This window comes from Spirosoma flavus (assembly GCF_054778555.1).
Genome location: NZ_BAAGZL010000001.1, coordinates 1,557,133 through 1,614,803 on the forward strand (window position 1 = coordinate 1,557,133; position 57,671 = coordinate 1,614,803).

General features: G+C 48.6%; 42 protein-coding genes (1 of these 42 running past the window's edge). 27 read left to right on the plus strand and 15 right to left on the minus strand.

Going from position 1 to position 57,671, the window contains the following annotated elements; all coding sequences use genetic code 11:
- Positions 1–22 precede the first annotated feature (22 nt).
- From ACYVF1_RS06005 to ACYVF1_RS06015, 3 genes are all read right to left on the minus strand, one after another.
- Positions 23–619, minus strand: a complete 597-nt coding sequence (locus tag ACYVF1_RS06005) for an NAD(P)H-dependent oxidoreductase (protein WP_461076597.1) — start codon at positions 617–619, stop codon at positions 23–25.
- An 83-nt stretch (positions 620–702) separates the two neighbouring features.
- On the minus strand, positions 703–1,347 hold the full coding sequence (locus ACYVF1_RS06010) for a DedA family protein (protein ID WP_461076599.1): 645 nt from the start codon (positions 1,345–1,347) through the stop codon (positions 703–705).
- Between the two features lie 117 nt (positions 1,348–1,464).
- On the minus strand, positions 1,465–3,360 hold the full coding sequence (locus tag ACYVF1_RS06015) for an ABC-F family ATP-binding cassette domain-containing protein (protein WP_461076601.1): 1,896 nt from the start codon (positions 3,358–3,360) through the stop codon (positions 1,465–1,467).
- Between the two features lie 117 nt (positions 3,361–3,477).
- On the opposite strand from ACYVF1_RS06015, the gene ACYVF1_RS06020 reads away from it, so the two are divergent.
- The 3 genes from ACYVF1_RS06020 to ACYVF1_RS06030 all read left to right on the plus strand — a co-directional run bounded on the left by ACYVF1_RS06020 (position 3,478) and on the right by ACYVF1_RS06030 (position 6,311).
- Entirely contained in the window at positions 3,478–4,482 is a 1,005-nt protein-coding gene (locus tag ACYVF1_RS06020; RefSeq protein ID WP_461076603.1) for a formylglycine-generating enzyme family protein, read from the plus strand.
- Between the two features lie 82 nt (positions 4,483–4,564).
- A complete protein-coding gene (folK, locus tag ACYVF1_RS06025) occupies positions 4,565–5,107 on the plus strand; it encodes a 2-amino-4-hydroxy-6-hydroxymethyldihydropteridine diphosphokinase (RefSeq protein ID WP_461077825.1) in 543 nt (180 codons plus the stop codon).
- Between the two features lie 145 nt (positions 5,108–5,252).
- On the plus strand, positions 5,253–6,311 hold the full coding sequence (locus tag ACYVF1_RS06030) for a M48 family metalloprotease (RefSeq protein ID WP_461076605.1): 1,059 nt from the start codon (positions 5,253–5,255) through the stop codon (positions 6,309–6,311).
- A gap of 84 nt (positions 6,312–6,395) precedes the next feature.
- On the opposite strand, the gene rocD is transcribed toward ACYVF1_RS06030, so the two are convergent.
- Positions 6,396–7,649 carry an ornithine--oxo-acid transaminase gene (gene rocD / locus ACYVF1_RS06035; protein WP_461076607.1) on the minus strand — a complete coding sequence of 418 codons (1,254 nt, stop codon included), beginning with the start codon at positions 7,647–7,649 and terminating at the stop codon, positions 6,396–6,398.
- Positions 7,650–7,757: 108 nt separating this feature from the next.
- Between rocD and ACYVF1_RS06040 the strand changes: the two genes are divergently transcribed.
- Both ACYVF1_RS06040 and rpmB read left to right on the plus strand, forming a co-directional pair.
- Positions 7,758–7,928 (plus strand): DUF5522 domain-containing protein, encoded by a 171-nt coding sequence (locus ACYVF1_RS06040; RefSeq protein WP_461076609.1) that lies wholly within the window; start codon positions 7,758–7,760, stop codon positions 7,926–7,928.
- Positions 7,929–7,988: 60 nt separating this feature from the next.
- Entirely contained in the window at positions 7,989–8,228 is a 240-nt protein-coding gene (gene rpmB / locus ACYVF1_RS06045) for a 50S ribosomal protein L28 (protein ID WP_461076611.1), read from the plus strand.
- A 72-nt stretch (positions 8,229–8,300) separates the two neighbouring features.
- Here rpmB and ACYVF1_RS06050 read toward each other — a convergent pair whose 3' ends face one another.
- Entirely contained in the window at positions 8,301–8,423 is a 123-nt protein-coding gene (locus tag ACYVF1_RS06050) for a hypothetical protein (protein WP_461076613.1), read from the minus strand.
- Here ACYVF1_RS06050 and ACYVF1_RS06055 point away from each other — a divergent pair.
- Entirely contained in the window at positions 8,422–9,144 is a 723-nt protein-coding gene (locus ACYVF1_RS06055; RefSeq protein ID WP_461076615.1) for an RluA family pseudouridine synthase, read from the plus strand. The two genes, ACYVF1_RS06050 and ACYVF1_RS06055, sit on opposite strands and share 2 nt — an antisense overlap.
- Positions 9,145–9,173: 29 nt before the next feature.
- Entirely contained in the window at positions 9,174–9,473 is a 300-nt protein-coding gene (locus ACYVF1_RS06060; protein WP_461076617.1) for a Dabb family protein, read from the plus strand.
- Positions 9,474–9,555: 82 nt separating this feature from the next.
- Here the strand turns inward: ACYVF1_RS06060 and ACYVF1_RS06065 are convergent, their stop codons facing one another.
- Entirely contained in the window at positions 9,556–9,969 is a 414-nt protein-coding gene (locus tag ACYVF1_RS06065) for an Ohr family peroxiredoxin (RefSeq protein ID WP_461076619.1), read from the minus strand.
- Positions 9,970–10,324: 355 nt separating this feature from the next.
- Here ACYVF1_RS06065 and ACYVF1_RS06070 point away from each other — a divergent pair, with 355 nt between their 5' ends.
- The 5 genes from ACYVF1_RS06070 (at position 10,325) to ACYVF1_RS06090 (ending at position 16,362) form a co-directional block, all read left to right on the plus strand.
- On the plus strand, positions 10,325–12,100 hold the full coding sequence (locus ACYVF1_RS06070) for a tetratricopeptide repeat protein (protein WP_461076621.1): 1,776 nt from the start codon (positions 10,325–10,327) through the stop codon (positions 12,098–12,100).
- 54 nt (positions 12,101–12,154) lie between these two features.
- Positions 12,155–13,027 (plus strand): DUF4292 domain-containing protein, encoded by an 873-nt coding sequence (locus tag ACYVF1_RS06075; RefSeq protein ID WP_461076623.1) that lies wholly within the window; start codon positions 12,155–12,157, stop codon positions 13,025–13,027.
- Positions 13,028–13,204: 177 nt separating this feature from the next.
- Positions 13,205–14,557, plus strand: a complete 1,353-nt coding sequence (locus ACYVF1_RS06080; protein WP_461077827.1) for a murein hydrolase activator EnvC family protein — start codon at positions 13,205–13,207, stop codon at positions 14,555–14,557.
- A 156-nt stretch (positions 14,558–14,713) separates the two neighbouring features.
- On the plus strand, positions 14,714–15,532 hold the full coding sequence (gene panB, locus ACYVF1_RS06085) for a 3-methyl-2-oxobutanoate hydroxymethyltransferase (RefSeq protein ID WP_461076625.1): 819 nt from the start codon (positions 14,714–14,716) through the stop codon (positions 15,530–15,532).
- Between the two features lie 98 nt (positions 15,533–15,630).
- Positions 15,631–16,362 (plus strand): RluA family pseudouridine synthase, encoded by a 732-nt coding sequence (locus ACYVF1_RS06090; RefSeq protein ID WP_461076627.1) that lies wholly within the window; start codon positions 15,631–15,633, stop codon positions 16,360–16,362.
- Positions 16,363–16,445: 83 nt separating this feature from the next.
- Here ACYVF1_RS06090 and ACYVF1_RS06095 read toward each other — a convergent pair whose 3' ends face one another.
- Positions 16,446–16,622 (minus strand): hypothetical protein, encoded by a 177-nt coding sequence (locus ACYVF1_RS06095; RefSeq protein ID WP_461076629.1) that lies wholly within the window; start codon positions 16,620–16,622, stop codon positions 16,446–16,448.
- Positions 16,623–16,951: 329 nt separating this feature from the next.
- Here ACYVF1_RS06095 and ACYVF1_RS06100 point away from each other — a divergent pair, with 329 nt between their 5' ends.
- Positions 16,952–17,317 carry a hypothetical protein gene (locus ACYVF1_RS06100; protein WP_461076631.1) on the plus strand — a complete coding sequence of 122 codons (366 nt, stop codon included), beginning with the start codon at positions 16,952–16,954 and terminating at the stop codon, positions 17,315–17,317.
- A gap of 120 nt (positions 17,318–17,437) precedes the next feature.
- Positions 17,438–19,861: a TonB-dependent receptor gene (locus ACYVF1_RS06105; RefSeq protein WP_461076633.1), complete on the plus strand. Its 2,424-nt coding sequence runs from the start codon at positions 17,438–17,440 to the stop codon at positions 19,859–19,861.
- A 114-nt stretch (positions 19,862–19,975) separates the two neighbouring features.
- Here the strand turns inward: ACYVF1_RS06105 and ACYVF1_RS06110 are convergent, their stop codons facing one another.
- From ACYVF1_RS06110 to ACYVF1_RS06120, 3 genes are all read right to left on the minus strand, one after another.
- On the minus strand, positions 19,976–21,193 hold the full coding sequence (locus ACYVF1_RS06110; RefSeq protein ID WP_461076635.1) for a pyridoxal phosphate-dependent aminotransferase: 1,218 nt from the start codon (positions 21,191–21,193) through the stop codon (positions 19,976–19,978).
- 150 nt (positions 21,194–21,343) lie between these two features.
- Positions 21,344–22,366 carry a WD40/YVTN/BNR-like repeat-containing protein gene (locus tag ACYVF1_RS06115; protein ID WP_461076637.1) on the minus strand — a complete coding sequence of 341 codons (1,023 nt, stop codon included), beginning with the start codon at positions 22,364–22,366 and terminating at the stop codon, positions 21,344–21,346.
- On the minus strand, positions 22,363–23,169 hold the full coding sequence (locus ACYVF1_RS06120) for a Rossmann-like and DUF2520 domain-containing protein (protein WP_461076639.1): 807 nt from the start codon (positions 23,167–23,169) through the stop codon (positions 22,363–22,365). The genes ACYVF1_RS06115 and ACYVF1_RS06120 overlap by 4 nt, the downstream gene beginning before the upstream one ends.
- A 177-nt stretch (positions 23,170–23,346) precedes the next feature.
- On the opposite strand from ACYVF1_RS06120, the gene ACYVF1_RS06125 reads away from it, so the two are divergent.
- Together ACYVF1_RS06125 and sov are read left to right on the plus strand one after the other, a co-directional pair.
- On the plus strand, positions 23,347–24,825 hold the full coding sequence (locus ACYVF1_RS06125) for a cellulose synthase family protein (RefSeq protein WP_461076641.1): 1,479 nt from the start codon (positions 23,347–23,349) through the stop codon (positions 24,823–24,825).
- Positions 24,826–25,137: 312 nt separating this feature from the next.
- A complete protein-coding gene (gene sov / locus ACYVF1_RS06130; RefSeq protein WP_461076643.1) occupies positions 25,138–32,766 on the plus strand; it encodes a T9SS outer membrane translocon Sov/SprA in 7,629 nt (2,542 codons plus the stop codon).
- A gap of 49 nt (positions 32,767–32,815) precedes the next feature.
- On the opposite strand, the gene ACYVF1_RS06135 is transcribed toward sov, so the two are convergent.
- Together ACYVF1_RS06135 and ACYVF1_RS06140 are read right to left on the minus strand one after the other, a co-directional pair.
- Positions 32,816–35,323, minus strand: a complete 2,508-nt coding sequence (locus ACYVF1_RS06135) for a bifunctional YncE family protein/alkaline phosphatase family protein (RefSeq protein ID WP_461076645.1) — start codon at positions 35,321–35,323, stop codon at positions 32,816–32,818.
- Between the two features lie 286 nt (positions 35,324–35,609).
- Complete coding sequence (locus tag ACYVF1_RS06140) at positions 35,610–41,780, minus strand: Ig-like domain-containing protein (protein ID WP_461076647.1); 6,171 nt, start codon at positions 41,778–41,780, stop codon at positions 35,610–35,612.
- A gap of 874 nt (positions 41,781–42,654) precedes the next feature.
- Here ACYVF1_RS06140 and ACYVF1_RS06145 point away from each other — a divergent pair.
- The 9 genes from ACYVF1_RS06145 to ACYVF1_RS06185 all read left to right on the plus strand — a co-directional run bounded on the left by ACYVF1_RS06145 (position 42,655) and on the right by ACYVF1_RS06185 (position 50,240).
- Positions 42,655–43,713, plus strand: a complete 1,059-nt coding sequence (locus ACYVF1_RS06145; RefSeq protein ID WP_461076649.1) for an aldo/keto reductase — start codon at positions 42,655–42,657, stop codon at positions 43,711–43,713.
- Between the two features lie 81 nt (positions 43,714–43,794).
- A complete protein-coding gene (gene gcvH, locus ACYVF1_RS06150; protein ID WP_461076651.1) occupies positions 43,795–44,178 on the plus strand; it encodes a glycine cleavage system protein GcvH in 384 nt (127 codons plus the stop codon).
- A 97-nt stretch (positions 44,179–44,275) separates the two neighbouring features.
- Positions 44,276–45,571, plus strand: coding sequence for a dihydroorotase (locus ACYVF1_RS06155; protein WP_461076653.1), 1,296 nt, complete (start codon positions 44,276–44,278; stop codon positions 45,569–45,571).
- Positions 45,568–46,119, plus strand: a complete 552-nt coding sequence (locus ACYVF1_RS06160) for a DUF4199 domain-containing protein (RefSeq protein ID WP_461076655.1) — start codon at positions 45,568–45,570, stop codon at positions 46,117–46,119. The genes ACYVF1_RS06155 and ACYVF1_RS06160 overlap by 4 nt, the downstream gene beginning before the upstream one ends.
- A gap of 62 nt (positions 46,120–46,181) precedes the next feature.
- A complete protein-coding gene (locus tag ACYVF1_RS06165; RefSeq protein ID WP_461076657.1) occupies positions 46,182–46,703 on the plus strand; it encodes a DUF4199 domain-containing protein in 522 nt (173 codons plus the stop codon).
- A gap of 125 nt (positions 46,704–46,828) precedes the next feature.
- Complete coding sequence (gene gldF / locus ACYVF1_RS06170) at positions 46,829–47,554, plus strand: gliding motility-associated ABC transporter permease subunit GldF (RefSeq protein WP_461076659.1); 726 nt, start codon at positions 46,829–46,831, stop codon at positions 47,552–47,554.
- Complete coding sequence (locus ACYVF1_RS06175; protein WP_461076661.1) at positions 47,551–47,919, plus strand: VanZ family protein; 369 nt, start codon at positions 47,551–47,553, stop codon at positions 47,917–47,919. Before gldF ends, ACYVF1_RS06175 begins: the two co-directional genes overlap by 4 nt.
- A 197-nt stretch (positions 47,920–48,116) precedes the next feature.
- On the plus strand, positions 48,117–49,013 hold the full coding sequence (gene gnd / locus ACYVF1_RS06180) for a phosphogluconate dehydrogenase (NAD(+)-dependent, decarboxylating) (protein WP_461076663.1): 897 nt from the start codon (positions 48,117–48,119) through the stop codon (positions 49,011–49,013).
- A gap of 141 nt (positions 49,014–49,154) precedes the next feature.
- Positions 49,155–50,240 carry a fatty acid desaturase family protein gene (locus ACYVF1_RS06185; protein WP_461076665.1) on the plus strand — a complete coding sequence of 362 codons (1,086 nt, stop codon included), beginning with the start codon at positions 49,155–49,157 and terminating at the stop codon, positions 50,238–50,240.
- 98 nt (positions 50,241–50,338) lie between these two features.
- On the opposite strand, the gene ACYVF1_RS06190 is transcribed toward ACYVF1_RS06185, so the two are convergent.
- Complete coding sequence (locus tag ACYVF1_RS06190) at positions 50,339–51,214, minus strand: DNA/RNA non-specific endonuclease (protein ID WP_461076667.1); 876 nt, start codon at positions 51,212–51,214, stop codon at positions 50,339–50,341.
- A 106-nt stretch (positions 51,215–51,320) separates the two neighbouring features.
- Here ACYVF1_RS06190 and ACYVF1_RS06195 point away from each other — a divergent pair, with 106 nt between their 5' ends.
- Positions 51,321–53,495, plus strand: coding sequence for a tetratricopeptide repeat protein (locus ACYVF1_RS06195; RefSeq protein WP_461076669.1), 2,175 nt, complete (start codon positions 51,321–51,323; stop codon positions 53,493–53,495).
- 161 nt (positions 53,496–53,656) lie between these two features.
- Positions 53,657–55,894 carry a S9 family peptidase gene (locus tag ACYVF1_RS06200; protein ID WP_461076671.1) on the plus strand — a complete coding sequence of 746 codons (2,238 nt, stop codon included), beginning with the start codon at positions 53,657–53,659 and terminating at the stop codon, positions 55,892–55,894.
- A gap of 72 nt (positions 55,895–55,966) precedes the next feature.
- On the opposite strand, the gene ruvA is transcribed toward ACYVF1_RS06200, so the two are convergent.
- Complete coding sequence (gene ruvA, locus ACYVF1_RS06205; protein ID WP_461076673.1) at positions 55,967–56,554, minus strand: Holliday junction branch migration protein RuvA; 588 nt, start codon at positions 56,552–56,554, stop codon at positions 55,967–55,969.
- A gap of 109 nt (positions 56,555–56,663) precedes the next feature.
- Positions 56,664–57,671: the 3' portion of a lytic transglycosylase domain-containing protein gene (locus ACYVF1_RS06210; RefSeq protein WP_461076675.1), read on the minus strand. It continues 615 nt past the right edge of the window; 1,008 of the gene's 1,623 nt are visible here — the last part of the coding sequence; its start codon lies beyond the right edge, outside the window — the gene reads right to left on this strand; the stop codon is at positions 56,664–56,666.

Here is a 57,671-nt window from a genome sequence, read left to right on the forward strand (position 1 = left end):
ATATCGTATTATCTATTAAGCTTTAAGCGCAATAATTTTTTATCTTTTTTGTAATCTCTTTAATTTCTTCGCTATGTACTTGTCTGACTTTTTCTAACTCCAGAGAGCCTCCTAAAATTAGCATTTCTTTATGCAGAAATCGCTTACCTAATCGATCATTCAGCATGACAGTTTCCATGCTTTGAGCTATGTTTATTTCTTTTAAAACGTCGTTGGGATGGCCTGCTGTACAGACTACTAAGCCATAGTTTATGGTTTTCATTCTGGCAGATTCTGGCTTATATCCGTATGCGTAACCAACGGAATAAACTCGGTCAAACCATCCTTTTAATTTTGCTGGACAATCACTCCACCAAACAGGATAAATAAAAATAATACAGTCTGCTTTTTCTATTTTTTTGTGTTCAGCTAAAACGTCTTCTGGGACAGGTAAATTTAAATTTGCATACCCCTCTCTTTCAAATTCTTCCTCAGTCATATCGCTGCGAAAATTCATTGCGTAGAGATCCGAAATTTCAACGTTCCAATTCTGTTCTGTCAAATGGTGAGTTAATTCTTCCAGAACCTGTGCCCTGTATGACTTTTTACTAGGATGACTGTAAATAATGAGAATATTCATCGGCGACTATTTTATAGCTACGGCGAAAGGATAATTACTAACTGGCAAGCAATCAGTACGTAACGCGAAATTTTTAGTAAAAGCTACTGCACTTCTTCCGCCTGCCTTTCCTTTCGGGCATTCAGGTAGCCTTTCACGACGGTAAACGTAGTGACAGCCAGAAAGAAAATGATAATCCAGTGGACGTAGTTGATAATCCACGGAAACTTCTCGCCAAAATAAAAACCACCTCCCACCAACGTAATGACCCAGATAGAGCCTCCAATTACGTTGTAGAGCATGAAATAAGGGAAGGGCATGTGAATAAGACCAGCTAGTAACGGAGCAAACGTGCGGACAACCGGAAGAAAACGGGCAACAATCAGCGCACTGTTGCCGTACCGAAGAAAAGCTGCCCGCGTATTCTCAATGTATTTTTGTTTAAAGAACAGAGAATCAGGTCGGTCCTTAATTTTCCCGCCGAAGTAGTAGCCCGTTACGTAACCTGTGAGCGAACCCAGCACGGCCGCACCAAAAATGCAGATAAGCAACAGCCAAAGTGGTACGTTCAACAGTTTGGTCCCGGCAAAAACACCTGATAAAAACAAGAGGTAATCGCCGGGCAGGAAAAAGCCAAAGAACAGACCATTTTCTACGAAAATAATCAACGTAATAAGCACCAATCCGCCCGTCCGAATGATTTCTTCGGAGTTCAACAGGTACCGGAAAAATTCAAAAATCTGATCCATAGTCAAAGAGTGCAAGAGCGAAAGAATGAAAGAGCGAAAGGGTGGATAGATTAACTTTGATATCTATTGTTCACTCTTTCGCTCCGCTTCGGCGGTCCGATTTCCTTCTTTCGCTCTCTAAATATATTCCGCCAACTCCAGCCAGCGGTCCGATTTTTCGGCGATACTTTGGTCGATCTGTTCGATTTCCTTTGCCCAGGCCGTCAGCTGCTCGTGGTGCCCGCCAGTATTCAGTAGACCGACAACTTCGGCTTTCCGTTGCTCCAGCGATTCAATTTCTTTTTCAAGGGTTTCGTATTCGCGTATTTCCTTGAATGACAGCTTTTTCTTGGCACCCGCAGCCGGGCTTGTTGCGGATGAAACTACAACAGGCGCCGATTGGTTCTTCGCCGGGGCCGTTGCTGGTTTATCATTTTGTGATGATACGTTTTTCGGCTGCGCATCTCGCCAAATCCGGTAGTCGGTATAGTTACCCGGAAAATCGCGCACTTTACCCGCGCCCTCCAGGACAAATACGTGCTCAACGAGCCGATCCATGAAATAGCGGTCGTGGGTTACAATGAGAACGCAGCCTGAAAAGTTGAGCAAAAACTCTTCCAGTACGTTTAGCGTCGTAATGTCTAAATCGTTAGTCGGCTCGTCCAGAATTAGAAAATTCGGATTTTGCACCAGCACCAGCAGTAATTGCAACCTACGTTTTTCGCCCCCGCTCAGTTTTGATACGTAATCATATTGTTTCTGCCGATTGAACAGAAAACGACTCAGCAGTTGGGTGGCTGTAATCGTATCGCCGTTGGCCAATTTCATCACTTCTGCTACGTCCTGCACTACGTCGATAACCCGCTGGTTTTCGGGTAAATCGAGTTCGGTTTGGGTGTAATAGCCAAATTTTACCGTACCGCCGGTCGTAATTTTGCCTGAATCGGGACGTAGCAGACCGGTGAGCATGTTCATCAGCGTGGTTTTACCCATGCCATTTTTGCCGATCAGGCCAACTCGGTCAGGCCGTTTGAAGGTGTAATTAAAATGGTCGAGTAATACCTTGTCGCCGAAGCGTTTACTGAGGTTCTCGACTTCCAGAATTTTACTGCCCAGGCGGGTCATGCGCAGATTCAGGTCAAGTTCGCCATCGCTACGTTTGCCGCCTACTTTATCTTTCAGTTCATCAAACGCATCGATTCGATACTGCGCTTTGGTACCCCGCGCTTTCGGCTGCCGACGCATCCACTCCAGTTCGCGTCGAAAGGTGTTTCTGTCTTTGGTCAGTTCAGAGGCTGCGGCCGCTTCACGCTCGTCTTTCTTTTCCAGAAAATACGCGTAATTGCCTTTGTACGTGTAAAGCTGCCCTTCGTCTAACTCGGCGATCTGATTGCAGACCCGATCCAGAAAATAACGGTCGTGCGATACCATCAGCAACGTACCATTATTGGTATTCAGGTAGTTTTCGAGGTACTCGATGGCTTCCAGATCGAGGTGGTTGGTTGGCTCATCGAGAATAAGCAAATCTGGATTCTGGATCAGTACCCGCGCCATCGCCACCCGCTTCCGCTGACCACCCGACAGCAAATGAACGGGCTGCGTTACGTCCTGAATGCCCAATTCGCCCAGCATCTGCCGGATTTGCGACTCATAATCCCAGGCTTCGTACTTTTCCATATCGGCCATGGCGCGTTCTAGGGCGGCCGGGTCGTCGTTGACGAGGGCGTGTTCGTAGGCGCGTACTGCATCGAGTTGGGCACTTTCACCCGCCAGCACTACTTCCATGACCGTCAGGGTATTGTTGAGATCGGGCTGCTGGTCGAGGTAGCCTACGCTGATATCCTTACGCTGGCTGACAATCCCCGAATCAGGTGGCATGGCCCCCGCCAGAATCGACAGCAGGGTTGTTTTTCCTGAACCATTGGCACCAACGATGGCAACTTTATCGCCCCGGTTCACGCCAAAGGTCAGATTTTTGAAGAGAACGCGGTCGCCGTAGGACTTAGTTAAATTTTCGGCTGAGAGATAATTCATAAACTTAAAAAAAACCTATGCAGTGTAAAACCTAAGGTTTGCAGTGCAAAGGTAAAACAAAGACAATCGTTCGTACTTTTGCGATTCAAGATGGATTCCCTAATTCTATAACCAACAATGCTCTTAAAACGTCTCCTGTTTGCCGCTAGCTTTCTTGTTGGCACTACATATATAACCCAGGCGCAAACCACTTCTGATTTTAAATCTTATACGCAGGTAGTGCCGGGTAGCAACCAGACGTATGCGATGGTCGCCATTCCGGGTGGGAAATTCATGATGGGTAGTCCCAACTTCGAAAAAGGCCGGAAACCTGATGAAGGACCGCAGCATAACGTAATGATTGAGCCGTTCTACATGGGCAAATATGAGGTTACATGGGATCTCTACGACCTGTTCGCTTTCACGACGATGGAGAAAGAAATGGCAGCCAAGTATGCCCAGCAGGACGCTAATCTGGCCAAGACGGATGCTACTACGCGCCCTAGTCCGCCCTACGTCGATATGTCATTTGGAATGGGGCGGGCGGGCTATCCGGCCATCAACATGACTCAGTATGCTGCCATTAAGTTCTGCGCGTGGTTATATGCCAAAACGGGTGTATTCTTTCGATTACCGACCGAAGCGGAATGGGAATATGCTTGCCGGGCCAACACGACCACGCCGTATTCGTTCGGGGCTGATGCGAGCAAACTGGGCGAATACGCTGTATTTAACGGGAATAGCGATGGGGGCTATAAAAAAATAGGTACTAAAAAACCGAATCCATTTGGTCTCTACGATATGCACGGCAACGTTATGGAATGGACGAAAGACCAGTACATCGAAGATTATTATCAGCAGGTAGCCAGCGGAAAAGCCAAAGAACCCTTTGCGCCAACCACTACGTTATATCCGAATAGCGTTCGCGGTGGTTCCTGGGACGATGCGCCAGAAGTGCTACGTTCGGCGGCCCGTACGCCCTCAGACCCTGCGTGGAAAGTGCTCGATCCACAAAGCCCAAAATCAGACTGGTGGCTAACGTCGGCTTCGTTTGTTGGTTTCCGACTGGTACGTCCTGCCAAGACGCCGTCTGAGGAGGAAATCAAAGCGTACTACGACATCAAAGTAATCAAGGATTATTAATTGTGAAAGAGTGAAAGAGCGAAAGAGTGCCGCAACGGATGTTGAAAGAGCGAAAGAACGTAATGGGGAAGATGTTACCCCAATGGATCGCTCTTTCAACATCCGTTGCGGCACTCTTTCGCTCTTTCACTCTTTAAATGTTTTCCTCCTTCTCGGGTCAAACCTAGGCGATCGGGTTGCTACGTTGCAACGAGCGGTTGGTTTGATTGGACAATACGTAGGTGCTGTTACGTTGCAGTCTCCGCTCTATGAAACGGCGCCTTGGGGAGTGGCTGATCAACCTGCTTTTCTGAATCAGGTGATACGTGTTGAAACGGCACTTGAGCCAGAAGATTTATTAAAACAAACTCAGGCGATTGAAGAGGAATTAGGACGAGTCAGAAAAGAAAAGTGGGGCGCGCGGGTGATTGATGTTGATATACTCTACTACGATCACCTTGTTTGGCAGAGCTTTACGCTAACATTGCCGCATCCTTACCTTCATCAACGCCGGTTTACGCTGGTTCCTCTGGCCGACGTAGCGCCGGATTTTGTGCATCCCATTCTTCAAAAAACCACTCTTGACTTGCTGGCTGAATGCCCGGACGAGGGAGACGTGAGTCAATGGGTAATGCAGAATAGATAGTGAATAATGAATATAACCTCCTACGCTTCCCACCTGTTCTTCATTCTTAATTACCCATTTTTCCTGTCTCAATCGCTTTCCAGTACAATCCTTGCCGGTTCTTATTCGTTATTCAGCCGTGTTGTACGATTAACCCTCTTTGGTTATGCATGTGCGAGTGGCGCTTTCTCTCCCTCTTTTTTTCATCACAACTTTTTTTCATGAGTCGTTACAGGCTCAGAACAATGCTCCGGCGCTCCCATTTGGTTCGGGCGCTTTTATTTGTAGTTATACCGGTGGCAAAGTCGGGCCAGAGGTGATTTGTTCGCCTAAAACAGCCTCCAACGGTCACGCCGAACGAGTTGTCGACCGAATATTAAGACCTATCGGGCTGATGCGAAACTTTAAAGTTATCGAGTGTTCAAATACCGATAACTGCTTCGCAACGGTGCTGAAAGGTCAGCGCTTTATTGTGTATGATGGCGCATTTATGGCCCAGATTGATCAGGATACTGAAACCGACTGGGCAGCTATCAGTATTATGGCGCACGAAATTGGTCACCATTTGCAAGGACATACGATTGATGGGAAGGGTGGGCAACCTCAGAAAGAAATCGAAGCCGATAAATTTTCTGGTTTTGTACTACACCAGTTAGGCGCTTCGCTCGATGAAGCGTCGGTTGCGGTGAGAGCCCTTGGCGATGAACATGCTACGTTGACACACCCCGCCAAACCGGCCCGTGTTGAAGCCATTCGAAAAGGCTGGCTGGAAGCTGAGGCCATGTACCCGAAGAGTCGGGTAGTTGTGAAAGCGCCAACGGCCATGGCTCCCAAACCGATTGCTACGTCCAGCGCTCCAGTTATGGCAGCTCGTTCTGTCGTTGCTCCGTCTGCCCCGAAACGTGCTACGGTTGGGTGTATCTCGGGCGATTGTCAGGACGGATCGGGCACGTTTGTGTATCCAACGCAGGAACGCTACGTTGGCGAGTTTGAGGAAGGCGACAAACACGGCGAAGGTGTCGAGTATTACGCCGACGGGAAAGTAAAATACAAGGGCAATTTTCGGGATAACCTGCGCTGGGATTACGGCGCTTATTACTACCGAAATGGTGATAAATACGTTGGATGGTTCAAGAATAATATGCCCAACGGCAAAGGAACGTATTACTTCGCCGATGGTGACCGAATAGCCGCTACGTTTAAAAACGGGCAGCCAGTTCAATAAAAACAACGTAGCGAACGTAACATTTCAACTGTGTTACGTTCGCTACGTTGTTTTTATTGGTTATGTCAGTTTGCTACGTTAGTTCTAAAACTCCAGGATTGTTTTCTCGATGATGTCGCAGGCTTCGTGAATCTGCGCTTCGGTAATGACCAGCGGGGGCGCAAAGCGAATTTTGTCGCCATGGGTCGGGCGGGCCAGCAAGCCGTTGGCTTTTAACTTCATACAGATTTCCCAGGCTGTTTCTTTCCCAAAGTCCGGACGCTCGGCAATTACAACAGCATTTAGCAGACCTTTCCCCCGAATAGATTTAACTAGGTCAGTTTGATTACTCAACGCCATCATACGCGATCGGAAGATGTCGCCCATTGCAGCTGCGTTCTCGGCTAGTTTTTCATCCTCGACCACCTGAAGGGCTTCCATCGTGACGGCGCAGGCCAGCGGATTACCGCCATACGTACTGCCGTGCTCGCCGGGTTTGATTGTCAGCATTACTTCATCAGACGTCAGAACTGCAGATACGGGCATCGTACCGCCCGAAAGCGCCTTGCCTAGCACTAGTAAATCTGGTTTTACGTCCTCATGGTCGCAGGCGATACGTTTGCCGGTACGTCCGATACCGGTTTGCACTTCGTCGGCAATGAACAATACATTGTATTTCGTGCATAAATCACGTACACCTCGCAAATAACCTTCATCGGGAACGACTACGCCCGCTTCGCCCTGAATCGGTTCAACCATGAAACCAGCAATGTTTGGGTCGCTTTTGAACGTATCTTCCAGCGCATTCAGGTCATTATAAGGAATGACAATATAACCCGGCAGCAGCGGCCCGAAATCATTGGTGCTGCTAGGGTCGGTTGACGACGAAATAGCGGCTATGGTACGTCCCCAGAAATTGCCGGAAGCGTATACAGTTTTAGCCTGATTTTGCGGAATGCCTTTGACTTTATAGGCCCATTTCCGGGTAAGTTTGAGCGAGGTTTCGCCTGCTTCGGCACCAGAATTCATCATAATGGCTTTTTCGTAACCGAAATAATCGCAGAGGTATTTTTCGCAAAGCCCCGTCTTATCGTTGTAAAAAGCGCGGGATGTTAATGTCAACTGCTGCGCCTGTCGAATAAGGGCATTGATGATCCGTGGATGACAATGTCCCTGACTTACTGCGCTATAGGCTGATAAGAAATCGAAATAGCGATTCTGCTCAACATCCCACACAAAAACGCCTTCGCCCCGCGTCAGCACCACCGGAACAGGATGGTAATTGTGAGCGCCATATTGCCATTCTAACTGCATAGCCTTTTCAGCCGATGCGACAGATAGTGTTGGTTCGTGTATCATGGTGTATGTGGTTATGTGTTCGTTGATGCAGTACTACGTTACTGAAACTTCCGTACGCAGATGCCCGTTTCTCAAAAATACGGTTTCTTCCAGAGACCCCCAAAACCAATGCCAGCGCATTCGCCGAAGAAAAAAATCCCTGACTTAGCCGACGACGATTATTATTACACGCCTGAAGGATACGTTGTATTTACAGCAACATACCACCTTAAACGGGGCTATTGCTGCCAGAACGGATGTCGACATTGTCCCTATGGATTCAAAAAAAAGGAGAAATGACTTGCAGATTATGAATTATTTAGCCAATTTTGCGCCCTCATACGGAAAACGAGTACGGTAATGGCCAGAGTTTGTCAAATAACAGGAAAGCGCACACGCTCGGGAAACAATGTTTCTCACGCTAACAATAAAACCAAGCGTAAATTTTACCCGAACCTGCAAAAGAAGCGGTTCTTCGTTGAATCAACTGGCGAATGGGTTACGCTAAGAGTGGCTACGTCGGCCATTAAAACCATCAATAAAAACGGGCTGGAAGCTACGTTACGCAAAGCTTACGAGCGCGGTACGTTGGCTATATAGTCTTTTTGAGAAGATATTGTCTGTGAGCCTCTTCCGATCAGGAGGGGGCTTTTCGTTTATGGTCGATAGCCGTTAATTAATAGGCCCCGACAGGCTCCGGCTGTCGGAATCGCCGGATGAATTGTAGTTAGTCGCGTAAGCGACTCCGACAGCCGGAGCCTGTCGGGGCTTATCAATTAACGACTCATCGCCCATGAAACTGAGTTTTGAAGACCTTATTCTTTTTGAGAATGAGGATTATATAATCATCAATAAGCCACCTCACGTAGCGTCGCTCGATGAACGGACGACTGACCGTGGCGGGCAGAGCATTGTGCGGATGGCGAAAGCGTATTGGCCTGATGCTCAATTAGGTCATAGGCTCGATAAAGAAACTTCGGGTATTCTGGCAATAGCTAAGAATCCGGAGGCATATCGGAGTCTAGCCATGCAGTTCGAACACCGCGAGGTGACCAAGCGCTATCATGCCGTTACGAATGGGGTACATGATTTCGATGGTATTTCAGTGTACCTACCTATTTCACCCATAAAAGATGGCACAGCGGTACGTATTGACCGGGAAAAGGGAAAAGTAGCGGAGACGATTTTCAATACGTTGCAGGCGTTTCGAACTACTACGCTGGTAGAATGTCTGCCTATTACGGGGCGTATGCACCAGATTCGGGTTCACTTGATGTGCCTTAAAGCGCCTATTGTCAATGATGAAACGTATGGCGGAAAACCTGTTTTTTTGTCCGATATAAAACGGAAATTCAATCTGAAGCAGGGGACAGAGGAATTGCCTTTAATTCAGCGAGTTGCGCTCCATGCGCATTCGCTCACATTTACCCTGCTCGATGGCGAAGAACAGACATTCGAAGCACCGTACCCAAAAGATTTTAACGTTCTGGTGAAGCAGTTGGAGAAAAATAATTAGAAGTTTGTAGTAAACTTCTCATCTTTCTCATGTTTGTTCATACTGTTTTTTTCTGGCTGAAACATCCCGAAAGCCAGACTGATCGTGATGCGTTGCGTACGGGAATCGAGTCACTCAAAGAAATAACCGACATTTCGGCCGCTTACGTTGGTACGCCCGCTGACACTCGTCGGCCCGTTATCGACCATTCCTACGATTTCTCGATAACTTTTGTTTTCGCCGACAAAACTGCGCATGATACGTATCAGGAACATCCCATTCACCTGAAATTCGTTGATACCTGCGCCCACCTCTGGACCCGCGTACAGGTGTACGATGCGGTGAGTTAACAAGTAGCATAGGGGTAAGGGCATTGGGTAAACAAGCTATTAGTCATTATTCGATACCCAATACCCTTACCCCTATACTACGTTATACAAGCACTTCAATTTTCATATCCATATTGCCCTTTACGGCTTTTGAATAAGGGCATACTGCATGGGCAGTTTCGGCGAGTTGCTGAAGCTGGTCATGGTCCATGTGTGGGGCTTTTACGGTTATTTTTCCCGACAAAAACATATTGTTTCCGTCTTTATTAAGCGAAATACTGACTTCAACAGCGTGTTCGGGTAATACAACTTTCCGGCGTTCGGCTACGGCCATCAGTGCACCATTGTAACATGAACTGTAGGCGGCCGCAAAGAGCATCTCAGGGTTGGCGGCTCCCCCTTCGCCGTGCATCTCTATTGGACGTTTAACGTCTAACTCCAGAATGCCATCCAGCGATTTTACATCGCCCTCACGTCCACCAATGTTGCTGACGGTGGCTGTATACAAAGTTTCCATGAATTTGATTTTAAGTACTTACGCTTTATGCGTAATGATAACCGATAAACCAGAGCGTGTCCGAAAAGTTATGTGCACTACGTAGCATTTTGAGATTTCTTACCCATTACTACGTTACCAATGCTACGTAACAGGCAAGGTATTTGATGGAATTACGTAGCATACAGGCAATAATTAGATGACTGATGAAATTGCCTCGGATAGTGTTTTATTCCACTAGCTAAGGTATTTAGCGTATATAAATCTTTCCATCATTTTGAACTACCTTTGTTTAAGGTGATTCCCTGGATGAAAGCTGCAATAGAACGCGACAGAGCACGTTTTGTAAAATAAGTCTCTCTGTATACTAATGAGCATGAATACGTTATACACTCAACATGGCAAACGATGCCTGCTAGGAAGCCTAAGCAGCTTTGGGCTGATTTTGTGGGTTTGTCTCTTGCCTGCATTGGCCCAGCGCCGACCCGTTAAGGCTGATACAGCATTGGCAAAGGCTGGCTCGACCACGACGGTACGTATTGAAGCTGAAACGCAGTTTACGGAGGGTATACGCTATTTGATGACCGACGAACCGGCTAAGGCGGTTGCGCAGTTTGAAAAATTACTCCAGAAAGATCCGTCGAATGCGGCAGCTCATTATTCACTGGCGAATGCGCTGGTTAAAAGTGGTAAAATCAACGACGCCATTTCTCACGCTGTTAAGGCACATAACCTAAGCACCGATAACAAATATTATTCGTTGCTGCTGGCCGAATTATACGTAAAGCAAAAACGGTACGCTGAAGCTGAAACTCTTTACGAAGCTATTCTGAAGAAAGGCCCCGAAAATGCTGAATATGGCGTTGAACTGGCGGCTATTTACCTGTTTGACGAAAAGCCGGATCAGGCGCTTGCCGCCTATAATCTGGTAGAGCGTGAACTGGGTACGAACGAAGAAATTACTCGTCAAAAACAACGTATTTATCTCAAACAGAATAAGATAGATAAAGCAATTGAAGAGGCTGAACGATTAGTTGCCTCGGAACCCGGCGAACCGGATTACCTGCTCGAAGGGGCCGAGTTGCTCATCGCCAACGACCGGTCTGATCAGGCTATTAGCTGGATTGACAAGGCCCTTAAACTAAATACTGACCTGCCACAGGCTCACGTATTACTTGCCGATATCTACCGAAAAAAGGGCGACATGGCCCGCGTGAAAAAGGAACTTGATCAAGTACTGTCAAATCCGAATCTGGAGGCTGGTCTGAAGGCGCGGATTCTATCCAGTTACGTTGGCCTCACCAGCGAAAACCCTGCTGCTCAGCAAGATGCTCTGGGTATGGCGCAGCAATTGGCAAAATCATCGCCAAACGATCCTAAATCACAGGTTATGCTGGCCGATCTATTGGTTCAGCAGGGAAAAAAAGCCGAAGCCCGTGATACGTATGCCAAAGCTGCCCGGCTAGACGGATCAGTGTTTGAAGTCTGGGGCGCTTTGCTACAGTTGGATGGAGAGTTGAATCAGGTCGATAGTTTGCTGGTGCATTCGGAACAGGCGCTTGAGGTATTTCCGACGCAGGGTATGTTCTGGTATTCAAATGGTTCGGCCAATCTGTATAAGCGGAAATACCAGCAGGCTGTCGATGCGCTCGAAGAGAGCCAGAAGCTGCTAGCGGCTACGGATAATTCAGAGTTAAAAAAAGGAATTAATGCTCAGTTAGGCGATGCTTACAACGGCTTGGGTCAGTACGCCAAATCCGACGAAGCCTACGAGGCCGTTTTAAAAGTAGACCCGCTGAACGATCACGTATTGAACAACTACAGTTATTTCCTGTCGTTGCGGAAAGAAAATCTTCAACGTGCACAGCAACTGGCTCAGAAACTGGTCGAGCGTAATCCAACCAACGCTACGTATCTGGATACGTATGCATGGGTACTCTACGTAGCAAAAGATTATGCAAAAGCCCGTCAGTATCTGGAAAAAGCGATGGCCAATCCGGCTAATCTGAGCGGAACAATCATTGAACATTACGGTGATGTACTTTACCAACTCGGACAACAAGATAAAGCCCTGGAGCAGTGGAAGCAGGCAAAGACGAAAGGCGGAGGCAGTTCGGAGTTGGACAAAAAAATTGCTACTGGCAAGTTGTAAAACAGTTACTAGCTTTTGGCCAACACCGTCGCTAGGAACTGAAACTACCCCTAAATGAATAAATACGTCCTGTTTACGCTGCTATTGAGCGTATTCGTCACTGCCGAAGGGTGCCGACGACACCGCCTATCACGTACTACTTCCTCAACTACTCCTGCTACGTCGCCCGATACGGCTAAGGTTGCTGTCAGTCCGACGACAACACCTGCCAAGGATACAACCGCTGCTTCGCGACCTGCCCGCCCTGGTATTGAAGAGGCCCGTACTAACGTAGCAGAAATTGATTTTAGTTACCTGACAGCTAAATCGAAAATCTCTTTCAAAAGTCCTACGCAGGACATCGATAACGCCAACATTACCATTCGTGTCCGGAAGGACAGCCTGATTTGGGTCTCCATTTCGAAGCTCGGTCTCGAAGCAGTTCGGGGATTGATAACCCGCGATTCCATTACGATTATCGATAAAATTCACCGGGAATACTCGGTTTATGATTTCCCGACTTTGAGCAAACAGTTCAATTTTGACATGAATTTTCAGTTGCTACAGGCACTTATTGTCGGAAACTTGCCGCTCCCAAAGCGACCAGCTCAGAAAATCAAAAACGAACGTGATTACCTGCTTCTGCGGCAGAGTGAAGGCAAAGTGCTGGTTGAAAACTACATTGGTGAACAGGATCGAAAACTGAAAAAACTGATGGTTACCGAACAGCCGACCAAAAACACGCTTCGGCTGGATTACGACGATTTCGCATCGCTGAATAATTTCCTGTTTCCATACACAAGTTTGGTAACACTTGATTATCAGTCGAAAGCAGATGGACAATTTTATCAGACTTTGTTACGTATCAAGCATAGTAAAGTGGAACTGGCCGATAAAAATCCGGGATTTCCGTTCACGATTCCGGCCAGTTATAAACGTCGGCCTTAATTTCGTGGTCAAGTCTGCTTTACTACGTTAGTAAATTCGTAAAACACACTATGTAATCCGTAATTTGTTTTTGTTTCAGTACGTATGCGTTTTCTTTTTCGGTCTTCTTTCTGGTTTATGTGCCGGTTTCTTATTCTGCTGATTGGGTTAGGTCTAAGCTGGCTGTCGGGCTCGGTTATGGCTCAGCAACAGACGCAAACCTTGCGTAACCGTCAGGCGCTTGAAAAAGAAAAAAGGCAAAATCTGGAACGCATGACCCAGATAAACACTATTCTGAAACAAACAACGTCGGAGAAACAAGTTGGTATTGGTCAATTAAAAGCGCTGAACCAACAGATTCAGGCTCAGTCGAATCAGATTGGCTTATTGAACAAGGACATTCGCCTGACAGAAACCGAAATTTACGAACTCCGCCAGGCCAGCGAAGCGCTCACCAAAGATCTGAATAAGCTGAAGAGCGAATATGCCTCTATGATTTATGCGGCTGACAAACGACGTCAGCAAATCAATCCGCTGGGTTTTTTGTTCGCGGCCGATAATTTTAATCAGTTGGTTGCTCGCTATCGGTATCTGCGGCAATACTCCGACGCCCGGCAAAGTCAAGTTCGCCAGATGAACAACGTGCGAACCATGCTTGATGGCAAACAACAAGCTACACAACGTAAGCGTCAGCAGCAACGTAGTACGCTGGTTACCAAACTGGATGAAAGCAAGAAGCTGGAGTCGTTGAAGAATGAGAAAAATGCGGTTGTCAAGGAGTTGAGCCAGAAAGAAACTGAATTGGCTACTGAGTTGGCAGAGAGTCGTCGGGCAGTAAATCGTCTTGAAGCCATGATTACGCGCATCATTGCTCGTGAAGCAAAAGAACGCGCCGAACGGGAAGCCCGGGAGCGTGCTGAACGCGAACGACTGGCAAAACTCGAAGCGGCCCGTAAAGCTGCCGAACGTAAAAAAGCAGAAGACGCCATTGCTGCGGCTGCAAAAGCCGGCGAAAAACCGGCCCCCGCCGACGTAGCAAAAGTTGAAAGTATTGATAAAGCTGCCGAAACAGAAACGGCGGCAAAGAGACCCGACGAACGACGTAACAATAACCTTAATGACGAAGAATCTGCCCTAGCGTCGTCATTCACGGCATCGCGGACACGCTTGCCCTGGCCTGTTACAAAGGGTTTTATCTCCGATCATTTTGGACGTAAAGCGCATCCTGTTTTAAAAGGTATCTATGTTGAAAATCAAGGAGTTGATATTCAGACCAATGCGGGCGAGGGCGTTCGCTCAGTATATGATGGTATCGTGCAGGACGTAACGAGTATGCCGGGTATGAATAACGTAGTAGCCATTCAGCACGGCGATTATTTTACTGTTTACGCTAAATTGAAGAGTGTATCAGTTCAGATTGGCCAGAAAGTAAAAGCCCGTGAGGCCATTGGTATAGTAGCCACCGACAAAAACGGTGTTTCCGAAATCCAGTTTCAGATCTGGAAAGAGTTCACCAAGCTTAATCCCGAAACCTGGCTCATTCCAAGGTAGACTAGCCAGTTATAGAGTTGTAGGGTTATAAGGTTATAAAGTTTGTGGGCGCAGTGCTCCGGCGCAGATGCGCAACTTTGCAACTTTATAACTTTATAACCCTACAACTTTATAACTCTATACCTTTGCAACTTCACAACCGTACAACTGCCCACAATGTCTGTTCATAATCCCGATATCAAGCGCGTTACGACGCATACTATTCAGGAATTAAAAAATAAAGGCGAGAAAATTTCAGCGCTGACTGCCTACGATTACTCAATGGCGCGCGTAGTCGATACGGCTGGTGTAGAGGTGATTCTGGTTGGAGATTCGGCTTCGAACGTAATGGCCGGCCATGAAACGACGCTGCCTATTACGTTGGATCAGATGATTTATCACGCTAGTTCAGTAGTACGAGCGGTAAAGCGGGCGCTGGTTGTAGTCGATTTGCCGTTTGGATCGTATCAGGGAAATTCGTCGGAAGCGCTACGTTCTGCCATTCGGATCATGAAAGAATCGGGTGCGCACGCGGTGAAAATGGAGGGAGGTCTGGAAATTAAAGAATCAGTAATACGTGTGTTGAGTGCAGGCGTTCCTGTGATGGGGCATTTGGGACTAACTCCTCAGTCGATCTATAAATTTGGTACGTATGCCGTACGGGCCAAAGAAGAGGCCGAAGCTGAGAAATTAATGGAAGATGCCCAGATGCTGGAATCGTTGGGTTGCTTTGGCCTTGTACTCGAAAAAATTCCGGCTGCACTAACGAAAAATGTTTCTCAAAAGCTCCGTATTCCGACCATTGGCATTGGCGCAGGGCCCGACGCTGATGGGCAGATTCTGGTTTTTCACGACTTGCTGGGCATTAACAACGAATTTAAGCCGCGTTTTCTTCGTCGATACGCTGAATTGCATAAAGTCATGACGGAAGCCATTGCTCACTACGTTGATGATGTGAAAGCCAATACGTTTCCGAACGAGAAAGAAGCCTATTGAGTTAGAAGAATGAGAAAAGATAGGAGAGGTAAGACGTATCAATTTAACAGACACCGTCTCCCCTCATGCATTTTTCATCTTTTGTCAGAAAAAGAATAATGAAAAGAAAACCATTTCAGGTCGTTTACGAAGATAATCACCTGCTGATTGTTAATAAGGAGCCCGGCATTCTGGTGCAGGGAGATCGCACCGGTGACGTTACGTTGCTGGACGTATTGAAGGGATATATCAAAGAAAAATACAATAAACCCGGTGAGGTTTTTCTTGGATTAGTGCACCGACTCGACCGTCCTGTAAGTGGCCTGGTGGTATTTGCCCGAACATCGAAGGCGCTGGAGCGGATGAACGAAATCTTCCGGAAACGGCAGGTTCAGAAGACGTATTGGGCCGTAGTTCGACAGAAGCCGTCTACGGATGCTGATAAGTTGGTCAACTGGCTGGTGAAAGATGAGCAGAAAAACCAGGTTACGGTCTATGATTATGAGGTACCGGGCTCACAGAAGGCCGAATTGACGTATCGGGTGCTAGGGAAAATCAATGAGCATTATCTGCTGGAGGTGAATCCTATTACCGGTCGTCCGCACCAGATTCGATCGCAGCTGGCGCACATGGGTTGCCCAATACGTGGCGATGTTAAATACGGATACGATAGGGCAGTAGCTGATAAAAAAATCTACCTGCACGCCCGCCGACTTTACTTTGTCCATCCAGTAAAAAAGGAGCCGATTATATGTCGGGCAGGGCTACCCAATGATCCATTCTGGGAGGAGTTCCTGGAGCTGGAACCAGAAACGTATAAGGACAAGGATATTGATAACCTGTACGAATAGGTTGGTATAACTGCCTAAAAAATAAGCCGCACCTGGTTTTAGAACGTACAGGTGCGGCTTATTTTTGGATTGTCATGGCTTTGTCAGTCTACGGTAGGATGGGGTTTACCGTTCGGAACGACGTCGGCTACGAGCTGGTCCATCACACGTTCTGCCATCTGCATTGCTCCCCGTATCGCGCCATAAATAAGGCAGAGCGGCAAAATAATGGGAAGGAAAACGACCCATTGAAAAATCATGTAAAGTCTAACGTTTCTCATTGGCTCAGGACTAAAATGTTGTAGTTAAGTGTACGGATAGGGAGAGATAACAACTTATCCACCGCTGTCAATGGACTCCTTTTCAATTAAAATCAAAGTTAACCTTGTATTAATACAAAATCAAGGTGCACTTAAAAAGTTAATTAAAAGATTCTTTTTTACAGACATTAAAATAAGTAAAATTGTTGTCACTACCATAACCTTCTGTTCGAATTTTTCAAAGTTCAATTTTAATGCCAAAGCATATAATTCATTTGTTGATTCTACAAAATAAAAAGAGAATATCTACGTTGATTCGTACTTTTGTAAAATAAGAGCTTACTATTGGCGTGTTTCGTCTAGCAAATTATCGGTTTGGGATCGCCCGCTTTCTACTTGGCCTGTACGTTGCCGTACTGGTCAATGGTGTTGTGTTCCGGCATGCACACCGATTGGCCGACGGAACAATAATCACTCACGCGCACCCCTACAAATCATCACCGGGGACGCAGTTTCCTAAACACGCCCACACCCGCGACGAACTCATCTGGCTGGATGGTTTTACCAATTCATTTTATACCAATCCGGCTGTAGTTGGCTTAGTATTATTAGCCGCCGTTATTATTCTGGTGCGAGTGAGCGCCGAAACGTTCCGACCGGTTCTTTTTCAATCCGCTCATACGGCATTTCAGCATCGCGGGCCCCCGTGCGTTTAGTTAATCTCTGTTTTCATGGTTGAAATGCTCTGTCTCAATGCCTTGTCTTAGGCATGGATAGGTATGGCATTTCGGGCATGAGCAACGTACTAGTTTTTCTTAAACGCTACTTCTCGCTTCATGTTTCGACTACTCCTCATTTTTATGCTGGTGCCGTATCTGGTATCTGCGCAAGCTACATTAGTTGGCAAGGTTATCGATAAAACTACTCAACAACCCATAATTGGGGCAACAATTTATTTTCCTGCTCTGCAAAAAGGTACCGGGACCGATACACTCGGTCAGTATCGAGTACCCGATTTGCCGGCAGGTTCGCATAAAATTGACATTCGATTTTTAGGTTATAAAAACCAGCTCCGTACCGTTCGGCTCCTCAGCGGAACCACCACCGCTGATTTTTCACTCGAGCCCGATGCCGCTCAACTTCAGGAAGTTGTAGTGACTGGCCTCACAACTGGCTCCACTGTGAAAGACAGTCCGGTACCCATAATGACGTACAACAAAATCCAGTGGCTTCAAAACAGCTCTACTAATCTGGTCGATGCGGTTGGTAAACTGCCCGGGATGTCGCAGATCACGACGGGAGTTGGTTTATCGAAGCCGGTTATTCGTGGATTGGGTTTCAACCGGGTTATTACGGTCCACGATGGTGTTCGTCAGGAAGATAACCAGTGGGGTGAAGAGCATGCCCTGCAAATCGATGAATACAGCATCGACCGTTACGAAATTATTAAAGGCTCCGGCAGTTTGTTGTACGGTTCTGACGGACTGGGTGGCGTCATGAGCCTGATTTCGGCGCGTCCTCCCGAAATAGGTGTGTTTCGTGGACAGGTCTTGACCAATTATCAGACTAACAACGGCATGATTGGTGGGTCGGTTATGGCGGAGGGGACAGACCGAAGCGGCTTATTTGCACGGGTGCGAATCAGCTCCAAGAGCGCCGGTAATTATCAGAACCAATATGATGGACGAGTTTACGGATCAGCCTATCGTGAATTTGATCTGAATGGAACCGTTGGTATTACCCGTTCGTGGGGATATTCACAATTTTATATATCAAACTGGCATCAGGATATCAACATCGTAACGGGCGAACGCGACCGTACGGGCCGTTTTCAGGAACTGGTTCGTATATCGCGAGACTCTGAAGCACTGGCTCCCGTTTCTGATGCTATGTTACGTGGACGAACTATTGATCCGGCTAACTACCAGAATTTGAACCATCTGAAGTTTTCCTGGAATTCGTTTGTAAAGTTAGGCCGTGGAAATCTGGCGGCAATTATTAGTTATAGCCAGAACCGGCGTCAGGAGTTCGCCAGTACGTTGACGCCTGGCCAGCCTGCGCTTTATTTCTACTTGCAGAACGTATTTTATGACCTTAAATATTACCTAAGTGGTAGTAAAGGCTGGGATTTCACGATTGGGGGCAATGGCCTTTCGCAGTACAATCAGAATCTGGGCCTAGACGTACTGTACCCGGGGTATCAGTCGCTGGATAATGGGCTGTTTCTGTTTGCGCAGAAGAAAACCGATCGGCTGACAGTCAACGGCGGACTTCGGATGGATATTCGACGGATGCGGATCAATAAGCTTTATGCCAGCGCTGATGGCGTATTCAGCGAAAATCCGGTGGCAGGCGGGCAAACGCGCTTCGGTGGTCTGGATAAAACGTATTCGAACCCAACGGCTAGTTTCGGCGCTACGTATTCAGTATCAAAACGATGGATCATAAAGGCTAATCTGGGCAGAGGCTTCCGGGCACCTGCTACGTCGGAATTATCGGCTAATGGCGAACACGCCGGTACGTTTCGGTATGAAATCGGAAGCCCGAACTTGCAGTCAGAAACATCGTTTCAGGCCGATTTAGGCATTAATTATGAATCGCCCGACGTATCGATAACGGCCAGTTTATTTCAGAATCGAATTAATAATTATACATATTCCGAAAAAGTACTCGACCGTTTTGGACGCGATTCAATTGTTGATCCGGCACGACCAATTTTAACGTATCGCTACGCACAGGGGAACGCTGTTTTATTCGGGGGCGAAGCGCAATTGAGTGTTAATCCGCGTTCGGCTCGCTGGTTTCATTTCACCACAAGTTACTCCTTGGTACGTTCCCGAAATCTGTCGGCCAAAAGTGATTCAGCGCGGTATCTGCCTTTTTTGCCGCCACCCCGCATAATTAGTCAGTTAAAACTCACGAAAGCCGAAGCAGGCAATCACTGGCGGAATATGTATGTTTTGCTGGAAATGGAAAACAACTGGCGGCAGAACGAAGCGTTGCTGGCTTACGGAACCGAAACGGAAACCCCGGGCTACACGCTTGTGAATATTGGAGCTGGAAGCGACATCGTCAGCGGTAAAGGCCGAACTCTGGTATCCATTTATCTGACGATGCAAAACATGTTTGATGTTGCCTACCAGAGCCATCAGAATCGGCTTAAATACTTCGGCGTCAATCAGGCGACTGGACGTACCGGCGTTTTCAACATGGGACGTAACGCCAGTTTGAAAATAGTAGTGCCATTTGGGAATAAATAAAAAGTCGAGAGTCAGGGTCCACCATTGCGGTCAGGCAATAATTGTTAGGGAAAAACCAATAACGATTATTAACTGACCGCAGCGATAAACCTTGACTCTCGACTTTTTTACTCCTTATTTCAACGTAGCAACAGCGTCTTTGATACGTAGTACAGCCTCGGTGAGGGCTTCGTCAGAAGCGGCCGTTGAAATGCGCAGGCAATCGGGTGCTCCGAATCCTGAACCAGCTACGGTTGCTACGTGAGCCGTATTGAGCAGCCATTCTGCGAAGTCATCCGAATTTTCGATGGTCGTTTTGCCATCCGATTTGCCGTAATAATAACTAATATCAGGGAACGCATAGAAAGCGCCCTCCGGTACGTTGGTACGGAAATGCGGTACTTCTTTCAGCAGCTTCACAACCAGATCGCGCCGACGGTGGTAAGCCTGGGTCATCTCCATTGATGGCTCCAGCGGGCCCGTCAGGGCAGCAACAGTTGCTTTTTGGGCAATCGAGTTGGTTCCCGACGTAACCTGGCCCTGAAGTTTTTCAACGCCGTCAGCAATCCATTTGGCTGCGCCGATGTAGCCGATACGCCAGCCCGTCATCGCAAACCCTTTCGCTACTCCGTTTACCGTTATAACACGGTCGGCAATGGCCGGAATGGAACCGATGCTGAAATGGCCTTCGGGCGTGAAGTTGATGTATTCATAAATTTCGTCGGCCAGTACGTAAATGTTTTCGTGCTTGGCCACTACGTCGGCAATCGCGCGCAACTCAGCTTCTGAATAGATAGAACCGGTTGGGTTGTTCGGCGATGCGTACATGACAATTTTAGTCCGATCGGTGATGGCGGCTTCGAACTGTTCGGGCGTTACCTTGAAATTATTGTCGAACGCGCCATCGATAACCACTGCTTTACCTTCGGCCAGCTTCACCATTTCCGAGTAGCTAACCCAGTAGGGCGAGAAGATAATCACTTCATCGCCAGGGTTAACAAGCACCTGAATTACGTTGGCCAGTGAATGCTTGGCTCCAGTCGATACAACGATATTTTCAGGTTTCCAGTCAATATTATTATCACGCTTGAATTTGTCAGCAATAGCCTTGCGAAGGTCGGGATAACCAGCTACAGGCGAGTAGCCATGGAAACCGTCGTCGATGGCTTTCTTAGCGGCTTCGCAGATGTGTTTCGGGGTTTTAAAATCGGGCTCTCCGACACTTAGGCTAATTACTTTGTGGCCTTGCGCGGCTAGTTCACGTGCTTTCTTGGTCATCGCCAGCGTGGACGATTCTTCCAGCGCGTTGATGCGGTCGGCTAGCAAACTCACGGTGTCAAGCGTGGCAGACATAATCAGTGGTTGTTTTTTTAAGAAAATGATAACAAACTGGGCACAAAGGTACTACGTTTTCAGTGGAGGGGCGTTAAAAATTCGAAAATAAAAAAGCAAAGTACAGCGGTGTAGGGCTGATGGCCTGGCACTCGCCACCAGTGGCCCATATTACTTAAACCGTTGAATGGCCACTTTTCCTTTAGCACCGACGGCGTAACAGGTACCTTTGGCGCAGGCTACCGAATGAAAACCTTCGCTGTCAAGCCGTTGCCAGGTCTGCCCCTGATCGGCGGAGAGACTTGTGCCAGATGGACCAACAGCCAGTAGTCTGTCATTGGGGAGCAGGGCAATCGCTTCTTTTAAACCGGGAGGGTCGGTAGGACTAACTCGCTCCCACGTTTTTCCGCCATCGCGGGAGATGGCCGCATTGGGTCCGGGCAGTTGTTCCTGTTTGTAGTTGCCGCCGACAACCATACCCACTTTTTCGTTGAAAAACTGCATTCCAAATAGTCCCGTTGCTTCGCCAGAGGGTAATGGCACAGCAGTAACGTCCCACGTTTGTCCCCGGTCGACCGAGCGAAAAACGCGTGGGGTTGTGCCGCCACCCGAGGCAATCCAGACGTTACGTTTCCCCTGTACTACGAGAGACGTACCACTGGCCGCAAAGGCCGCTTCGTTGGATTGCATAGGAGGTAAAGACGACGGAGAAATCTGCTGCCACGTTTGTCCGCCATCATCCGTGGTCAACATAAACCAATGGCCTTCAACAGGATCGCTGAAAACGATCCCATGCTGCTTGTCCCAGAAAGCGATACCGTCGAAGAAAACGCCCGCTTTTTTGGTTTCGTAAAGCAGCGCCCAGGTTTGTCCTCCATTTGTGGTTTTATAAATCCGTGCCTGTCCCTGCTCGGCTGGTCCGGCGCTCATGAGGTAGGCGGTTTGGTCGTCAATGGCCTGTACATCGCGAAAATCGCAGTTTTGGGCCTCTGGTACGTTTCCGGTAAACCAGGTTTTTCCACCATCGGTAGTACGTAAAAAAGTGCCTTTGGTGCCGCCAACCCACGCTACGTTCGCTCCGGCAATACTGACGGCCCGAAAACTAGCATCAGTGGAAACCGTCTGAATCTGCCATTGCCCAAATGTCGGCCAGCAGAGTCCATATATAGTTAGAAAACAGATAATGAATCTCATTGAATTGGAGCGTAATAATGTTGAATACTGTTGGTCATTACCTGATAAATCTCCGAAACAACGGGCATATTTCTCAAGTAATCGAGGTGGGTTTCCAGGGTAGTTTGATCTGCGCGACGGGCTGGGCCTGTCTGCACATCAGCGGGACTATTGGCTGCCAAACCTTTACGAAATGTTTCCGTAATAAGTGGACGTAGTAAATCGAATTCCAGTCCCTCGCGAGCGGTCAGATCATAGGCGAGGGCAAGCAGATGGTTGGTAAAATTACAGGCCAGCACCGCTGCTACGTGTAGAGCCCGACGTTCTTCGGACGTAAGGATGTAAACAATGTCACTAACCGATTGCCCCAACGTAACGAGCACATCTTCCGTAGCCGGGTCGCTTGCTTCCAGGCAAAGCGGTACGTCTTCGAAAGGCATAGGTGCCTGTCCGCGCGTGAAGGTTTGCAGTGCGTAAAATACCCCCGTTTGCACCGGTACGTCGCTGTAAATAGCCATCCACTGCTCAAGCGATGCCAGCGCCCGCCCCCCCGATGTATGCAGCAATATGGCATTTTCGGGAAGAACCAGCCGGGAGCAGACTTCTTCCAGTGCATCGTCGGGAACGGCCAGTATAAAGAGTTGCGAAGGACTGTCGGCAAAATTTAACTCGGAGTGGGGATTCGCATCATATAAGTTACTCACCAGTTGCCGTGCATGCGTGAGCTGACGACTGTAGATTTCGTTGATGTGATGCCCTGCATTTTCGAGAGCAGGAGCCAGATGCCAAGCCAGATTTCCGGCACCGATGAATGAAATTTCCATTCCCAAGTATAGTCTATTTTTCCAGAATTGCTACGATTTGTCTATTCAAGCCATTTGGTAAGACACCGTAGCTAACTAAGTCGAACCTTTTCCAACCATTTTCTTACTCAACCCGTTAAACCGATTAGCGAAAGAAGCCCCAAATGGATATTGACGCTATTAAGCTTACTCAACGATATGGAAATTGTAATTCTAGTACTTTATTCAGTGGCATTGTCGCTGTTGTTTTTATATAACTGCGGACAATTGAGTCTAATCGTCAGTTACTTACGCTCAAAACGTAAACAGACGCTGCGTAGTAAGGCAGCCAAAATGCTACCGACCGACGATTTGCCGTTGGTTACAGTTCAGTTGCCGGTGTATAACGAGTTGTACGTAGTGGAACGACTCATTGATGCCGTGGCGCAACTTCACTACCCCCTCGCCAAACTGGATATTCAGGTGTTGGACGATTCAACTGATGAAACCGCCGACCTGATTGCCCGGAAAGTAGCTCACTACAAACAGCAGGGTATTGTCATTGATCACATCCGCCGACCAGAACGTACCGGTTTTAAAGCTGGAGCGCTGGCGTATGGTCTGCCGAAGGCTAAAGGAGAACTCATCGCGATTTTTGATGCTGATTTTGTGCCCGAAGCCGATTTTTTACTCAAGACGGTGCCACACTTCACTGATCTGGACGTAGCGATTGTGCAGACGCGCTGGGAACACCTCAACGAAGACTTTTCGCTGATTACGCAATTGCAGGCATTTGGTCTGAACGCGCATTTTACAGTTGAACAAAGTGGTCGATATGAAGCCGGATGGCTGGCTAACTTCAACGGAACCGGCGGACTTTGGCGGAAAGCTGCCATTGTAGACGCGGGCGGCTGGCAAAGTGATACGTTGACCGAAGATCTGGACTTAAGTTACCGGGCGCAGCTGCGGGGCTGGAAGTTTGTTTACTGCGAGGATATTGGTTCGCCCGCCGAGTTGCCCGTGGCTATGAACGCGCTCAAATCGCAGCAATATCGCTGGATGAAAGGTGCCGCCGAATGTGCCCGCAAATTATTCGCTCGTGTGCTACGAACACCGGGTGTATCGTTTGCCAGGAAACTCCACGCTTTTTTCCATCTGTTCAGCAGTGCTACGTTCATTCTGGTATTAGTGCTGGGCGTAATGAGTGTTCCGCTGATCTATATCCGCAGCCGCCACCCGGAATGGGAGTGGGTCTTCCGGATTATCAATCTTTTTCAGGTTAACCTCCTGATTCTAATCTTATTTTATGGCATCCCGCTCTGGTTTTTGAAATCATCTGAAAAGGTCCGGTTTGTCTGGTATTTTCCGATGTATTCGTCACTGATGATGGGCTTGTCGCTGCACAACACGATAGCCGTTATTGAAGGATACATTGGCCGTAAAACACCGTTTGTCCGAACTCCAAAATTTAATGTAAAGGCCACTGGCGACAGCTGGGCGGCCAACAAATACATAAATCGTAAACCCAGCTGGCTCACAATTGCCGAAGGGTTCCTGGCTTTATACTTCCTGGGTGGGTTGGCTCTAGCGTTTACAATTCAGGATTTTCGTATGTTTTTTCTACATATCATGCTCATGGTCGGTTTCGGCATGGTAGCGTTTTATTCGCTTCTTCAGGCGGGGAGGCAAAGGGCGTAATAGTTGATATTGTTCAGTCGATAGTCATAAGAAATTACCAGTTATGACTATCGACTGGTACTACTAATTCCAAATCTTGGCTTGGTAATTGCAGACAGTTTGGTGGGTATAGATCGCCTAATAAGCGAAAAGCGAAGAATGTTGACTTAGCTATACGTATGAAGTCGGCTTAATGCTTACATTTGCCATTAGCTGGCTAAATTAACCGCCGGTTAAAAAATATAGCGCTTCGTTAGACGATTGTCCTGTTTTTGGCCGTTTGATAGAAGAACGGACCACACGCTACCAAAACTGAACCTGAAAGTACCCCGAATGGTGAACCCTTACTTTGTTCACAATACTGTATTCTGCTCTCCTATAACCCTTGTCGGCCGCTTTTTGTTTTCATCGAATAGTTGGCTGATGGTAGGATGCTGGCTGCTGTTAGGAGTGAGCCTAAGCTTTGGTCAGGACCAACCGACGCCCGCCCGACGAGGTGCCGCAGGTCGACGACAACAGGCGGCTGTTGATTCGGCCCGTGCCCAGGCACGACGGCAGGCTCTGGCACGCGCTGACTCAGCTAAGAAAGCGCTTCAGGATCGGAACGATAGTATCCGGGCGCTACGTAACGCCAATCGTCGAGCTACCATTAACTGGCCTGACCGACGAGCCACCCGTTTCTCCGAGCGGCCTTCTAAATCACCATTTATTCTTCGCGATCCCAAAGGCGTTTCAACCGATTTCCGGCTTTCTCCCGATGGCGGTGTGGGCGTATCGGAGCGCGTACGAACGGGTGTATCACTGTCAGGGGCACCTTTATCCAATACCGCTGTCGGACGTACTGATACGTCCTCACCAGCTACGTCCGGTACGTCTACGCCAGGCACTAGTCCGATATTGCCGCCGTCGCAGTTTGGGCTACCGTATCGACCAGCCGAAACCATTCCGTTCTCCAAGTTCAATCAACTGCAAAATCAGAATGTTGAGCAGAGTATACTACGTGAAAACAGCGCCCGGCGTGATGGCCAAAGTGCGCTAACGGGCCGCGGCCTGATTCCCAAACTTGAACTTCCCCCCATCATCGACCGGATTTTTGGCGGTAGCCAGGTTGATTTCAAACCGAATGGCTTTGTTACGCTCGATTTTGGGTATCTCTACCAATTCAACGACCGGCCCGATATTCCGGTGCAGCAGCGTCGAAATGGGAACTTCATTTTCAACGAACAGATCAGCATCAACTTCAACGGGAAAATTGGTGAACGTCTGGGCGTACTGGCTAACTTCGATACGAAAGCCAGTTTTAACTTCGAGAACGCGCTTAAGCTGAACTATAAACCCGGCGGAGGACTTCCCGCCTTTGGTTCGGGGCAGGGCTTGCCAAGTGTACCGAACTTACCTACCGCGCCTAACCTTCCGGGAGCCAATGGGCAACTGCCCGGATTTACACCGCAGAACGAAAGCATCCTGCAAGGCCTGGAGGTCGGGAATATCAGTTGGGCCGTTAATAGCCAGTTGATTCCGGGCGTGCAAAATCTGTTCGGTATAAAAACGCAGCTACGCTTTGGCAAACTGAATGCTACATTGGTGGCATCGCAGCAACGTTCCCGCAAGCAGGAGATTGTGCTACGGGGTGGTACGTCGAACCGTGGTTTTGAAATTCGGGCCGATCAGTACGACGAAAACCGACACTTCTTCCTGTCACAATTTTTCCGGTCTAACTACGAAGCATCGCTCAAAACGCTGCCTCAGGTCACATCGGGCGTCAATATTACCCGTATCGAAGTTTACGTAACGAACCGGACCAATACAACCGAATCGCTACGTAACGTAGTAGGTTTTCAGGATTTAGGTGAGGGTAATCCTTACAACCAGACCAACCCCAATCTGAACCCGTACACTCGTACCAATCGGACACCAACCGACAACGTAGCAAACGGCCTTTTCGGGAAACTGACTGCCAATTCAGCAGATCCCTTCCGGTCGGTTGACCGTACCAACGAAGCGCTGACTGGTACGTATAATCTGGCGAAAGGAACCGACTACGACCTGCTACGTGGTGCCAAACGATTGACCGACCGCGAGTATAAACTTCAATCTGAACTGGGGTATATTTCGTTGGTTACTCCGTTACGTAACGACGAAATTCTGGCCGTCGCCTATGAATACACGTATCAGGGCCGTCGCTATAAAGTAGGGGAGTTGACCGAAGATTACCAGGCCCGCCCCGACGATCAGGTGCTGGTACTCAAGTTGTTGAAATCGGCCACGCTACGTAACAACCTTCAGTTGCCGATGTGGAACCTGATGATGAAAAACATCTACTCGCTCAACACGGCGCAGGTGACCCGGCAGGGATTTCAACTACGTATCATTTATAAAGATGATTTGACTGGTATCGATAACCCGAACTTGCAGGAAGGTCGTCTGACGCAGAACCGCCCGTTGGTACAGCTGTTTGGGATGGACCGACTGAACCAACAGCTGGACGCCCAGCCCGACGGCAACTTCGACTTTGTTGAAAATATAACGATTGACAGTCGCTATGGTAAAATTATTTTCCCAGTGCTGGAACCGTTTGGTTCATATCTCGATCGTCAGTTTGGCGCCGACGAAACCGATCTGAAAGCCAAGTACGTATTCAACCAGCTGTATCGTACTACGTTGGCGGATGCGCAACAGATTGCTGATAAAAATAAGTTCTTCCTGAAAGGATCTTTCCAGTCGGGTAATGGCGCTGAGGTTCAGTTACCTTACGGTGTTAACGAGCAGTCGGTGCAGGTAACGGCTGGGGGTGTACCACTCACTGCGGGGCAGGACTACATACTGGAAGCGCAGGTCGGCCGACTACGTATCATCAACGAAAGCGTGACCAACTCAGGCCGTGAGATACGTATTAGTTATGAACAGCCTGACCTTTTCCAGAACCAGATCCGGACCCTTATTGGTACGCGGCTCGATTATGCCTTTAATAAAGATTTCAGTGTAGGGCTTACGGCCATGCACATGAAAGAAACGCCCGCTGGCTACCTAACCCGCGTAGCACTTGGCAATGAGCCAGTCAATAACACCATTCTGGGCTTAAATGCCAATTATCGCAAAGATTCGCCTGGACTGACGCGCCTGCTGGATGCGTTGCCCATCGTACAGACTAAAGAATTATCGACGGTTCAGGTTTCGGGAGAAGTGGCACAATTGTTTCCGGGAACCAACCAACGCGCTCGAAATGAGAGTTATCTGGATGATTTCGAAGCTGCTCGAACAATCTTCGATTTAACCCGGCAACCTACCCGCTGGCGGCTTGGGGCTACACCCCAGCAGTTCCCGCAGGGTTCCTTTGCTGATCCGCTGCCCTATGCCTATAATCGGGCCCGGATCTCGGTGTATTCCGTTGACCCAAGTATCTATTCGCAGGGTTCGCTTGCGGTAAACTCCAACGTCGATCCCGAAGATGCGAACCGGCACGTTTATGAACGTTACTTCCTGCCAACTGACTTATTTCCAGGCCGATCGGCACGGCCCGTTCAGCTTCCTGAAAGCATTCTGGACGTAGCTTATTTTCCAAGTGAGCGGGGTATCTACAACTATAATACGAACCTCACGCCTGATGGTTTGCTGCCTAATCCGAGACAAAACTTTGGGTCTGTTACGCGGGCAATTGCTTCGGATATTGATTTCGACAACGCCAACGTAGAAAACGTTACGTTCTGGCTGATGGACCCGTTTGTGCAAGGTGATGCTGGGATAATTCGGGGTGGCCCTAATCAGGTATTCAATAATACAGGACGCGCAGTAGGAGGAAAATTGGTCTTCAACCTTGGTGATATTTCGGAAGACGTTATTAAGGATGGCCGCTATGAATTCGAGAACGGATTTCCTATCGCTGGCGATAGCGCACTGACGTCGCGCCAGCGGGGTACTGATAATACCGCGTGGGGACGCGCTCCAAGGCAGCAATTTGTGACCAACGCATTTCCAAGCGGTGGCCGTGATCAGCAGGATATTGGTCTGGATGGCTTAAGGAACGATGCGGAAACAACGTATTTCCAGAACTACCTGAATGCAATTTCAACACGTGTGACCAGTGCCAGTGCGTTGGATGAGATCAGAAAAGACCCCTCGGGCGATGATTTTAGATTTTATCTGGGTGAAGAGGCCGACGAGCAGAAATACATTGTAGCGCGGTACAAGCGATACATGGGTATGGAAAACAACTCGCCCGAAAGTACTGGCGGGAACCAGCTTCTAACCCCGGCATCCACCATTCTTCCCGATATCGAAGACCTGAATATCGATAATACGATCAACGATAACGAAGCGTATTATGAGTATGAAATCGATCTCCAGCCGGGTAAGCTGGAAGTAGGGCAGCGGTACATTGTCGATAAAGTGTCGGTACCATCACCGGGGGCGCCGGGGGGCGTGGTGAACTGGTATCAGTTCCGGATTCCGGTGCGGGAGCCGCTACGTAAAGTAGGCAGTATCAATGGGTTTAAGTCCATTCGATTCATGCGGATGTACCTGACCGATTTTGCTGATCCCGTCGTGCTACGTTTCGCTCAACTGCAAATGGAAGCGAACCAGTACCGCAAATACACCGGCGATTTGACGCAGCGCGGTTTGCAGGAAGTGCCTGAACCATACGACGCTAATTTCACCGTCTCAACGGTTAACATTGAAGAAAACAGTAGTACGCAGACAACCGCACAGGGTGGCGATAAATATCCGTATACTGTGCCGCCGGGCTACGTTCGTGACCGTGACTTCACGGCAGTAAACACGGTGGAACTGAACGAGCAGTCCATGCGTCTAAGTGTAACGAACCTACGCGACGGCGATTCGCGGGGGGCGTTCCGAAACACGAATTTCAATCTGTTGTTTCGGGAGCGACTCAAGATGTTCGTCCACATGCACAATCCGGATAACGAGAGTGGGCAGGTCTCAGCCTTCGTTCGGTTGGGTACTGATTATACCGATAACTATTACGAAATTGAAATTCCTGGCCTGCAAGCTACACCTCCTGGCAATCAGCCTGATGATGTGGTGTGGCCTTCGGCAAACGAGCTGGATATCGCCTTTGAAGAACTGGTTAACCTGAAAGCTGAACGTAACGGCGACCGCAATTATACCCGTCGGACTTCACTGCCCTATGGTCATCTGTCAGCTAATAGGCGTTACGTAATTACGGTAGTAGGTAACCCTGATCTTAGCTCGGTACAGTCGATAATGATCGGCGTTCGTAATCCTAAAATTACAAATGATGGCGAACGACCGAAAACGTTTACTATATGGGTCAATGAACTGCGGGCCAATGGCTACGACCAGCATGCAGGATGGGCGGCCATTGGTGCGGTGAATCTAAAACTGGCTGACCTCGGTACGTTGACAGCGTCGGGACGTATCACTACGTTCGGCTTTGGAGGGGTGCAGACACGTATCGGCGAACGGGCGCTTGAAACGACGTCAGAGTTCGGTATTTCGTCGGCCATTTCGGTCGATAAATTCCTGCCTGCCAACTGGGGACTACGTATTCCGCTCTATATCAATTACGATCACCGCAACGTAGATCCGCACTTCGATCCGCTAGATCCGGATATGCCGCTGGAAACGTCGCTTGCGACCAAAGGTTCAGAGGCTGAGCGGGATAGCTATCGACAATTGGTACAGGATAATACGACTCGCAGAGGCTATAACTTCTCCAATGTTCGGAAGGTGAAAACGAATCCGAATGCCAAAGCGCACTTCTGGGATGTTGAAAATCTGGCGTTTACCTACGCGTTCAACGATACCAAACGAACGAATATCCTAACACAGGAGTATCTTCAGCAACAGTACCGGGGCGGCATTTCGTATACGTTCAGTGGGCAGCCAAAAGCATTTGAGCCCTTCCGGAATGTTCAGTCGTTCGAAGCGCCTTACCTGCGTTGGCTCAAAGATTTTAACCTGACGCTTTTGCCCTCGTTGGTGTCGATTCGGGCCGATATGGACCGGAGTTTCATTAAAACGCAGCTTCGTTCGTCGGACCTGACGACCAACGGTATTGTGCCACAGTTTGAAAAATACTTCCTGTTCAACCGCTATTACGACCTGACGTTTAACCTGACACGCAACCTGGTAGTGACGTATCACGCGCAGGCCAACGCCATCATCGACGAACCAGCCGGCGACATCAACACGCAGGTTAAACGCGACTCGATTCTGAACAGTATCAAGCGGTTGGGGCGGATGAAAAATTTTGTGCAGGACATCCGTGCTACGTATCGTATTCCGCTGGATAAAATTCCGCTGCTCGACTGGATTGCCGCCGACGCGATTTATGGGGTTGGCTATCAGTTTCAGGCGAACTCGTTTGGTGTTTCTGATACGTTGGGCGTGCCTTTCGGAAACATCATCCGGAACAATCGTGAGCGGGGCATTACGGGGCGGGTTGACCTGATCCGGCTGTATAACAAGATACGCTATCTCCGCTTTGCCAATACACCCGCGCCGGTACGTAAGAATTTTTCCCGAAACCCTGGTGATATTGAGGAAATTGAGCGGGGTGACAGTAAAATATTGAAAAATTTTACGCGGGCGTTGCTGACGGTACGTGGTATCAACTTTTCGTACACATTACAGGAATCTACGATTTTGCCCGGCTTCCTGCCAACGCCCCGGTTTTTTGGGGTCGATGAAAATAATGCGCCCGGATTGGGATTTGTGCTTGGTAGTCAGGATGGGAGTATAGCCGCGCGGGCAGCTCAGAAAGGCTGGCTGTCGCCTAGTACGGTTCAGAACACGGCTTTCCAACAGAACATTACGAAAAAGTTTTCGGCCAATACTACGTTAGAGCCGTTCAAAGATTTCCGAATGGTAATCAACTGGCGCTTAGATCGCACGGATGCGTATCAGGAATATTATCGACCCGGTTCGCAGGGGGGACCCTTTGAAACGTTCTCACCAGTGCGGAACGGACAATTCAGTATGTCGTTCTGGTCGTTCCGAACGGCATTTATTGGCCTGCGTCCGAATAGTACGTCGCCTATTTTCGATCGTTTTGAAAGTTATCGGCAGTATTTCATCGATAAACTGACGGCGGCCAATCCTGAAAAGAGTGGTAAATACACGAAAACCTCGCAGGACGTATTAATTCCAGCATTTTTCGCAGCTTACAGCGGTCAGCCCCTAGAGAAAGCGCAGTTATCGCCGTTCTATAATTTCCCGCTTCCGAACTGGCAGGTAACGTATAATGGACTATCTGGTCTGGAATTTATTAGAAAGCGGTTTACATCGTTTACAGTGAACCACAGCTATTCGTCGACGTACAGCGTAGGTAATTTTATCTCGAACCTGGATTACACAGCGGCTTACGTCAATCTGGCGGTACAGGGATATCCAATGGCAGCTTCCATTAACCAGCAGGGTCAGTTTGTTCCGGTGTTTGCCATGAGTACAATTACGATGTCGGAGAAATTCGCTCCGATGCTGAGTATTCAGTTCCAGACGAAAGGCGCCAGTGGTGCTCCGGCTGCGGGTGGCCAACCTGCTACCAGCCAGTCGAAAGGTATTACCGGTCGTCTGGAATATAGCCAGAGCCGCGATGTAGCCCTGAATCTATCGAACTCACAGGTGGCCGAATTGAGTAGTAAAGATCTGACGGCGTCACTCGGTTTCACACGCCAGAACGTGCGAATTCCGTTCCGTATCAATGGCGCTTACAAACGACTCAAAAATGATTTGACTTTCGCCTGTGCGCTTACTTTCCGCGATACTCGAACCATTCAGCGGAAGATCGATGCGGAACAAATTATTACGGCGGGTAATATAAACTTTCAGCTACGTCCGCAAATCAGCTATATCGTTAGCAGACGCCTGAATTTTAACCTGTACTTTGAACGTACCTTCAACGATCCGCTCGTGTCCACTAACTACTACACTTCCAGAACGTCGGGTGGTGTGCAGGTGAAATTCAATCTGGCCGAATAATTAATAAGCCCCGATAGTAAGAACTTATCGGGGCTTATTAATTATTCGGCTAATCATCGTCATCATCTCCCTCTTCTTCGTCATCATCGTCGCCACCTTTTCCTAATCGGACAAAGGCCCCTCGGCGGGGGGCAGGCATCCGGCTTTTTTCGCCACGTACCGTTTGCCAGACAATTTCGCTAAAAATCAGGTCGTCAATTTCATCGGGGCGGGTGAGGTTGAACATCGACGAGCGTCTGGAATTTCGGTTGACCGCTACGTTCTTCTGATTTAAATCAATGCCCGGCTCACGCGCTACGAACGGCGTTAACGTAGCAGATTTGCTGAAACATCGCCACATGGGCGTAGCAGCCGCATCGTACTGGCTCATCGGTTTCATCCCCAAAATCAGCTCGATGGTACGTAGCATGCCCGATGTCGAATACATGGTGTGATCGACAAAACCACGCTTCACAAAACCACCGGCAACAAAGGCAATCGAGCGGTGCGCATCTACGTGATCGGGGCCATTCTGGGCGTCATCTTCCAGAATAAACACAACCGATTCCTTCCATATCGAGCTTTTAGAGAGATGTTCTACAAAACGCCCAACCGCTAAATCGTTGTCAGCCAAAGCCGCTTCGGGAGTGGGCATTCCGACACGCGCACCTGATGTATGGTCATTACCAAAACGCAGCGTGTTGAGCCGGGGTAGTTTGCCTGCAGCAACCAATTCGTCGAAATCCTTTTCCCAGGCTTCTTCCCGCTTGTGGTCCATGTAGCCCAGATTATAGCCTTTGAACGTAGGACAGAATTTGCCCGCAACCGTCTTTATGTTCGGCTTTTCGCCGTCGGCAAACCAGCCATAAGTACGATATGAAATGTTGGCACGCAGGCAATGATCCCAGATGAAACCGTCGCGTGGATGGGCAATTTCTTTCTGACCTTCGTAATCATACGTACCGCCCCGGCCGCCATAACTCGTTACCCAGTTTTTCTCTACGTAATCGTTGGCATACGCAGCCGACGACCAATTATGTCCGTCGGCGCTGACTTCGGCATCGACGTAGAAATTATCCAGCAAAACAAATTCTTTTGCCAGCGCATGCTGATTCGGTGTGATTTTCTCTGGAAACAGGCAGAGGGCTGCATCTCCGTTTCCTTCTTTCATATCGCCCAGAACCTGGTCGTACGTGCGGTTTTCTTTAATGATGTAAAAGACGTATTTGATGGGCGATGGAGCACCAACCCGCATCGGAATAGGATTGCCGACTTCACCCTCGGCCTGTAATTCCTTGCTTTTTGTGTAAGGTGTATTGCTGTACACCAGTCGCGAATAGGCCGCCAATACGTCCTTGTCGGGTACGTCGATGATGGAAAGCGTTCCTTTAAATAAACCCGCGATGTATTGAACAGGGCCGACATTGGCCTGCGGATTGGGCCCAATTTGTTGCGAAGTTCGTGATCGGACAGGATTCGGTCCTTTAGGATTAGCTTTTGAGGAAAAGCCTTTTCCGTTGGTTACGAATAATCGCGAGTCGATCACTTTGACGGCCGTTGGATACCATCCGGTCGGAATAAAACCACTCGACTGGCTATGTCCTTTGCGCGTTACGTCGAATACGGCCAGACAGTTGTTGTCGGCATTGGCTATGTACAACGTATTATCATCCTCGCTGAGCGCCAGTGCATTGGGTGTAGTGCCAACGGGTGCGTTGGGGAACAGCGATGTAGTAAGTGTTTCGACTACCTGCCGTTTCGCTACGTCGATTAGAGCTACTGTATTATCATTTCCGTTAGCCACGAACAGGTAATTTCCGTCGCGGGTCAGGAGCAGGTCATTCGGGTTTTTGTTGGTTGGAATCTGCGCAATTGTCTGATACGTATCGACGTCAATAAATAAGACTCTAGATCCACCCCAGACTGAGACAAAAAGCATTTTCTTATCTGCCGACAGTATACAGCTATAAGCAGCCGCTCCGACGTTCAGTTTATGGATCGTCTGTCGGTTTTGCGTATCGACAATATAAAGCGAGCTATCTTCTTTCGTTACGACATAGAGCCTATTCCGGGCATCGTCCACGCACAAACCTGTGGGCGAAATTTTAACGGGCCAGGGTTTTCCCAGCACGATAGGCTGGTCGGGTACTAACTGCTCATTTTCCAGTCGGTAAACCAGAATCTGATTGTCGTTGCCTCCTGATGCATAAAGCCGTTTTTCATCGGCGCTGAAGGCCAGCCCCAGCCAGGATTTAGCTACTTTGGCAGTATCCAGAATTTTCTCACTGTTGGCGTCGATTAACGTAATGCTCTGCGTGCTCTGGCCGTTGTTGGTGATTGCTACGTATTTTCTGGACGGTGAAACAACCAGGTTTAGCGGCAGATCGTCCAGACTGAGGCTGCGTCCGGGGGGAGTCAGCGACCAGCCATTTGGCAAATTGACCCGGGCCGCAGCTAATTTTTTATACGTCTCATTTTCTTCCGATGCCGACGTAGAAGCGCTTTTGCGCCCGCAACCAATCAGGCACGACAAAGACAAGGCAGTAAGCCCATAAAGTAGTAGCGAACGTAGCGTCATACAAGATCAGGTTAGGAATGATTATAGATTAGTTCTCTGACAGACAGTAGCTTTAGTTTCGCTTCGAATATAAGATGTTTCTGTGCTTGGGCGAATGCAATTACGATTAACGGATTATTAATCCTGCGTCTTACCTGCAAAAAAATGCTATTGTCTTAGCTAAGCGTAGTGCTGAAAGTATTTGTTAAGTTGTTAGATACGATATGGGTAACGTATCAAAACACCGAAGCCGGTTCAGATTTTCTACATCTGAACCGGCTTCGGCGTTACACTGGAGTTAGCTTTCTTAGTGTTTCAACAACTTGACCGTCTGACGTTGTGATGGAGTTTCAACTTTCAGCAGATAAACACCGCCCGATGAGCCAACCCGCAGCCGAATCTGCTCCTGATCCGAAGCGGATTCACGCTGCCACGTATCGACCGGAACTCCTCGTTGATTGATGATAGTGGCATGCAAGGTCTGTTGACCAGCGCCCATCACCAGCACTTCCACCCACTCGCCGACCACCGGGTTGCCCAGTACCTGTACGTTAAGTTCTGGCAAGTTCTCCGCCGATTGACGTGTGGGCGCATTACAGGCCGCCAGCCAGTTGTAACTGAAAGTGGCTTCGCCGGCTGTACCCACTTGAGTAGCCTTCAACACAATCACTGGATTGTCGGTGTACAACCGCAATTCATAGGGGCCACCTGCCGTGGTAGGGGCCAGTTCGTTCACTACCGAGAAACTGATTGGCTGGCCGTTTAAGCCGCTATACTGCGGAGTAAAGCGAATCAGGCGCTGCTGAGCACTGATCGTCTGACAGTTCAGTAGTTGTACACCCGTGATGGCGAAAGCACCCGTTGGCGGCACTGTCACCTGATTGATCGTCAGTACAAAGCTGGTGCTGACTGATAGACCGCCTGGATCGGTAGCGGTGATGAACACCGTAGATACCCCACTTACGGAAGGTGTACCACTGATCACCGAGCCGCTTAAGTTCAGCCCTGCCGGCAGACCGCTGGCACTTAGCACCAGCGCATCTCCGTTGGGATCAGTGAATGTGTTGGCTGGGATGTTGTAGCTGAATGCCTGTCCAACGACTCCCACTTGGTTAGGAATTGACTGAGTAACGGTAGGAGCCGCGTTAACGGGCGGAGTGCTGTTGCAAGCCGCCAGCCAGTTATAGCTGAAACTCACTTCGCCAGCCGTTCCTGCCTGAGTGGCCCGTAGCTCAATCACCGGATTGTCTGTGTAAAGATCAAGGCTGTAAGGACCTGGTTGGGTGGTAGCCGGTAATTCATTTACTACCCGGAAGGTAACCGATTGCCCGTTCAGTCCGCTGTATTGAGGATTGAAACGTACCCGACGCTGATCGGCTTTGAGTACTTCACAGCTCACCGAACTCACCCCTACAATAGCAAAGGCGATAGGCTGAGTAGGCTGAGTTTGCACCGTCAGGTTGAAAGTGGTGTTCACCGATAGATTACCCGGATCGATGGCGGTGATGCTAACGCCGAACGTTCCCGTCTGCGAGGGTGTACCACTGATCAGATTGCCCGTCACGCTCAGGCCGGGAGGTAAGCCTTGTGCGGAGTAAGTCAGGGGTTGGCCCTCAGGGTCGGTAAAGTACCCACTCAGGTTGAGTTGGTAGGGCTGATTCACCGTAGCGGTCTGTGCACTAATACCCACCGTGGTAGGAGGCTGATTAGGGCTGCTGCCGGTGGAGCAGGATGCCAACCAGTTATAAACATAACGCGCTTCGCCGTTACCAGCTTGATTAGCCACCAAAGTAATGGTTGGGTTATCCTGATAGAGGTTCAGGGTGTAAGGCGCTGGTTGCGTAGTGGGCGCCAGTTCATTTGCCACTGAAAAACTAATTGGATTCCCGTTTGAACCCGCATAACGAGGGGTGAACTGCACAGAGTACTGACCTTTGCCGGGATTTATCTGGAAGCAGTTCACCATGTTGACGCTGGTGATGGCGAAGTTAGTGTTGGGTGCCTGAATAGTCAGCAGCAGGGCCGGAGCTGGCGGACTGGTGCAGGTACCTACCGTGCAGGTTGCCGTCAGTGTATAAGTGCCCGGGGTAGTAAGTGTATAGATATTCCCACTAGCCTGTCCGGTTCCACCCAATACCTGCCAGCTGAGCGTACCGGAGCAGCCGCTTGCGGTAACAGAAATTGGTTGATTAACTGTGGACAGAGCACTGGCCTGTAGACCAGGTGCAGGTACGGCATTGTCCTGGCCCACCTGAGCCAAGGCCACAGCGGCACATCCGTTAGTTCCTGTCAGAGTTACCGAATACGTACCGGCCAGACTCACCGAGATACTGGGTGTTGTAGCGCCCGTGTTCCACAGATAGGTACCATTGCCACTAGCTGTCAACGTAGCACTTGGGTTGGCACAGGTCAGCGTAGCACTTGCGGGGGTAATATTCACCGAAGGTAAATCAGTGTCTTGACCAACCTGAGCCGTGGCAATCGATGTACAGCCATTCGCCCCTGTAACAGTCACGGAGTATATCCCTGCTGCATTTGCCGAAATGGAGGACGTAGTAGCTCCTGTGTTCCACCGATAGGTACTACCACCGCTGGCGGTTAACGTAGCACTCGGGTTAGCACAAGTTAACGTAGCACTGGTGGGAGCGATGCTCGCTGAAGGTACATTATTGTCTTGCACGACCTGAGCCATAGCTGTAGCGATACATCCGTTAGCTGCGGTTAGGGTCACTGAATATGTACCAGCAGATGTTACGCTGATAATAGACGTACTGGCCCCTGTATTCCAGCGATACGTACCACTTCCATTCGCGCTTAACGTAGCAGTCGGAGTAGCACAGGTCAACGTAGCGCTGGTGGGGGTAATGTTCACCGATGGTACGTTGATATTTTGGTCAACAGTCACCGCCGTTGTGCTCGAACAGCCGCTGCCACTGCTCACCGTAACCGAATAGGTACCCGCTGCGTTGACAATCGCCGTGTTGCCCGACTGAATGATCGATCCCGGTCCGCTGAACTGATACGTTGTACCTCCGCCTGCTGTCAGCGTAACGCTGGTCTGGGCGCAGGTGAGCGTACCACTGGCAACCAGCGTAGGCGTTGGTACTGGATTTACCGTAACCGACGTAGTAGCACTGGACGATAAGCCGTTGCTGACAACCACCAACGTAAAGTTGCGAGTGCCGGAAGTGTTCACCGTTATGGATTGGCTAAAAGCCGTTCCCGTCCCGTCGCCTGAAATGGCATTCTGACCATCGGCCAACGTATATGTGTAGCCACTACCCACATTACCCAATGTAGCCGTAAAACCAACGACTCCTCCAGTACAAATGGTAGCATTGATGGCGTTAAAACCAGTTATCGTGGGGCCGGGCAGGTAGTTGATAGAAAACGGCGCAGCGGCAGTATTGGGGTTACCGGCTCCATCCTGTGCTGCGTTGTTCCCTATATTGATTGTCACTAGTCCATTGGCAGAAGGCGTCACATTAAAGCTATAAGTAGAGCCGCTTCCCGCAAAGTCGCTCAACGTACCATTGCTCACCGTTACGTCACTCGCTATAAAGTTCGTTACGTTCTCTGAGAAGGTTACGGTGACAGGAATGGGCGAAGTGCTGGTCGTAGCGCCACTGGCACCCGCCGAGGAACTGATGCTAACCGTTGGCGTAATGGCGTCGACCAGCACGGCCGTTGTTGAAGCGACGTTATTAAGCGTCAACGTAGCGTTGTTGGTGGCGGCATCCCGGATAGTACCGTCGTTGGGTGTTAGAGCCGACGCCAGGGTGATGCCATCCGTATCTTGTTCGCCGTTCTGTACGGTGTAACTGAATGTCAGCTCATTAGTGCCGGAGCCACTTACATAGCTGGCTTGCCGAGCAGTGGAACCAATCGTCAGGAGTAACTGAGGTGTGCCTGTCACCAGAACGGTCTCGGAGAATCTAACCAGGAAGTTCAGGTTTTGACCAGCTCTGTAAAAGCCATTAGCAGGTACACTTACACTGTTTATAACCGGCGCCGTGGCGTCCTGATTGATGGTAAGACTTGTACTGGCTGTGCTCTCTGCCTGAGCGCTGAGCTGAGCCGTAGCATAAACAATGTTTGTTGTATTGAGTGTGAGTGAAATGCCAATGTTCCAACTCGTGGCACCGGCGGTTAACTGCTGGGTGGCAATCACCGTATTATTGCTGGCGTTGTAAACACGCACCAGACTATTGGCGGGGGCGGTGCCCGCAACGGTTATAGTAGCGGAGTTAGTTAGGGTACCATTGGGCGGACTGGTTATTACCGGGGCCGCTGTTACCGGCTGGCTATACGTGATGGTAAATTGGGTGGCCGCCGTGTTCCCGTTGCCGGAAGCATCCTGTGCTACGTTGGCCGCTACGTTGATGCTCACCAGCCCATTAGCGGCTGGCGTTACGTTGAACGTATACGTAGTACCACCACCCGCAAAGTCGTTCAGCGTACCATTGCTCACCGTTACTTCCCCGCTCACGAGGCCGGTTACACTTTCAGAAAAGGTGAGCGTAAATGGAATAGGCGAAGTGCTGGTGCTACCACCCGATGTACCCGCCGAGCTGGCGATAACAACCGTTGGGGCAATGTTATCGGTAACAGTGACGGTTACCGTAGCCGTGGCTGTTCCTCCATTACCATCCGAGATGGTATAAGTGAACGTAGTGATACCACTGAAATTGGTCGTTGGGGTGAACCGTACCACACCACCAGTCAACGTAACAGTTCCGCCAGTAGCAGGTTGCGTGACGGAGGTAACGGTGAGTGCCTCACCGGTGTCAGGCGCGCTGGAATCATTGGTTAATACGTTCACAACCGTAGCTCCGCTGTTCTGATTGACCGAAACAGCGTCATTGTTAGCGGTGGGCGGATCGTTAACGGGTGTAACTGTTATAGTGACCGAAGCGGTGGCAGTGCCCCCATTGCCATCGGAAATGGTGTAGGTGAACGTAGCAGTCCCGTTGAAGTTAGCCGCCGGGGTGAACCGCACCACACCCCCCGTCAGTGTAACGGTGCCCCCGGTAGCGGGCTGAGTGACGGTCGTAACGGTGAGTGTTTCACCAGTGTCAGGCGCGCTGGAATCGTTGGTCAATACGTTTAATACAGTAGCTGGCGAATCCTCAGCGACAGTGAACGTATCATTAGTGGCTGTAGGCGGATCATTGACCGCCGTAACGGTGACGGTGACTGTAGCCGTGGCCGTTCCTCCATTACCATCGGAAATGGTGTAGGTGAACGTAGTGGTACCGTTGAAATTAGCCGCTGGCGTAAAACGTACCACACCACTAATCAACGTAACGGTGCCACCAGTAGCTGGCTGGGTGACGGAGGTCACTGTAAGTGTTTCGCCCACATCGGGCGCACTCGAATCGTTGTTTAGTACGTTGAATATGGTAGCCCCGCTATCTTCAGCCACCGTATAGGTATCGTTGGCGGCAGTAGGTGGGTTATTGGGCGTTGAAAACCCTCCGTTTAATGCCAGACCTGTATACGTACTTGACGCAGTAGCCGGAACAATGACCGTTTCGTTGGCGCCCGTCGTTGTATAGCGAAATACTCGCCCGGTACTGGATGCAGCGTTGGAAACGTAAATAAATCCACCTGTACGGTCAAGCGCTAAATCCTGAGGTACGGTAAGAGACGAGTTCGTGCCGTCTTTCAGGGTGGTAGGATTACCTGGGAACGTAGCACCAGGCCCCACATTTACAGTTTTGAGTGCGTCACTGACATCACCAACTGCGGTAGAGCTTGTAAAGGTTGTGAAATAAAGTGTATTGGTCGATTGGGCAAGCGCTAACCCGCCTGGAGCAACGTTGCCGCTTCCGGCGGCTGCTATGACAACGGTGCGGTCACTAACGGCATTCCCAGCCGTATTTAAGGTATAACGTAGTATGGCTCCGGAATTAATAAACTGGTCTGATACGTATAAATATCGATTGGTCGGATCGTAGACAAGATCAGTCGGATTATTGAACCCACCATTAGCTGCTGTGCCAATGACGAGCGTAGTTGCCGTGGGCGAAGAGCCAGTTACACCATTCAGCACCAGTAAAGCATCAGCTACATTGTTGGCATCCCCCTGCGAGACATACAGGCGATTGTTAGCCGCATCTAGGGCCAGCCCGCGAAAGCTGTATTGGTCGCTGCTGCCGAGTAGCACAGTTCGCCCTGATACCGAGTTACTGGATGGATTATACAGATAGCGCAGAATACCCGCTCCTCCTCCAGTTACAGAATTATAATCATCAACTACATAAATGAAGTTAGTCGCTGGGTCGTAAAGTAAATCGCTGGGTTGAATAAAATCGTCTATATCATTGGCCAGTACTGTACCGGCTGAGGGCAGCGTGCCCGTCAAATCAACGGAAATCAGCGCATCGCTGGTAGCAACACCACTGCCTCGTGTGAGAAACAGCCGTGTGGGTGTCTGAGCCTTTAGTAGCCCGGTAGTTAGTGTTAGCAGGAACACAAGTAAAAATCGAAAGCACATACGCGAATAGAGGGAACGTTGAAAATAAATAGTTAAAGATTCTTGAGGTGGTGGCGATAATGTTAGTAATACACTGGTAATCAGTAAGAAACTAACAAATACTTGTGAGCATTAGCCAGGTTGATTAGGTAATACGTGAGCTGGCTGCTTGCAGTATTTCAGGCGGCACTAAAGCAATGGTGCCGACGCTAGGAGATAAGTTTACACGTAGTAAAAGCCATCAGGATGGTGACGTTGCTCGAACACCTGAATTTTAGGAGCAGAGAAATGAAAATGTAAAGGTTTATAGACCATAAAAGTTGAGCTGTGTTGGACGGGAAAGGTAATTGGATTATTGTCGGAGTAAATTATGGGTATATTTTAATATTAATAAAAAGTGTATGAAATTTTTACTCACCGGTAGGTGTAAATAATCGTTTTTAAATATACAGTTTACTTGCTTTAAGTGTTCTTTAATGAGGTTATAAAGAAAATTGGTAACAAATTTTGAGTGAGTGTTAAAGATAAAATGTGCTTGTTTAATTGATTGATATATGACTATTCTAATATGCTTCACCTGCCATCATTGAACAATCTGTTCATGCCGAGTGATCTGATACGGTATGCTACGTTTCAATTGACAGTACGCAGCTAACCCAGTTAAATGCGGCAAATCGGTTTGATGCTTATCAACTGGGGTTTAGATTGGACTGGATAGCGGTGGTTGTTTTCCGTTAAAAAGTGATAAGCACGTCAACCATGTATAGGCGAAAGATGTTGTATTTGCTACACTTGCTGCTTCTTCTAATACGGGCATCATGGGTATAATTAGCCTAAAAAAACTGAGCAAAAAGAGAACTATAACAACCTACTTATGCAGTACAACCAACTCGGAAACACTGGCGTACTAGTGTCAGAACTTTGCCTGGGTACCATGACTTTCGGTGGTACCGGTTACTGGAAAGCGATGGGCGAACTCCAGCAGAATGCCGTCAACGACATCGTAAAAACCGCTATCGACAGCGGCATCAACTTTATTGACACAGCCAACGTGTACTCGTTTGGCGAATCAGAACAACTGCTGGGACAGGCCATTAAAGAACTCGGCCTCTCGCGCGATGAGCTTGTAATTGCCACGAAAGTTCGTGGTCGTATGGGCGAAGGAAAAAACCAGGTGGGACTGGGCCGTTTGCAAATTATGCAGCAGATTGAAGGCAGCCTGAAACGCCTGCAAACCGACCATGTTGATTTGTATCAAATTCACGGATTCGACCCGATAACCCCGCTCGAAGAAACCATGCGTGGGCTCGAAGACGTAGTGCGGAGCGGTAAAGTGCGCTACATCGGCTGCTCAAATCTGGCGGCCTGGCAAGTCATGAAAGCCAATGGCATTGCCGATAAATACGGCTGGACGAAATTTATTTCGACCCAGAATTACTACTCCATTGCTGGGCGCGATATTGAGAATGAAATTGTTCCGATGGTGCAGGATCAACAGATGGCTATCTTGCCGTGGAGCCCGCTGGCGGGCGGTTTTCTGTCCGGAAAATACCGACGCGATAACAAACCCGAGGGTGATTCTCGTCGGTTAGGTTTCGATTTTCCACCTGTGAATCAGGAGCGTGCGTATGACATTATCGACGTAATGGCGCAAATTGCCGAAGCACATGGCGCATCGGTGGCACAGGTTGCTCTGGCCTGGGTGCTGGCTAAACCGGGCGTAACCAGCGTAATTATAGGTGCCAAAAATACCGATCAGCTTACTGATAATATCAAAGCCACCGAAGTAAAATTGACGGACGAACAACTCCAGCAACTCGATGAAATAAGTGCTAACCCGAAGCCTTATCCGCAATGGATGATTCAGCGGCAGAGCAGCGACCGGCTGGGGGCCTATAATTTCTCGCCTAACCAGTCGGCTGTAGTGAAATGACGTAACAGTTAGGTAACGTAGCGTTTGCAAATCCGGCCGGGGCTACCGTATTTTGTGGTCATAAAATCAATATCATCGACAATGAATTTTCCCGCAGAGCTGAGTTACACGGAAGACCACGAATGGATTCGGGTAGACGAAGACGGTACGGCAGTGATTGGCATTACCGAGTTCGCCCAGCATGAATTAGGCGATATAATTTTTATTGATGTCAATACGGTTGGACAATCGCTCAGCAAGGGTGAAGTGTTTGGCGCTGTAGAAGCTGTGAAAACCGTATCTGATTTGTTTTTGCCCATTGATGGTGAAGTAGTTGAGCTCAATCCTGCAGTCGAAAAGTCGCCCGAATTGCTCAACAGCGACCCTTACGGCGAAGGCTGGATTATCCGACTGAAACCGTCTGACGCAGGTCAGGTTAGTGGCTTATTGACCGCCGATACGTACAAGGAACTGGTCGGTGCCTGATAGATAATTTATTGAACCAGAAGGCTCCGAGAGGGGCCTTTTTTGTGAACTATATCAACCCAATTCCACTAATTCAGAAGAGTTTGGGGTGTTGACTATGCAAATCCTGATACGTTCGGCCCGTGTAATTGATGCTGCAACGCCGTTTGATGGCCAGACGGTTGATTTATTAATTGACAATGGCCTGATTCGCCAGATTGGGAAAAACCTGACCGCTGAAGCGAATACACAGGTAATTGAAGCTGATGATCTGCACGTATCGCCCGGCTGGGTCGACTTACGGGTATCGGCGCAAGACCCCGGTTTTGAGCACAAAGAAGATATAACCAGTGTTTGTCGGGCAGCCGCAGCCGGTGGCTTTACGGACATTGCGGTATTACCCAATACGTATCCTGTTATCGATGCGAAAGGAACGCTGGGCTACGTTCAGCGCATGGCCGAAGGGCAACCGGTACGTGTACACGTAGTGGCGGCCGTGACGAAAAAAGCGGATGGTGAAGATTTTACCGAAATGCTGGATCTGCACCATGCCGGCGCCGTTGCGTTTTCGGATGGCCATCACCCAATCCAGAACCCTGATTTACTGCTTAAAACGCTGCAATACCTGCAACCCATCAACGGGCTGCTAATGAACCGGGCCGAAGAAGTTTTACTGACGCGTTTCGGCCAAATGCATGAAGGTATCCAAAGTACATTGCTTGGCCTGAAAGGTATGCCCGCACTGGCCGAAGAGCTGATGATTGAGCGTGATCTGCGCCTGCTGGAGTACGTAATAGGGGCAGAGGGAGTAGGGCAGGGGGGCGAGGCCCCGGCGCTTCACTTTTCAACCATTTCTACGGCCCGTTCCGTGGAGCTAATCCGGCAGGCGAAAGCAAAGGGGCTACCTGTGAGCTGCGACGTAGCAGCACACCAGCTTGTGTTCGATGATACGTCGTTGGCGGGTTTTGATACGAGTTTAAAAGTGAACCCGCCGTTTCGGTCTCCAGAGGACGTAGCAGGTTTATGGGCTGGCTTAGCGGATGGCACTATCGACGCTATCGTGTCGGACCATACACCGCAGGATGCCGAAAGCAAAAATGTTGAATTCGACGTAGCGGATTTTGGAATAATTGGTCTCGAAACCGTTTTTGCCGCCGTTATGAGTCACAACCGGGGCTTGTCGTTAAATCAGCTCATCGATAAACTATCGATACGTCCCCGGCAGATTCTTCGACTACCGTCCGTTACTATTGCCGAAGGCCAACCGGCCAATCTGACCCTGTTTCAGCCTTCTCGTAGCTGGACGTATGAACGGACGCTTTCGAAATCGAAAAATTCGCCATTTTTCGGCCAGACGTTCACCGGGCGCGTATTGGGTACTAGTTATCGGGGACAATATAATTCTGCTATATGAAAAGTATTATTGAGTATTTCAGTCACCCACTGTTGAAATTTCCGCTGCTGGCGGGGTTGATGACGGGTGTGCTGTGTTTTCTTTATTTTCTGGGTTTATACGCCCTCGACATTCCTCCACTGGGCAACATCCGGGTGCTTGATTATGGTATCCATATTATTGTGATGGTCGCTACGGTCTGGTATTACCGCAAAAACATCGGCCACGGTCGACTGCATTTTTGGGAAGGTTTAACCATTGGTTATGTACTCAATACGATGGCTGCTCTGGTGACGGGCTGGCTCATCTATTTCTTTGTGACTCAAATTGACCCCGGCGTGTTTGCTGAATACATAGTGAATTCAAAAAAGCTACTGCTGGAAGGTAAAAAACAGCTCACCGATCAGTTCGGACCAGAAACATTCACGGAGCAATGGACAAAAACAGTCAATATGAAACCCTCTGTCCTGATTCCCGACGAGTTGACCAAAAAAACAGCACTGGCCGTATTACCAGTACTAATTATTTCGCTCATTTTTCGCAAGCAGGATTACAGCGTATTGCAGTAGAGTAATTGCAATAATTTGATTTTCAGGTAAATAATTAATGCGAACGTAGCGCCTAAAAACGTATGAACGAACAAATTACCCCAACACGTATTGCCCTAAAATGGGGACTCATTTTGGGTATCGGATTAATTATTTACTCTACCATTACGTTCACGGTCGATCTCGTAAATAGTCCCTGGGCAGGTTTTGTCACGTACGGCCTTATCATCATAGCCAGTATACTGGCTATGCGGGACTTTCGGAAGCGGAATGGGGGATATATGTCGTATGGAGAAGGGTTTACTTCAGGTACGCTGACGGCGGCTGTTGGAGGCCTGATTTCCAGCCTGTTTTCGGTGTTTTATATGACTATAATTGACTCGGGATTAATGCAGCGGGTCGCCGAAAAAGCCCGGGAGCGGTTAGAAGACGAGGGCACTATGTCGGATGAAGACATTGATCGGGCAATTGGAATAATGGAAAAATTTCAAAGTCCCGGATTCCTGTTTGTTTTTGGGGTAATTGGAACGGCTCTGTTAGGTGTCGTTTTTTCGGTGATTATCGCTGCATTCATACGCCGAAACAAGAACAATCCGTTTGAATAAAATGGAGCATTGAATAAAATGAAAAATGGATGGGCTCGTCATTAAGTATCGGCTAGCAATAATTAGTTATCCATTTTGCTTTATTCATTTTCTAAAAGACCGAAACATACAACTCTCCTTTCCGCGTGCTGGCTGTTTTTCGCAAAGAAGTCAATCAATTTTTCTCGTCGCCCATCGCCTACATCATCATGGGGGTGTTTCTGACGGTGGTAGGTTTATTGCTCTGGGTATTTCCTGATACGAGTCTGCTGGAGAACGGCTATGCCGACCTGGGTACGTTTTTTAACGTCACGCCTTTCGTTATGCTGTTTCTGGCACCGGCCATCACCATGCGATCCATTGCTGACGAAATACGGGCGGGAACGCTGGAATGGCTGCTGACAAAGCCCGTAAGCCGATGGGCCGTAGTGGAAGGGAAGTTTCTGGCGAGCTGGCTGTTGGTTATTCTGACGCTTTTACCAACATTACTCTACTACGTTACGTTGTATCAACTTGGTTCGCCGGTAGGCAATATCGACTCGGCGGGTGTATTTGGCTCTTACATTGGCTTGGTGCTGCTCGGTGGCGTTTTTGTGGCAATTGGACTGTGGGCCTCGTCACTCAACGATAACCAGGTCGTAGCCTTTGTGCTGGGCGTTTTCTTCTGCTTTCTTTTATACGCTGGCCTGAGTTCGCTGGCCGGATTGTCGTTTGCAGGAGGTTTGTCTTATTATTTATCGCTGATAGCACTGGATGAACAATATCGGGCCTTGGGTCGAGGGGTTATTGATTCCCGTAATCTAATTTATCTTATAAGTTTGATCGTCTTTTTTCAGGTATTGACTGTTCAACAGTTAACTAAACAAAAATGAAATATCTGATAGAACGCCTGAACGACGTAGTGCTTATGCGCTGGCTGGCTATTGTCTGGACCGTGGTGATGCTTTGGGGATGCCTGACGCCACACCAGGAACTTCCCAGTACGTTGTTGACCGTGAGCGATAAAGCGATGCATGTCGCCATTTTTGTTTTGTTCGCATTCCTGTGGCAACGCGCTGGTTATTCATTACCCGTCGTCCTTGTTGTCGGTATTTTTTTTGGGGCCTTTATTGAAGTAATGCAATACGTATTGCCCATTAACCGCAGCGCCGATTGGCTCGACCTGCTGGCCGATAGCATTGGTGCCGTGCTGGGCGTGTTTTTAGCCTGGTTAGTGACGAAATATATTATTGCCTAAGGTTTTACGGCCCGGTACTAAAACGCCACTGATAGATACCGATGTCATTTGGAGTCAGTATTCTTATACTGTGAAACCAGTAACAGACGAAAAATGGCAGCTTTTAATCATCAGTGACTATTAATGACAATTTAAATTCACTGCTTAAAAAGATTCGGGAAAATTTCCCAATTTGACCGCTTAAATCACGGATTAAGATGCATATCGGATTCATAGGATTAGGTAAGATGGGGTATAACCTCGTCGCTAACTTGGTAGAGCACGGCCACACGGTTGTTGGCTATGACATCAACCCCGATTTAGTTGAGGCAATCGGGCAGGAGGGAGCGAAAGGCGAAAACTCCCTCGAAGGACTATACAAAGCGTTGCCCGAAAAGCGCGTACTCTGGCTGATGATTCCGGCAGGTCCGCTGGTTGATAACGTAATCGAGCAACTGCTGGCCTTTATGCAGCCCGGCGACGTAGTGATTGATGGCGGTAACTCGCATTATAAAGATTCAGTACGTCGGCATGAGTACCTGAAGCAGAAAGGTATCGGATTCCTGGACTGCGGCACAAGTGGCGGCATCAGCGGTGCGCGGAACGGCGCCTGTACGATGGTTGGTGGAGATGCTGACGTCATTGAGCCACTACACGGCGTTTTCAATGATGTTTCGGTTGAAGACGGTTATCTCTACACGGGTCCTGCTGGTAGTGGACACTTCACCAAAATGGTTCACAACGGTATAGAGTATGGCATGATGCAGGCCATTGCTGAAGGATTTGAAGTGCTCGAAAAAAGTCAGTTTCCCGTAAACTTCGAAGCTACGGCCAAGATGTGGAATCACGGTTCGGTGATACGTAGCTGGTTGATGGAACTGACCGAAAACGCATTTAGTAAAGATCCCAAGCTGGAGTCAATTAAAGGAAAGATGTTCTCATCAGGCGAAGGAAAATGGACGCTCGAAACGGCACTTGATTTAGGCGTTCCGACCCCAGTTATTGCTCTTTCGCTGCTTATGCGTTATCGTTCGCTTCAAGACGATACGTTCACTGGTAAAGTGGTCGCGGCATTACGTAACGAATTTGGTGGTCATGCCGTTGAGAAAAAATAATCAAGGCGAATCAAGATTGGTTTAAATGTTATTAAAAAAAAATCGTTAGTATTACAGAAGGTTCGGCAGTTTCGATTGTTGTCCAAAACGAAATCGAGACTTGCCGAATCTTTTTTTTAACCTTTAACTGCCGTAACATACATGAAGGTATTAGGCCCCATTCAGGACCCCACGTTCACCCCAGGGACTTACAATCGATTCGACAAGTTCTTTCTCCAGTTCATTAAAGACGAACGCGACCTTCCTTTCATTTATCTTACACTTCGTATAACGTTCATTCTGATTCCGCTGAGCATCCTTCTGTTCATGCCCTTTGTAACGGGCTGGCTTTGGTGGACTGTGGTTGCGGTACACTTCGGATTTAGTAATTTTCACTTCAAAGGCCCGTTTGGGCTGATGTTGCATTGCACGAGCCACCGGCAGTTTTTCAAATCCGAATACGACTGGATGAATAAATACCTGCCTTGGATCGTTGCCCCGTTTTTTGGCCATACACCTGAGACGTACTACAGCCACCACATCGGCATGCACCATCCCGAGAATAATCTGGAAGATGACGACAGCAGTACGATGGCATTCCAGCGCGATAGTTTCCGGAGTTTTCTGGCTTATTTTGGCCGGTTCTTCGTAGTAGGCGTTCGCAATTTGCTGACGTATCTGCGTACTAAAAATCGCCCCAAACTAGCTACCCGTGCCCTCACTGGCGAGATTATCTTCGGTATTGTTGCCATAGGATTGCTTTACGTGAACTGGGTGGCTACTGTACTGGTTTTTCTCCTTCCTCTAGTCATTTTTCGACTGATCACGATGCTAGGTAACTGGACACAGCACTCCTTTGTCGATTTTGAAGATCCGGGTAATGCCTACAAAAACAGCATTACGTGTATTAATGTGAAGTATAACAAGAAATGCTGGAACGATGGCTACCACATTAGCCACCACATTCGTCCGGCTATGCACTGGACTGAACATCCCGGTTTCTTTCTGAAAACGATTGATAAATACGCACAAAACCAAGCTGTTGTTTTCGATGGGCTGGATTTCCTGCAAATTTTCTTTCTGCTGATGCGTAAGCGTTACGATACCTTGGCTAAGTATATGGTGAATATAAATGGAGCCTTTGCCGACGAAAACGAAGCCATTGCCTTACTACGTCGACGTACGCAACGTATCGTCATGCAAACCAACGTAGCAACCCTACCCGAAGCAGCAGTCATTGCAGCGTAGTCCTGTTTACGGTTTTTCACAACGTAGCGACCAAACAACAATGCTATTTGTTTGGTCGCTACGTTGTGAAAAACCGTCGTTTATCAAACAACAGCAAACTAATTCACACTCCCGCCATCAATTCGGGCTTCGATGATACGTTGAATAGCGATTGATACGTTAGATAGGAAATCGTAACCAGTAAGCGTCTCCAAGTTATCGACGCTGGTGAGGTAAGCTCGCCAGGGTTTGTCAGCAGCCGATTGTTCGTTTGGGATGTTTACGGCAATCAGTCGCGTGTTTTCTGTAACCTGGAACGTAGCGCCCGAACTGGCTGGAATAACAATTAGTATTTTCCAGAGCGTTGCCGGAACAGTCAGTTTGCCGCCCGCCAGCGTAGTAGCGTAACCATTCTGGCCTGTGCCACCTGTGCCCGAAACACCCGCAATAATATACACATCATTACCACCAAGCATTAACTCTCGTTCGTAATCTTCTAAACTTTTCCAGACTTCCCGGTTATGCCGCGGGGCTTGTGGCACGATGTTGGTTAGGAGAAATGTAGCGGAATTATCTTCAGGCGTTGCATCACGGTCATCAGAGGGGCAGAGATGGCCCCGGTCGAAGCCAGTATTGGTGTAATCGGAAGTGCGGACAGCATACCAGCCAGAGGGTATGGCCGGGTCGGGTTTGAAATCGTTGGTACGTCGGCTGTCGCCTTTCCAGGACGGGCTCAGATGCCAACTCACCCAATTGGCAATGCCTCGGCTGCGATTATACGACAGGACGTACTGCGACCGACTAATGAGATAGTTATCTGGATTCTGAATCGAAGCACCGCTTGGATTGCCCAGCGCAATGTTGTCGGTACGGCTGAGTTCGGTAGTTGTCGAAGCTGGTTTTATAGCCCGACAACCTGATATAAACCAGGCAAACCCGAAAACAATCAGAAATGTTTTGATTTGATGATACACTTTAATTGATTTTGCTGACATTCTTACGGAACTTTACAATCCATAAATGTAGTGATTCTCTCCTTAGACTACTCAAGCAACGTAGGAACGAATCAAATTCATTTTAAACGACGAGTTATCTGCTGTTATGGCTAAAAAAAAGCAATCGGGTTATGATTCATCACGCCCGGTGACTCCCAAACCTGTTCAACCCACCAGTACGCCAGTTCGGCCAGCTGCTTCCCGCTCCGTCGAAACGGCTCAGCGACCACCGGTACGTCCAACGTCAACACCCCCTAAACCAACCCCGCCTGCTGCTACGTCTGATCTGCCGATTGACAGACGGCCAGTCGCTTGGTGGCCAGTTGCCGTATTAGGCTTGCTGGGTGTTTTACTGTATGTCAATACGTTTGGGCACATGTATGCGCTGGATGATATTGCCGCCGTTGGGCAAAACCTGTTCGTGAAAAAAGGATTAGCCGGTATTCCTGATCTGCTACGTACCGAATTCTGGCACTTTAGTAATATTTCGCTGGGGTATTACCGTCCGCTCTCGCTCATTACGTTCGCAATGGAGCAGGAATACTTTAAAGACAATCCGAATATCAGCCACATGATTAATGCTGGCTTATATGGACTTACGGGCGTAGTGATCGGAATATTGTTGCAGAAATGGCTCTCAGGTCAGGTGATTATTGCCTTTCTGATCGGCCTGGTTTTCATCGCTCACCCGCTTCACACTGAAATTGTTGCCAACATCAAAGGCCGCGACGAAATTCTGAGCTTTCTGTTCATCTCTCTGATGCTCTTAACGTATTGGAAGCATCTGGAAGCCAAATCGCAGTTCTGGTTCAAAGGACCTGCTGCCGATTGGGCCCTGGGTGGTTTGATGGGCTTGTTTTCGATTGTTGCTGGCTGGGTTATTGGCAGTAGTTTGATGGTCAATACGTTGGGTAGTACGGTTGGCGGTGTTTTAGGCGTTCTGATTATGGGGGCTTTGTCGGGAAGCTGGCTTGGACTGGCCTGTGCTTCGCTTTATTTTGCTTTCCTGTCAAAAGAATCATCCATTGTTAGTCTGGCCCTGATTCCGGCAATGCAATACTGGTTCGCAAGACGTAACATCTGGCAATCAATGATTAGTCTATGGCCGTTTTTGGTGGTTGCTGCGCTATTTTTCTACCAAAAGCAGAAAATGATTGGTACTCTCAGCGGTGCACCTCCGGTTGACTGGGCTAACTATCCATATGCCATTGAGAAGACGCAGAAATCGACCATGTTTAAGTTTCTGATGTATTATATCCGCCTGCTGATCTTCCCGCATCCGCTGGTGTACGATTATTCATACAACGTTATTCCATCGGGTGGCAAAGGTGATTTACTCACTTGGGCAGGCTTTTTCTCGTTCCTTGCGCTGATATGGTTCGCTTGGAAAGGTTTCGTGAAACGGACGCTCTGGGGCTTTGGGATATTCTGGTTCTTCGTGACGATGGCTCCTGGCTTGGGCTTCATCTGGATACGGGGCGGTATTTTCGCTGAACGTTTTGCGTATGCTGCTGTAATGGGATTGGGCTTTGTGTTAATCTGGGCCCTGCAGAAACTGTTGATTAAAACCGATGCTGACGCTACGTCGAAGCCGATGTTGGTACGTTACGCTCCCTTGTTAGGACTTATGGCCGTGGTTGGTGGCTTGTATTCATTTAAAACCATTGAGCGAAACCCGGACTGGAAAAATAATTTTATCCTGTTTAATTCGGCCTTGCCTTATGCGCCGAATAGCTGTCAGGTACAACGGCACGTAGCGAATGAGTGGATCGAAAAAGGTTTGAAAGACCGTACTAAGGCCGACTCGATTGCCAATGCCACCAATGCGCTCAAGCCAAAGCCGACGCCCGACCAGATCAAGAAGGCACAGGCGTTGATTGATACCAATATTGCGCACGCAAACAAGCACGGACGTTGGGCGCTTGACCATTTGCAGGAGTCGACCCGCATTTACCCCAATTTTGGAGAGGCTTATTTCTCGATGGCTTATGTTTTTCAAAAAATTACGCCAAACGTCGATTCTGCCAAACATTACTATAAGCAAACCATCCGGGCCGCCAATGCATACGCTCCTGCTTACAATAATCTGGGGGTTATTTACCAGAGCGAAGGGTTTGCGCAGAACAATCGGCAAAAGCTGGAACTGGCTTCCTATTACTACAATCGGTCGATGGTTGTGAATCCAGCTTATGTAGACGGTCAGAATAACCGGGCCAGTTTAATGAAAGCAACGGGTATTGATGTCAAAATCATGCCAGATTCAGTTATCAATAAGTATTAAACGTAGTAACGTTGGGCAAAACCGCGTCACGTTAGCTTCAAAAAGTCCGTCTCTGAATCAGGGGTGGACTTTTTGGTTTTGTCGTCTAAATGGCTAAATCCAGGCAGTTTATCAACCGGTTTTTAGCCGTAAATTTGAGTTCTTAACCAAGCACTTCGTACATGAACACTCGCCTTATAACCAGACGGTTTTCGGCCATTTTACTTTCGCTCGGCTGGATTTTCGCTTCCCAAATTGCCCAGGCTCAATCGAAACAACGTTATGCGAATCTTCAACAGGCTGTCTTTTCGGGCGGACAGTTGAGTGGCTCGCAGGGGCCTCGTTCGGTTAACTGGATCGATGGCGGTAATAAATTTTCGTTCATCGATGGTCAGAATACTATCAAAACGCTGTCGCCAAAAGACCAGAAAGAAGAAATAGTTTTCGACGGAAGCCAGTTGAAATTTCCGAATTCCGATAAGTCGTTTTCATACGGCTCATTCCAATGGTCGAAGGATTCAAAGAATATTCTGTTTCAAACCAACTTTCGACCTGTTTACCGTCGTTCAGGTGTTTCAGATTACTATGTCTACTCAGTTGCCGACAAAGCCTTGAAACTCGTTGCAAAAGACGCGCAGACGGCTGAACTATCGCCCGACGGACAGAAAATAGGCTATGAGCGGGGCGGTAATATGTTTGTATTTGATTTTGCGACACAAAAAGAAACCCAACTCACCGACGATGCGAAACCAGCATTTTACAATGGTCGCTTTGGCTGGGCCTACGAAGAAGAGTTTGGTTTAGCACAAGCCTGGGATTGGTCGCCCGATAGTAAGTTTATTGCTTTCTGGCAGTCGGACGAGCGAAAAGTGCCAATTTATAAAATGACGGATTACAAGGGTTTCGATGAAAAATTTGATTCGTTACCTTATCCACGCGTTGGCGATCAAAACCCAACGGTACGTATTGGCGTAATCGAGATTGCCAACCAGAAAAAAAACTGGATGAACGTTGATCTGGGCGATGGCTATGTTCCTCGCATCTATTGGACCACGCAGGAAGGCCAACTCGCGCTGATGCATCTCAATCGGAAGCAAAACCATCTTCGCCTGTTCATGACCAACGCACGCACTGGGGAAGCAAAGCAGGTGATGGAAGAGAAATCAAATGCCTGGATCGACGTATTTGATTTTTTTGCGGGTATAAATCACCTGCTTTATTTCCCGGCGGGAGTGCAGGAGTTTTACTGGGTTTCAGAACGCGATGGATACGCACATCTGTACCGCTATGATTATTCGGGCAAACTGCTGAACGCGGTCACTAGTGGGAAGTGGGAAGTCACATTTTTGCATCACATAGACCCAAAAGCGAAGAAAGTTTATTTTACCTCGACCGAAGCCTCGCCCCTGGAACGGCAGCTCTTTGTAGTCGATACCGACGGTAAAAACAAACGCCGGCTCACAACAATACCAGGTCGGCATACAGTTAACTTTTCGCCTAATGGACAGTATTTTATCGACAAGTATTCCAACGTATCGACGCCCACGCAGGTTGAGTTGCGCGATATAAAAGGGCAGCTCATCAAGGCGCTTGAAACCAATCAGAAAGTATCAGATTACGTAGCAAACCATGGTTTCGCCCACAAAGAGCTGACTCGTTTTACTACGTCAGACGGGCAGCCTATCGATATATCAATTATCAGACCGCTGGATTTTGATCCTAGCCATAAGTATCCTATGGTTATGGATATTTACGGTGGGCCGGGCGCGCAATCGGTTTATAATGAATGGTCAGCAGTAGGATGGCATCAATGGCTGGCTCAAAATGGGTACGTAGTAGTAAGCGTAAATAATCGCGGAAGTGGAGGGTATGGCCGCGACTTTGAAAAGGTGGTTTACGAGAAATTAGGTAAATACGAAAGCATGGATTTTGCCGAAACAGCTGCCTGGCTAGCTAAACAACCCTGGATTGATGCTAGTCGGATGGCGATTCGGGGGCATAGCTACGGCGGCTATACCAGCAGCTATACGATGCTTACGCACCCTGGCGTTTTCAAAGTTTCACTGGTTGGCGCTCCCGTAACCGACTGGAGGCTTTACGATTCCATCTATACGGAACGATATATGGGCCTGCTTCCTGAAAATGATGAGAAGTACAAAATCAGCGCCGTATCGCCCTACGCGAAAAATCTGGCGGGCAAAATGTTCATAGCCCACTCAACGATGGATGAGAACGTACACGTCCGTAACACATTCCAGCTTATGAACGCGCTGGAAGATGCTGGAAAAGATGCCGACTTACGAATTTATCCGCCCGGTGCGCATGGCGTTGCATATAGCGCAGCTACGCAACTTTTGCTGTATCAGCAATACACTACGTATCTGGAAACGAATCTGAAAGGCACACCTGAGGCAAACTAAAAAGGAAGTAAAATGAATGCCGGTTTTATGATGACGTATCATCATAAAACCGGCATTTTGATTTCAGAAGGGCTAACGTAACGCCCGTCGAATCACTTCTTCTACGGTCAGGTTTGGCTCGGCTTTCAGCGCGTCGTCCACGCTCTTCTCGGCAGTTGCTTTAGGGAAACCTAAGGCCATCAATGCCGCCAGCGATTCTTCACGGACAGGGTTTGCTGTCTGCTGACGGTACGTTGGCCCATCTGGAACAACGCCCGCGCGTTTCATCTTGTCGCGCAGTTCAAGAATGATACGTTGGGCGGTTTTGGCACCGATGCCTTTGATCGCTTGTACGGCACGAACGTTCTCGCCTAGAATCGCCAGACGAAGATCGCCGGGTTGCATAGCCGAAAGCATACCCAAGGCCGTATTTGGACCAACACCTGATACGCCAATCAAATCCAGAAAAAGGGTTTTTTCATCGGCATGAGCGAAGCCATAAAGCGCCTGATTGTCTTCCCGAAACAGGTGATGAATAAATAATTTTATACGGTCGCCACCACCGGGAAGTGCCGTATACGTTTGCAGCGAAATATGAACAGCGTAACCTACGCCATGTACGTCGATGATCGCATACGTAGGCTCCTTGTATGACAAAATTCCATCTAAATAAGCAATCATTCGTGATCTGGAAAAGCTTGTTTTTGAGGTTGTTACAGTCTATAAAGATACGAAAAACCCACGACTTTTGGTAGTAAAATCGTGGGTAAATACTTGCTTTTCGCTACGTTTAGCCAACAATCAATTTCTGTCCGGGACGTAGTGAATTGCTACGAATATGGTTCATTTTTTTTAGCCGCTCAATCGTTATGCCGCCGTAGCGCTGGGCAATGTTCCACAACGTATCACCATCCTGAACGCGGTGATAACGTGGCTTATAACGTTTGGTTTTGGCCACTAAGGCTGCTTTTTTGTGCCCTTTGGCTGTGCCTTGCTCAGCTAAACGCTCAGCGCGTGTCTCGGCTACTTCTTTCAGAATAACCAATCTTTGCCCACGCTGAATTCGAGTTGAACGAAGGTGATTCCAGCGTTTCAGGTCATAAAGCTCTACGTTGAAACGAACGGCAATATCGCCCAAATTATCACCTCTCCGCACCAGATACGTTTGTTTCCGGGGTTTCCGCATAACCACCGTTTCCAGATCTTCTTCCGGTTCGTCGTCAGATTCAGCTGCTACAGCAACTTTTTCCGCTATAGCAGGTGTCTCTTCCAGACTGATATTGGCCAATGGGTTACGGTTCAGTGCGCCCCACGACTTAGCCGAATCATTACCATATCGGATATCTTCGGCCGATGCCAGCAAAATGTGCTCCATCCGACCGGGCATTCGGCCGGCAGAATCCAGAATTGCCCGGCGATTACTGGCAAAATAATCGTACTGCTGACGAGGAACACGTAGCGGATACCGACTTGTCGTGCTGGGTAGAATTGTGGTTGTAATGGCCGGATTCATCTTCTGTAAATCGGCCAACGGCATGGTGCTGTGTTTGGCAAATGATTCCAGATTGAAATAACCGCTAACTTGAATCGTATCGTGCGGAATGGGACGTTCGTAATTTTCAGCAACGATGCCGTGGTCTTCCGCGTGATTCATCAAATAAGTAAAGGCCACAAACTGAGGAACGTAGCCACGTGTTTCCTTTGGTAAGGCATCGTAGATCGTATAAAACGAATCACCCCCTGATCGGCGCATAGCCCGTTTTACGGCACCCGGCCCGCAGTTGTAAGCGGCCATCGC

What these genes read in the sequence shown, in the direction of transcription:
- ACYVF1_RS06005 (WP_461076597.1), bottom strand. Translation starts at nt 619, where the DNA reads ATGAATATTCTCATTATTTACAGTCATCCTAGTAAAAAGTCATACAGG.
- ACYVF1_RS06010 (WP_461076599.1), bottom strand. Translation starts at nt 1,347, where the DNA reads ATGGATCAGATTTTTGAATTTTTCCGGTACCTGTTGAACTCCGAAGAA.
- ACYVF1_RS06015 (WP_461076601.1), bottom strand. Translation starts at nt 3,360, where the DNA reads ATGAATTATCTCTCAGCCGAAAATTTAACTAAGTCCTACGGCGACCGC.
- ACYVF1_RS06020 (WP_461076603.1), top strand. Translation starts at nt 3,478, where the DNA reads ATGCTCTTAAAACGTCTCCTGTTTGCCGCTAGCTTTCTTGTTGGCACT.
- folK (WP_461077825.1), top strand. Translation starts at nt 4,565, where the DNA reads ATGGATCGCTCTTTCAACATCCGTTGCGGCACTCTTTCGCTCTTTCAC.
- ACYVF1_RS06030 (WP_461076605.1), top strand. Translation starts at nt 5,253, where the DNA reads ATGCATGTGCGAGTGGCGCTTTCTCTCCCTCTTTTTTTCATCACAACT.
- rocD (WP_461076607.1), bottom strand. Translation starts at nt 7,649, where the DNA reads ATGATACACGAACCAACACTATCTGTCGCATCGGCTGAAAAGGCTATG.
- ACYVF1_RS06040 (WP_461076609.1), top strand. Translation starts at nt 7,758, where the DNA reads ATGCCAGCGCATTCGCCGAAGAAAAAAATCCCTGACTTAGCCGACGAC.
- rpmB (WP_461076611.1), top strand. Translation starts at nt 7,989, where the DNA reads ATGGCCAGAGTTTGTCAAATAACAGGAAAGCGCACACGCTCGGGAAAC.
- ACYVF1_RS06055 (WP_461076615.1), top strand. Translation starts at nt 8,422, where the DNA reads ATGAAACTGAGTTTTGAAGACCTTATTCTTTTTGAGAATGAGGATTAT.
- ACYVF1_RS06050 (WP_461076613.1), bottom strand. Translation starts at nt 8,423, where the DNA reads ATGGGCGATGAGTCGTTAATTGATAAGCCCCGACAGGCTCCGGCTGTC.
- ACYVF1_RS06060 (WP_461076617.1), top strand. Translation starts at nt 9,174, where the DNA reads ATGTTTGTTCATACTGTTTTTTTCTGGCTGAAACATCCCGAAAGCCAG.
- ACYVF1_RS06065 (WP_461076619.1), bottom strand. Translation starts at nt 9,969, where the DNA reads ATGGAAACTTTGTATACAGCCACCGTCAGCAACATTGGTGGACGTGAG.
- ACYVF1_RS06070 (WP_461076621.1), top strand. Translation starts at nt 10,325, where the DNA reads ATGAATACGTTATACACTCAACATGGCAAACGATGCCTGCTAGGAAGC.
- ACYVF1_RS06075 (WP_461076623.1), top strand. Translation starts at nt 12,155, where the DNA reads ATGAATAAATACGTCCTGTTTACGCTGCTATTGAGCGTATTCGTCACT.
- ACYVF1_RS06080 (WP_461077827.1), top strand. Translation starts at nt 13,205, where the DNA reads ATGGCTCAGCAACAGACGCAAACCTTGCGTAACCGTCAGGCGCTTGAA.
- panB (WP_461076625.1), top strand. Translation starts at nt 14,714, where the DNA reads ATGTCTGTTCATAATCCCGATATCAAGCGCGTTACGACGCATACTATT.
- ACYVF1_RS06090 (WP_461076627.1), top strand. Translation starts at nt 15,631, where the DNA reads ATGAAAAGAAAACCATTTCAGGTCGTTTACGAAGATAATCACCTGCTG.
- ACYVF1_RS06095 (WP_461076629.1), bottom strand. Translation starts at nt 16,622, where the DNA reads ATGAGAAACGTTAGACTTTACATGATTTTTCAATGGGTCGTTTTCCTT.
- ACYVF1_RS06105 (WP_461076633.1), top strand. Translation starts at nt 17,438, where the DNA reads ATGTTTCGACTACTCCTCATTTTTATGCTGGTGCCGTATCTGGTATCT.
- ACYVF1_RS06110 (WP_461076635.1), bottom strand. Translation starts at nt 21,193, where the DNA reads ATGTCTGCCACGCTTGACACCGTGAGTTTGCTAGCCGACCGCATCAAC.
- ACYVF1_RS06115 (WP_461076637.1), bottom strand. Translation starts at nt 22,366, where the DNA reads ATGAGATTCATTATCTGTTTTCTAACTATATATGGACTCTGCTGGCCG.
- ACYVF1_RS06120 (WP_461076639.1), bottom strand. Translation starts at nt 23,169, where the DNA reads ATGGAAATTTCATTCATCGGTGCCGGAAATCTGGCTTGGCATCTGGCT.
- ACYVF1_RS06125 (WP_461076641.1), top strand. Translation starts at nt 23,347, where the DNA reads ATGGAAATTGTAATTCTAGTACTTTATTCAGTGGCATTGTCGCTGTTG.
- sov (WP_461076643.1), top strand. Translation starts at nt 25,138, where the DNA reads ATGGTGAACCCTTACTTTGTTCACAATACTGTATTCTGCTCTCCTATA.
- ACYVF1_RS06135 (WP_461076645.1), bottom strand. Translation starts at nt 35,323, where the DNA reads ATGACGCTACGTTCGCTACTACTTTATGGGCTTACTGCCTTGTCTTTG.
- ACYVF1_RS06145 (WP_461076649.1), top strand. Translation starts at nt 42,655, where the DNA reads ATGCAGTACAACCAACTCGGAAACACTGGCGTACTAGTGTCAGAACTT.
- gcvH (WP_461076651.1), top strand. Translation starts at nt 43,795, where the DNA reads ATGAATTTTCCCGCAGAGCTGAGTTACACGGAAGACCACGAATGGATT.
- ACYVF1_RS06155 (WP_461076653.1), top strand. Translation starts at nt 44,276, where the DNA reads ATGCAAATCCTGATACGTTCGGCCCGTGTAATTGATGCTGCAACGCCG.
- ACYVF1_RS06160 (WP_461076655.1), top strand. Translation starts at nt 45,568, where the DNA reads ATGAAAAGTATTATTGAGTATTTCAGTCACCCACTGTTGAAATTTCCG.
- ACYVF1_RS06165 (WP_461076657.1), top strand. Translation starts at nt 46,182, where the DNA reads ATGAACGAACAAATTACCCCAACACGTATTGCCCTAAAATGGGGACTC.
- ACYVF1_RS06175 (WP_461076661.1), top strand. Translation starts at nt 47,551, where the DNA reads ATGAAATATCTGATAGAACGCCTGAACGACGTAGTGCTTATGCGCTGG.
- gnd (WP_461076663.1), top strand. Translation starts at nt 48,117, where the DNA reads ATGCATATCGGATTCATAGGATTAGGTAAGATGGGGTATAACCTCGTC.
- ACYVF1_RS06185 (WP_461076665.1), top strand. Translation starts at nt 49,155, where the DNA reads ATGAAGGTATTAGGCCCCATTCAGGACCCCACGTTCACCCCAGGGACT.
- ACYVF1_RS06190 (WP_461076667.1), bottom strand. Translation starts at nt 51,214, where the DNA reads ATGTCAGCAAAATCAATTAAAGTGTATCATCAAATCAAAACATTTCTG.
- ACYVF1_RS06195 (WP_461076669.1), top strand. Translation starts at nt 51,321, where the DNA reads ATGGCTAAAAAAAAGCAATCGGGTTATGATTCATCACGCCCGGTGACT.
- ACYVF1_RS06200 (WP_461076671.1), top strand. Translation starts at nt 53,657, where the DNA reads ATGAACACTCGCCTTATAACCAGACGGTTTTCGGCCATTTTACTTTCG.
- ruvA (WP_461076673.1), bottom strand. Translation starts at nt 56,554, where the DNA reads ATGATTGCTTATTTAGATGGAATTTTGTCATACAAGGAGCCTACGTAT.